General features: G+C 44.2%; 53 protein-coding genes and 4 tRNA genes (1 of these 57 only partly in view). 43 read left to right on the forward strand and 14 right to left on the reverse strand.

The genetic code is table 11. The annotated features are described in order from the left end of the window. Window positions 1-13 precede the first annotated feature (13 nt). From V7R55_RS11905 to dapE, 11 genes are all read left to right on the forward strand, one after another. Window positions 14-90 (forward strand) — tRNA-Pro (locus V7R55_RS11905). Between the two features lie 166 nt (window positions 91-256). Next, window positions 257-332, forward strand: a tRNA-His gene (locus tag V7R55_RS11910). Between the two features lie 6 nt (window positions 333-338). Beyond that, window positions 339-423: transfer RNA gene (locus V7R55_RS11915), tRNA-Leu, on the forward strand. 42 nt (window positions 424-465) lie between these two features. Next, window positions 466-542, forward strand: a tRNA-Pro gene (locus V7R55_RS11920). A 360-nt stretch (window positions 543-902) separates the two neighbouring features. Then, window positions 903-2,207, forward strand: coding sequence for a trigger factor (gene tig / locus V7R55_RS11925; protein WP_118493310.1), 1,305 nt, complete (start codon window positions 903-905; stop codon window positions 2,205-2,207). A 98-nt stretch (window positions 2,208-2,305) separates the two neighbouring features. Then, window positions 2,306-2,935 carry an ATP-dependent Clp endopeptidase proteolytic subunit ClpP gene (clpP, locus tag V7R55_RS11930; protein ID WP_118493312.1) on the forward strand — a complete coding sequence of 210 codons (630 nt, stop codon included), beginning with the start codon at window positions 2,306-2,308 and terminating at the stop codon, window positions 2,933-2,935. Window positions 2,936-3,010: 75 nt separating this feature from the next. Beyond that, window positions 3,011-4,285, forward strand: coding sequence for an ATP-dependent protease ATP-binding subunit ClpX (gene clpX / locus V7R55_RS11935; RefSeq protein ID WP_118493314.1), 1,275 nt, complete (start codon window positions 3,011-3,013; stop codon window positions 4,283-4,285). A gap of 335 nt (window positions 4,286-4,620) precedes the next feature. After that, window positions 4,621-6,972, forward strand: coding sequence for an endopeptidase La (lon, locus tag V7R55_RS11940; RefSeq protein ID WP_334059663.1), 2,352 nt, complete (start codon window positions 4,621-4,623; stop codon window positions 6,970-6,972). 321 nt (window positions 6,973-7,293) lie between these two features. After that, window positions 7,294-7,566, forward strand: a complete 273-nt coding sequence (gene hupB / locus V7R55_RS11945; RefSeq protein ID WP_012518978.1) for a nucleoid-associated protein HU-beta — start codon at window positions 7,294-7,296, stop codon at window positions 7,564-7,566. Between the two features lie 312 nt (window positions 7,567-7,878). After that, on the forward strand, window positions 7,879-9,771 hold the full coding sequence (locus V7R55_RS11950) for a SurA N-terminal domain-containing protein (RefSeq protein WP_334059664.1): 1,893 nt from the start codon (window positions 7,879-7,881) through the stop codon (window positions 9,769-9,771). 615 nt (window positions 9,772-10,386) lie between these two features. Next, window positions 10,387-11,562: a succinyl-diaminopimelate desuccinylase gene (dapE, locus tag V7R55_RS11955; RefSeq protein ID WP_334059665.1), complete on the forward strand. Its 1,176-nt coding sequence runs from the start codon at window positions 10,387-10,389 to the stop codon at window positions 11,560-11,562. 70 nt (window positions 11,563-11,632) lie between these two features. Here the strand turns inward: dapE and V7R55_RS11960 are convergent, their stop codons facing one another. The 3 genes from V7R55_RS11960 to V7R55_RS11970 form a co-directional block, all read right to left on the reverse strand. Next, complete coding sequence (locus V7R55_RS11960; protein ID WP_334059666.1) at window positions 11,633-13,351, reverse strand: lysophospholipid acyltransferase family protein; 1,719 nt, start codon at window positions 13,349-13,351, stop codon at window positions 11,633-11,635. Between the two features lie 193 nt (window positions 13,352-13,544). Further along, window positions 13,545-14,342, reverse strand: a complete 798-nt coding sequence (locus tag V7R55_RS11965) for a UDP-2,3-diacylglucosamine diphosphatase (protein ID WP_334059667.1) — start codon at window positions 14,340-14,342, stop codon at window positions 13,545-13,547. A 103-nt stretch (window positions 14,343-14,445) separates the two neighbouring features. Then, on the reverse strand, window positions 14,446-15,351 hold the full coding sequence (locus V7R55_RS11970; protein ID WP_334059668.1) for a LysR family transcriptional regulator: 906 nt from the start codon (window positions 15,349-15,351) through the stop codon (window positions 14,446-14,448). 118 nt (window positions 15,352-15,469) lie between these two features. Between V7R55_RS11970 and V7R55_RS11975 the strand changes: the two genes are divergently transcribed. The 4 genes from V7R55_RS11975 to V7R55_RS11990 all read left to right on the forward strand — a co-directional run bounded on the left by V7R55_RS11975 (window position 15,470) and on the right by V7R55_RS11990 (window position 19,263). After that, window positions 15,470-16,363: a bile acid:sodium symporter family protein gene (locus V7R55_RS11975; RefSeq protein ID WP_334059669.1), complete on the forward strand. Its 894-nt coding sequence runs from the start codon at window positions 15,470-15,472 to the stop codon at window positions 16,361-16,363. A 17-nt stretch (window positions 16,364-16,380) separates the two neighbouring features. Continuing rightward, window positions 16,381-17,211 (forward strand): SDR family oxidoreductase, encoded by an 831-nt coding sequence (locus tag V7R55_RS11980; RefSeq protein ID WP_334059670.1) that lies wholly within the window; start codon window positions 16,381-16,383, stop codon window positions 17,209-17,211. A gap of 169 nt (window positions 17,212-17,380) precedes the next feature. Beyond that, window positions 17,381-18,511, forward strand: a complete 1,131-nt coding sequence (locus V7R55_RS11985; protein WP_334059671.1) for a phosphotransferase family protein — start codon at window positions 17,381-17,383, stop codon at window positions 18,509-18,511. Next, window positions 18,511-19,263: an SDR family oxidoreductase gene (locus tag V7R55_RS11990; protein WP_334059672.1), complete on the forward strand. Its 753-nt coding sequence runs from the start codon at window positions 18,511-18,513 to the stop codon at window positions 19,261-19,263. Before V7R55_RS11985 ends, V7R55_RS11990 begins: the two co-directional genes overlap by 1 nt. Window positions 19,264-19,368: 105 nt before the next feature. On the opposite strand, the gene rpsT is transcribed toward V7R55_RS11990, so the two are convergent. Then, a complete protein-coding gene (rpsT, locus tag V7R55_RS11995) occupies window positions 19,369-19,632 on the reverse strand; it encodes a 30S ribosomal protein S20 (protein WP_014950134.1) in 264 nt (87 codons plus the stop codon). Window positions 19,633-20,083: 451 nt separating this feature from the next. Here rpsT and murJ point away from each other — a divergent pair, with 451 nt between their 5' ends. From murJ to V7R55_RS12050, 11 genes are all read left to right on the forward strand, one after another. After that, window positions 20,084-21,643 carry a murein biosynthesis integral membrane protein MurJ gene (gene murJ / locus V7R55_RS12000; RefSeq protein ID WP_334059673.1) on the forward strand — a complete coding sequence of 520 codons (1,560 nt, stop codon included), beginning with the start codon at window positions 20,084-20,086 and terminating at the stop codon, window positions 21,641-21,643. 116 nt (window positions 21,644-21,759) lie between these two features. Then, entirely contained in the window at window positions 21,760-22,680 is a 921-nt protein-coding gene (ribF, locus tag V7R55_RS12005) for a bifunctional riboflavin kinase/FAD synthetase (protein ID WP_334059674.1), read from the forward strand. 269 nt (window positions 22,681-22,949) lie between these two features. Next, window positions 22,950-25,769: an isoleucine--tRNA ligase gene (gene ileS / locus V7R55_RS12010; protein WP_334059675.1), complete on the forward strand. Its 2,820-nt coding sequence runs from the start codon at window positions 22,950-22,952 to the stop codon at window positions 25,767-25,769. Next, entirely contained in the window at window positions 25,762-26,307 is a 546-nt protein-coding gene (lspA, locus tag V7R55_RS12015; protein ID WP_334059676.1) for a signal peptidase II, read from the forward strand. Before ileS ends, lspA begins: the two co-directional genes overlap by 8 nt. Before the next feature lie 14 nt (window positions 26,308-26,321). Next, window positions 26,322-26,789, forward strand: a complete 468-nt coding sequence (gene fkpB, locus V7R55_RS12020) for an FKBP-type peptidyl-prolyl cis-trans isomerase (RefSeq protein ID WP_334059677.1) — start codon at window positions 26,322-26,324, stop codon at window positions 26,787-26,789. A 2-nt stretch (window positions 26,790-26,791) separates the two neighbouring features. After that, window positions 26,792-27,736, forward strand: a complete 945-nt coding sequence (gene ispH / locus V7R55_RS12025) for a 4-hydroxy-3-methylbut-2-enyl diphosphate reductase (RefSeq protein ID WP_334059678.1) — start codon at window positions 26,792-26,794, stop codon at window positions 27,734-27,736. Window positions 27,737-28,178: 442 nt separating this feature from the next. Next, on the forward strand, window positions 28,179-28,829 hold the full coding sequence (pilV, locus tag V7R55_RS12030; RefSeq protein WP_334059679.1) for a type IV pilus modification protein PilV: 651 nt from the start codon (window positions 28,179-28,181) through the stop codon (window positions 28,827-28,829). Further along, entirely contained in the window at window positions 28,826-29,683 is an 858-nt protein-coding gene (locus V7R55_RS12035; RefSeq protein ID WP_334059680.1) for a PilW family protein, read from the forward strand. Before pilV ends, V7R55_RS12035 begins: the two co-directional genes overlap by 4 nt. Beyond that, entirely contained in the window at window positions 29,680-30,243 is a 564-nt protein-coding gene (locus tag V7R55_RS12040; RefSeq protein WP_334059681.1) for a pilus assembly PilX family protein, read from the forward strand. Before V7R55_RS12035 ends, V7R55_RS12040 begins: the two co-directional genes overlap by 4 nt. Window positions 30,244-30,251: 8 nt before the next feature. Further along, on the forward strand, window positions 30,252-34,319 hold the full coding sequence (locus V7R55_RS12045) for a PilC/PilY family type IV pilus protein (RefSeq protein WP_334059682.1): 4,068 nt from the start codon (window positions 30,252-30,254) through the stop codon (window positions 34,317-34,319). Window positions 34,320-34,321: 2 nt separating this feature from the next. Beyond that, on the forward strand, window positions 34,322-34,786 hold the full coding sequence (locus tag V7R55_RS12050) for a type IV pilin protein (protein WP_334059683.1): 465 nt from the start codon (window positions 34,322-34,324) through the stop codon (window positions 34,784-34,786). Between the two features lie 48 nt (window positions 34,787-34,834). Here V7R55_RS12050 and V7R55_RS12055 read toward each other — a convergent pair whose 3' ends face one another. Genes V7R55_RS12055 through V7R55_RS12070 form a run of 4 tightly spaced genes read right to left on the reverse strand, consistent with a single transcriptional unit; the run spans window position 34,835 to window position 37,277 of the window. Further along, window positions 34,835-35,176 carry a type IV pilus modification PilV family protein gene (locus V7R55_RS12055; RefSeq protein WP_334059684.1) on the reverse strand — a complete coding sequence of 114 codons (342 nt, stop codon included), beginning with the start codon at window positions 35,174-35,176 and terminating at the stop codon, window positions 34,835-34,837. Continuing rightward, a complete protein-coding gene (locus tag V7R55_RS12060; RefSeq protein ID WP_334059685.1) occupies window positions 35,163-36,095 on the reverse strand; it encodes a hypothetical protein in 933 nt (310 codons plus the stop codon). Before V7R55_RS12060 ends, V7R55_RS12055 begins: the two co-directional genes overlap by 14 nt. Continuing rightward, complete coding sequence (locus tag V7R55_RS12065; protein ID WP_334059686.1) at window positions 36,085-36,729, reverse strand: potassium:proton antiporter; 645 nt, start codon at window positions 36,727-36,729, stop codon at window positions 36,085-36,087. Before V7R55_RS12065 ends, V7R55_RS12060 begins: the two co-directional genes overlap by 11 nt. Continuing rightward, window positions 36,723-37,277, reverse strand: coding sequence for a GspH/FimT family pseudopilin (locus V7R55_RS12070; protein ID WP_334059687.1), 555 nt, complete (start codon window positions 37,275-37,277; stop codon window positions 36,723-36,725). Before V7R55_RS12070 ends, V7R55_RS12065 begins: the two co-directional genes overlap by 7 nt. Window positions 37,278-37,355: 78 nt before the next feature. Between V7R55_RS12070 and V7R55_RS12075 the strand changes: the two genes are divergently transcribed. Then, a complete protein-coding gene (locus tag V7R55_RS12075) occupies window positions 37,356-37,748 on the forward strand; it encodes a prepilin-type N-terminal cleavage/methylation domain-containing protein (RefSeq protein WP_334059688.1) in 393 nt (130 codons plus the stop codon). Window positions 37,749-37,821: 73 nt separating this feature from the next. Here the strand turns inward: V7R55_RS12075 and V7R55_RS12080 are convergent, their stop codons facing one another. After that, window positions 37,822-38,403, reverse strand: coding sequence for a GspH/FimT family pseudopilin (locus tag V7R55_RS12080; protein ID WP_334059689.1), 582 nt, complete (start codon window positions 38,401-38,403; stop codon window positions 37,822-37,824). Window positions 38,404-38,860: 457 nt separating this feature from the next. Here V7R55_RS12080 and nadE point away from each other — a divergent pair, with 457 nt between their 5' ends. Both nadE and V7R55_RS12090 read left to right on the forward strand, forming a co-directional pair. Next, window positions 38,861-39,697 carry an ammonia-dependent NAD(+) synthetase gene (gene nadE, locus V7R55_RS12085; protein ID WP_334059690.1) on the forward strand — a complete coding sequence of 279 codons (837 nt, stop codon included), beginning with the start codon at window positions 38,861-38,863 and terminating at the stop codon, window positions 39,695-39,697. Between the two features lie 2 nt (window positions 39,698-39,699). Next, window positions 39,700-40,038: a P-II family nitrogen regulator gene (locus V7R55_RS12090; protein ID WP_012517511.1), complete on the forward strand. Its 339-nt coding sequence runs from the start codon at window positions 39,700-39,702 to the stop codon at window positions 40,036-40,038. 63 nt (window positions 40,039-40,101) lie between these two features. Here the strand turns inward: V7R55_RS12090 and V7R55_RS12095 are convergent, their stop codons facing one another. Then, on the reverse strand, window positions 40,102-40,617 hold the full coding sequence (locus tag V7R55_RS12095) for an FKBP-type peptidyl-prolyl cis-trans isomerase (protein WP_334059691.1): 516 nt from the start codon (window positions 40,615-40,617) through the stop codon (window positions 40,102-40,104). Between the two features lie 63 nt (window positions 40,618-40,680). Then, window positions 40,681-41,727: a CAF17-like 4Fe-4S cluster assembly/insertion protein YgfZ gene (ygfZ, locus tag V7R55_RS12100; RefSeq protein ID WP_334059692.1), complete on the reverse strand. Its 1,047-nt coding sequence runs from the start codon at window positions 41,725-41,727 to the stop codon at window positions 40,681-40,683. A gap of 187 nt (window positions 41,728-41,914) precedes the next feature. Between ygfZ and V7R55_RS12105 the strand changes: the two genes are divergently transcribed. The 3 genes from V7R55_RS12105 to V7R55_RS12115 all read left to right on the forward strand — a co-directional run bounded on the left by V7R55_RS12105 (window position 41,915) and on the right by V7R55_RS12115 (window position 43,575). Further along, window positions 41,915-42,166 (forward strand): FAD assembly factor SdhE, encoded by a 252-nt coding sequence (locus V7R55_RS12105; RefSeq protein WP_014950112.1) that lies wholly within the window; start codon window positions 41,915-41,917, stop codon window positions 42,164-42,166. A gap of 154 nt (window positions 42,167-42,320) precedes the next feature. After that, window positions 42,321-42,683 carry a hypothetical protein gene (locus V7R55_RS12110; protein WP_334059693.1) on the forward strand — a complete coding sequence of 121 codons (363 nt, stop codon included), beginning with the start codon at window positions 42,321-42,323 and terminating at the stop codon, window positions 42,681-42,683. Window positions 42,684-42,696: 13 nt separating this feature from the next. Continuing rightward, window positions 42,697-43,575, forward strand: coding sequence for a MaoC family dehydratase (locus V7R55_RS12115; protein WP_334059694.1), 879 nt, complete (start codon window positions 42,697-42,699; stop codon window positions 43,573-43,575). A 244-nt stretch (window positions 43,576-43,819) separates the two neighbouring features. On the opposite strand, the gene nadB is transcribed toward V7R55_RS12115, so the two are convergent. Next, the gene (nadB, locus tag V7R55_RS12120) at window positions 43,820-45,505 is read right to left on the reverse strand and encodes an L-aspartate oxidase (protein WP_334059695.1); all 1,686 of its coding nucleotides are present in this window, start codon (window positions 45,503-45,505) and stop codon (window positions 43,820-43,822) included. Window positions 45,506-45,702: 197 nt separating this feature from the next. On the opposite strand from nadB, the gene rpoE reads away from it, so the two are divergent. From rpoE to V7R55_RS12170, 10 genes are all read left to right on the forward strand, one after another. Next, window positions 45,703-46,281, forward strand: a complete 579-nt coding sequence (gene rpoE / locus V7R55_RS12125; RefSeq protein WP_334059696.1) for an RNA polymerase sigma factor RpoE — start codon at window positions 45,703-45,705, stop codon at window positions 46,279-46,281. A gap of 99 nt (window positions 46,282-46,380) precedes the next feature. Continuing rightward, on the forward strand, window positions 46,381-46,962 hold the full coding sequence (locus tag V7R55_RS12130) for a sigma-E factor negative regulatory protein (protein ID WP_334059697.1): 582 nt from the start codon (window positions 46,381-46,383) through the stop codon (window positions 46,960-46,962). A gap of 126 nt (window positions 46,963-47,088) precedes the next feature. Beyond that, on the forward strand, window positions 47,089-48,162 hold the full coding sequence (locus V7R55_RS12135; protein WP_334059698.1) for a MucB/RseB C-terminal domain-containing protein: 1,074 nt from the start codon (window positions 47,089-47,091) through the stop codon (window positions 48,160-48,162). Between the two features lie 44 nt (window positions 48,163-48,206). Continuing rightward, window positions 48,207-48,656, forward strand: a complete 450-nt coding sequence (locus tag V7R55_RS12140) for a SoxR reducing system RseC family protein (RefSeq protein WP_334059699.1) — start codon at window positions 48,207-48,209, stop codon at window positions 48,654-48,656. A 293-nt stretch (window positions 48,657-48,949) separates the two neighbouring features. Then, a complete protein-coding gene (lepA, locus tag V7R55_RS12145; RefSeq protein WP_179984001.1) occupies window positions 48,950-50,746 on the forward strand; it encodes a translation elongation factor 4 in 1,797 nt (598 codons plus the stop codon). Next, window positions 50,746-51,648, forward strand: coding sequence for a signal peptidase I (gene lepB, locus V7R55_RS12150; protein ID WP_334059700.1), 903 nt, complete (start codon window positions 50,746-50,748; stop codon window positions 51,646-51,648). Before lepA ends, lepB begins: the two co-directional genes overlap by 1 nt. Continuing rightward, complete coding sequence (gene rnc / locus V7R55_RS12155; protein WP_269917351.1) at window positions 51,648-52,334, forward strand: ribonuclease III; 687 nt, start codon at window positions 51,648-51,650, stop codon at window positions 52,332-52,334. The genes lepB and rnc overlap by 1 nt, the downstream gene beginning before the upstream one ends. A gap of 19 nt (window positions 52,335-52,353) precedes the next feature. Then, the gene (gene era / locus V7R55_RS12160) at window positions 52,354-53,265 is read left to right on the forward strand and encodes a GTPase Era (protein WP_334059733.1); all 912 of its coding nucleotides are present in this window, start codon (window positions 52,354-52,356) and stop codon (window positions 53,263-53,265) included. A 172-nt stretch (window positions 53,266-53,437) separates the two neighbouring features. Next, window positions 53,438-54,076: a pyridoxamine 5'-phosphate oxidase gene (gene pdxH, locus V7R55_RS12165; protein ID WP_334059701.1), complete on the forward strand. Its 639-nt coding sequence runs from the start codon at window positions 53,438-53,440 to the stop codon at window positions 54,074-54,076. Window positions 54,077-54,169: 93 nt separating this feature from the next. Further along, window positions 54,170-54,997: a TatD family hydrolase gene (locus tag V7R55_RS12170; protein WP_334059702.1), complete on the forward strand. Its 828-nt coding sequence runs from the start codon at window positions 54,170-54,172 to the stop codon at window positions 54,995-54,997. A gap of 32 nt (window positions 54,998-55,029) precedes the next feature. On the opposite strand, the gene V7R55_RS12175 is transcribed toward V7R55_RS12170, so the two are convergent. Further along, entirely contained in the window at window positions 55,030-55,725 is a 696-nt protein-coding gene (locus V7R55_RS12175; RefSeq protein WP_438823593.1) for a hypothetical protein, read from the reverse strand. 138 nt (window positions 55,726-55,863) lie between these two features. Here V7R55_RS12175 and serB point away from each other — a divergent pair, with 138 nt between their 5' ends. After that, the gene (serB, locus tag V7R55_RS12180) at window positions 55,864-56,847 is read left to right on the forward strand and encodes a phosphoserine phosphatase SerB (protein WP_334059704.1); all 984 of its coding nucleotides are present in this window, start codon (window positions 55,864-55,866) and stop codon (window positions 56,845-56,847) included. 190 nt (window positions 56,848-57,037) lie between these two features. Here serB and V7R55_RS12185 read toward each other — a convergent pair whose 3' ends face one another. After that, window positions 57,038-57,671 carry the 3' end of a PilZ domain-containing protein gene (locus V7R55_RS12185; RefSeq protein ID WP_334059705.1) on the reverse strand. 1,880 nt of this gene lie beyond the right edge of the window, so 634 of the gene's 2,514 nt are visible here — the last part of the coding sequence; its start codon lies off the right edge, out of view; its stop codon occupies window positions 57,038-57,040.

The raw sequence follows: 57,671 nt of genomic DNA on the forward strand, positions 1-57,671 counted from the left end.
TAAGCATTCCTGTCGGTGAGTGGCGCAGCTTGGTAGCGCACTTGTTTTGGGTACAAGGGGTCGCAGGTTCAAATCCTGTCTCACCGACCATTTATGCTTATTTGACTTAGTAATAGCCGCAGCTCAGCGAATAAATCAAAGAGTGTTAAAGGTTAAAGTCAAATCAGACTATCGAACAGCAAAGTAAGATCCTGACAGTTCGATAGAGGTTTATGTGTTTATCAGTTCGCACGTAAACAATTACAGGATTACTGTGGTGGGCGTAGCTCAGTTGGTAGAGCCCCGGATTGTGATTCCGGTTGTCGTGGGTTCAAGTCCCATCGTCCACCCCACTTCTTGCGGAAGTGGTGGAATTGGTAGACACGCTGGATTTAGGTTCCAGTGCTTCACGGCGTGAGAGTTCAAGTCTCTCCTTCCGCACCATATTTCTAAGCTTACTTAAAGTTTGGATTTATACATTTTTATCGGTGAGTGGCGCAGCTTGGTAGCGCACTTGTTTTGGGTACAAGGGGTCGCAGGTTCAAATCCTGTCTCACCGACCATTATCTATTATTCTCTGTTTTTCTATCTTTTCTCAATAGCGTCTCAAACTGCTTGTTAAAGTCGTTTTTCAATCTATTTTTCTTACTAGTTTCGCAATTTGTTTAAAATGCGTTCAATTGGTTGTTACAAACTTGTGTTTCCCTCTCGACTCTTGTGGTGTGCGGCTGTATACTACCGCGTCTTTTTTTAACCAGTACGTTTGTTTCAGGTTGGCTTTGTGGCACGATTTTGTGTCCTAACTTTGATTTTATAAACGTCGAATAACGACCTTCTACCCCGGAGTGATATGCAATTAATGCATGACGGGAGAGGGGATTGAGAACAAAACGCCTGTAGAGGCGTATAGTTGAGGTAACATAATGCAAGTTTCAGTCGAGACGACCCAGGGTTTAGAACGCCGTCTTACTATCACCGTTCCATCTGACACGGTTGATTCAGCAGTTAAGTCACGCCTACAGCAGTTGGCAAAAACACAACGCATCAACGGCTTCCGTCCAGGTAAAGTTCCTGTAAGCGTAATCAAAAAGCGTTTCGGCCAGGCAGTTCGCCAAGAAGTTGCTGGCGATGTTATGCAGCAAAACTTCTACCAAGCAGTCATTCAAGAGAAAATTCAGCCTGCTGGTATGCCAAAGTTTGAACTGACCAAAGACGAAGACGGTCAGGACCTAGAATTTGTAGCATCTTTCGAAGTTTACCCAGAAGTAGAAGTGAAAGGTGTTAGCGATATCGAAATTGAAAAGCCAGTAGTAGAAATTACTGACAAAGATCTTGATAACATGATGGAAACGCTTCAAAAGCAGCACGCATCTTGGAAAGAAGTTAAGCGTAAAGCGAAGAAAGACGACAAAGTTATCATCGACTTCGTTGGCTCTATCGACGGTGAAGAGTTCGAAGGCGGAAAAGCAGAAGATTTCGCGCTAGAGCTTGGCAAAGATCGCATGATCCCAGGTTTCGAGAAACCACTAGTTGGTGCGAAAGCGGGTGAAGAAGTAACCATCGAAGTTACTTTCCCAGAAGATTACCACGCTGAAAACCTAAAAGGTAAAGACGCAGTTTTCCAAGCGACAGTTAAGAAAGTTGAAGGTCTAGACCTTCCAAAAGTTGACGAAGAGTTTGCTAAGCTATTCGGTGTTGAAGAAGGCGGTGTTGACGCACTTAAAGCTGAAGTTCGTAAGAACATGCAGCGTGAGCTAGACCAAACGCTTAAAGCACAAGTTAAAGAAGACGTAATTTCTAAACTTGTTGAAGCTAACGAGATTGATATTCCTCAAGCGCTTATCGATCAAGAAGTGAACGCACTTCGCGAGCAAGCTAAACAACGTTTCAGCCAACAAGGCGGTGGTCAGAACCTTCCAGACCTACCAGCTGAATTGTTTACTGACAACGCTAAGCGTCGCGTATCTATTGGTCTACTTCTAGGTGAAGTAATCAAAGAAAACGAACTAAAAGCAGACGAAGCTAAAGTTAACGAGATGATCGAAACTGCAGCTTCTGCGTATGAAGATCCGCAAGAAGTTGTTGATTACTACAACAACAATCAAGAGCTTATGCAGCAAATGCAAAACGTTGCACTAGAAGAACAAGCTATTGAGTGGGTTCTTGAGCAAGCAAAAGTTACTGAAGTAACTAAAGCTTTTGACGAGGTTATGAACAAACAGGCGTAATTTTTTACTGTCTGATTGACAATACTTGTCAGCAACTGCTTAAATGCTCGGAGCCTTCCGAGCATTTTTGTTTTTAACGCTAGATAATCAAGGTAGCTATGACTAATACCCCGTTTGACCCAATGAATGCACTTGTTCCTATGGTTGTTGAGCAAACCTCAAAAGGTGAGCGCTCATACGACATTTACTCTCGTCTCTTAAAAGAAAACGTAATTTTCTTAGTAGGGCAAGTTGAAGATCACATGGCCAACCTCATCGTTGCTCAAATGTTGTTCTTAGAAGCTGAAAACCCAGAGAAAGATATTTTCCTATACATCAACTCGCCGGGCGGCTCTGTGACTGCTGGTATGGCAATCTATGACACAATGAGATTCATTAAGCCGGACGTGAGTACAGTGTGTATGGGCCAAGCTGCAAGCATGGGCGCATTTCTACTATCTGCAGGAGCAAAAGGTAAGCGTTATTGTCTACCTAACTCGCGCGTAATGATTCACCAACCGCTTGGTGGTTTCCAAGGTCAGGCATCTGATTTTGAAATACATGCGAAAGAAATTCTGTCTATCAAAGAGAAGTTGAATCGCCTAATGGCAGACCATACCGGTCAAGACTATGAAAAAGTCGCGCGCGACACAGACCGAGATAACTTTTTAAGTGCAACCGAGGCAAAAGATTACGGCCTGGTTGACCAAGTTTTAGCAAATCGATCTGACGTAGCCGGAACTAAGTAGTATAGTTATAGATGACCCGAGCCAGTGCATAGCACGAATTTGGTTTTCGGCTCGGGTAAGGCAGAGGCAAAAGTAATGAGTGATAAGCAAAGCGGTGACGGTGATAACAAGCTACTGTACTGTTCGTTTTGTGGCAAAAGCCAACACGAAGTAAGAAAGTTAATAGCAGGCCCGTCGGTTTTTATTTGCGACGAGTGTGTTGAGTTATGTAACGATATCATTCGCGAAGAAATTAAGGAAATCGCGCCTAAGCAGAAGCAGGACGCTTTACCTAAGCCAACAGAAATTCATGCGCATCTTGATGATTATGTTATCGGTCAAGAACATGCGAAGAAGGTGTTGTCAGTAGCGGTTTATAACCACTATAAGCGTTTGCGCAATGGCGATGTTCACGAAGGCGTAGAACTCGGAAAAAGTAACATTCTGTTAATTGGCCCTACGGGTAGTGGTAAAACACTATTAGCGGAAACACTTGCACGTTTACTTGACGTGCCATTCACAATGGCAGACGCAACCACGCTGACGGAAGCGGGCTACGTGGGTGAAGATGTTGAGAATATTATTCAAAAACTACTTCAGAAGTGTGATTACGACGTTGAGAAAGCGCAGCGCGGTATTGTTTACATTGACGAAATCGACAAAATTTCTCGCAAGTCTGACAATCCATCGATTACCCGTGATGTATCGGGAGAAGGTGTTCAGCAAGCACTGCTTAAGTTGATTGAAGGTACGGTTGCCTCGGTTCCTCCGCAAGGTGGCCGTAAACATCCGCAACAAGAGTTCTTACAGGTTGATACTTCTAAGATTCTGTTTATCTGTGGTGGTGCATTTGCCGGTCTTGATAAAGTTATCGAGCAGCGTGCGCAGAAAGATACAGGTATTGGATTTGGTGCTACGGTTAAGTCGAAAGACAACAGTAAGCAAATCAGCGAACTGTTCAAACAAGTTGAACCTGAAGATTTGGTGAAATACGGGTTAATCCCAGAATTCATCGGTCGTCTTCCGGTAGTGACCAGTCTTGAAGAATTGAACGAAGAAGCGCTAATTCAAATTCTGCGCGAGCCTAAGAATGCGATCACCAAACAATACGGTGCATTGTTCTCAATGGAAGATGTTGAGCTTGAATTCCGTGACGATGCATTAAATGCGATTGCTAAAAAGGCAATGGATCGTAAAACAGGTGCTCGTGGTTTGCGTTCAATTGTTGAAGCCGTTCTGCTTGATACCATGTACGACCTTCCTTCAATGGAAGACGTAAGCAAAGTGGTAATTGATGAAACGGTAATTCGCGGTGAGTCGAAGCCTATTTTGATTTATGACAGTAATGAAAAAAAGGCGGCGTCTGAATAGCCATTAGCTCGTCATAAAAAAGGTCCTGCGGGACCTTTTTTTGTTCGTATCGGTAGATAGTGGTTCGCAAGCAATCTTGTGATAACTGACAATAACTAATTCGCTGATGCGGTTAATATTTAAGCGGGCAAGGGTGGTAAAGCTATCCTTTCTACTAGAAATTTGAGTTTTGTGTTGCCATTCGGTGCAAAATCGATAATGGTTATATTAGGGCCGAGAGGCTCTAGAGCAGGGAGGGTAAGGTTAAGGAATTAACACACTTTAATAAGTTTCGATTGAACTTTGCTCTTGCATCCCCATATAAAAATGACATTTCAAACTAATTGAGAACAAGTATGACAGTTGAGCGTGAAAATCGCATTGAAATTCCTGTGCTTGCCTTGCGGGACGTGGTTGTTTACCCGCATATGGTCATACCCCTATTTGTTGGGCGTGAGAAGTCAATCCGTTGCCTGGAAGCGGCAATGGATAATGACAAACAAATTTTTCTAGTAGCACAAAAAGACGCGGGCGTTGATGAGCCTGAAGCAGACGATATTTACACTGTAGGTACCATTGCTACTATTCTGCAGCTTTTAAAGCTTCCTGACGGTACTGTAAAGGTACTTGTAGAGGGGAGCGTACGTGGTGAAATTGAAAGCTATAAGCAGTCAGACCCTTTCTTTGTCGCTAACGTCGATAAGCTTGAAGATGAAGGTATTGATGAGAGTGAACAAGAAGTCTTGATTCGCTCTGCAGTATCTCAGTTTGAAGGCTATGTGAAACTGAATAAAAAAATCCCGCCGGAAGTACTGACGTCACTTAATGGGATTGAGGATGCGGCGCGTCTTGCAGATACCATGGCTGCGCACATGCCACTTAAGCTTACTGAAAAGCAAAAAGTACTCGAAATGCAGGGCGTTAATGAGCGCCTTGAGTACTTGATGGCGCTAATGGAAGGTGAAATTGATTTGCTGCAGGTGGAAAAGAAAATTCGCACCCGCGTTAAAAAGCAAATGGAAAAAAGCCAGCGCGAATATTATTTGAATGAGCAAATGAAAGCCATTCAAAAAGAACTGGGCGAGTTAGACGATGCGCCCGATGAGTTCGAGGCGCTATCTAAGAAGATAGCCGACGCGAAAATGCCTAAAGAGGCAGAAGATAAAGCGAAAGCTGAACTTCAAAAGCTTAAAATGATGTCACCGATGTCAGCTGAAGCCACTGTGCTTAGAAGCTACATTGAATGGCTTACTAACGTGCCTTGGAATAAACGCTCGCCGGTTAAGAAAGACCTTTCTCGTGCCGAAGGCGTGCTTAATGAAGACCACTACGGCCTTGAGAAGGTAAAAGAGCGCATTCTTGAGTATTTAGCGGTTCAACAACGTGTTAAAAAGTTAAAAGGCCCGATTCTGTGTCTAGTAGGTCCTCCTGGTGTGGGTAAAACCTCATTAGGCCAGTCGATCGCTAAAGCAACAGGTCGCAAATATGTGCGTATGGCACTAGGTGGCGTACGTGACGAAGCTGAAATCCGTGGTCACCGTCGTACTTACATTGGTTCATTGCCAGGTAAGCTAGTTCAAAAAATGGCGAAAGTAGGGGTTAAAAACCCGCTCTTCTTACTTGATGAAATCGATAAGATGTCATCAGATATGCGAGGCGACCCTGCGTCAGCCCTTCTAGAAGTGCTAGACCCAGAACAAAACAACAGTTTCAGTGACCACTACCTAGAAGTGGACTATGACCTGTCAGACGTAATGTTTGTTGCTACTTCAAACAGCATGAATATCCCAGGTCCGCTACTTGACCGTATGGAAGTAATTCGTCTCTCTGGTTACACAGAAGATGAAAAACTTAATATTGCGAAAAACCACTTAATTAGTAAGCAAATGGAGCGCAATGGTCTTAAAGCGAAAGAACTGGAAATTACCGATTCTGCTGTCATTGGTATGATTCGTTACTACACGCGCGAAGCGGGTGTTAGAAGCCTAGAGCGCGAAGTGTCTAAGGTATGTCGTAAAGCGGTTAAAGATATCTTACTTACAAAGAGCAAGGATAAGGTGGTTGTCACTCAAGATAATCTTAAAGACTACCTTGGCGTTCAGCGCTTTGACTACGGTAAAGCCGATAAAGATAATCAAATTGGTCAGGTTACAGGATTGGCTTGGACTCAAGTTGGTGGTGACTTACTGACTATTGAAACCACATCGGTTCCGGGTAAAGGCAAAATGACGTCTACAGGCTCTTTGGGCGACGTCATGCAGGAGTCAATCAAGGCGGCGATGACGGTGGTGAGAAGTCGCGCTGAAAAGCTTCGCATTAATGATGACTTTTATGAAAAGCGCGATATTCATGTGCACGTACCAGAAGGTGCAACACCAAAAGATGGCCCAAGCGCCGGTATTGCAATGTGCACCGCGTTAGTATCTTCACTCACAGGGAATCCTGTTAAGTGTGATGTTGCCATGACAGGCGAGATTACTCTTCGTGGTGAAGTACTCGCTATTGGCGGTCTAAAAGAGAAGTTACTTGCAGCACACCGTGGTGGCATCAAAACCGTGGTTATTCCGAAAGATAACGAGCGAGATTTGGAAGAAATTCCAGACAATGTGAAGAAAGATTTATCCATTCACCCGGTTAAATGGATTGATGATGTTCTTGATATTGCGCTTCAGGAACCCGTTGAAAGCTTCGAAGTGGCTAAAAAGTAACTTACGTGATTGGCTGTAGACCTTTGTTTTTAAGGGCTTGCAGCCTTGTTTTTTCTATAAAACTGCAATAATTGGCTAAATTATGTGCATTAAACGATAGAAAACCTCATTTTTTTTAAAATAGGGCTTTCATGTCGTAAAAGTTGTGTTACCTTTAAATGGTTATCGCTTGAAGCCTTGCCACAAAAGGGATTGCAGCGATTCATTTAAAAAGTTAATTATTTGTGACTGAAGCTTGATGTTAACGATCAAGCTTGCTATAACGTTCAAGCAAAATCGTTTTGGACAAACAGTATAATAACAATCGAAGGGGATCTAATTGTGAACAAGTCTCAACTTATCGACCAAATCGCTGCTGGTGCAGACATTTCTAAAGCAGCTGCTGGCCGCGCTCTTGACGCATTCACTGACTCAGTAACTGCGGCGCTTAAAGACGGCGACCAAGTTGCACTAGTTGGTTTTGGTACTTTCTCAGTTCGCGAACGTTCAGCTCGCAGTGGCCGCAACCCACAAACTGGTGAGACTATTCAGATTTCAGCAGCGAAAGTTCCATCTTTCAAAGCTGGTAAAGCACTGAAAGACGCTTGTAACTAAGCAAAAAAATTATAGAAAAAGGCGATGGCTAGTCCATCGCCTTTTTTATTTCTAAAACAAAGAATTCAATATTGGGGTCAGAGTAACGACTCTGACCCCAATATTTAAAAAGTAAAAATACCCTCGTTAGGCATGTCGATTCTCATACATGCTATTGCAACGCCTTTACTTGACGAAAGACAGTACAAATAGTGTGTTTTGGCGTTTATATTCGGCGGCATTGGGTTATAATCAGCGCTTATTTTATCCTGTCCTCGCCAGCAGGTGATGGGTTAGGGTAATTGTAGTAAGCAACGGAGTTGAAGAACAATCATGCTAGAAAGAATCAGAGAAGGTTCTCAAGGCCCTTGGGCGATGGCGATTATTGCGCTTATCGTTTTGAGTTTCGTATTCGCAGGTGTAGGTAGTTACCTAACATCATCAGGTACTACAGCAGTAGCAACTGTTAACGGCGAAGAAATTTCGGCACAAGAACTAGAACGTGCATACCAAAACCAGCGTTCACAAATGGAGTCACAGTACGGCGAAAGCATTGCGCAGCTTTTCTCTAGCGAACAATACCTCGCAGATTTTAGAAGAAATGTACTGGACAGACTTATTGCTGAAAAACTGATTCAGCAACAAGCAACTGACATGGGCTTGCGTGTAAGCGATGAACAGATTCGTGAAACGATAGTGCAAATGCCTGAGTTTCAATTTGGTGGGCAGTTTGATAACGAGCGTTTCCAAGCTATTCTCCGTCAAAATGGTTTTCAAGTTGCAGACTTCCGTGATTACCTAAGAACGCAAATGACTCAGAACCAGTTGGCGGCAGCGCTAACGAATTCTTCATTTTCTCTAGATGGCGAAGTGCAACAGGCTAATGCTCTTCAACGCCAAACTCGTGATGCAAAATACGTATTAGTAAGCTCTGACGAATTTGCTGGTTCGCTCGAAGTTACCGACGCTGATGTAGAAGCCTTCTACAACAACAATATTGCTTCTTTCGATACTGAAGAGCAGGTGAAACTGGCGTATGTAAAACTGAGCGTTGAAGACCTTAAAGGTCGTGTTTCTGTAGACGAAGAAGCTGTACGTGCTTATTACGATAACAATTTAGGAAGCTATGGCACGGAAGAAGAGCGCCGAGTTTCACATATTCTTATCGAAGCGGGTGATGATGAAGACGCTGCGAAAGCAAAAGCAGAGTCATTAAAAGCGCAGCTTGACAGCGGTGCTGACTTTGCTGTGCTTGCCGAAGAAAACTCTGATGACACCTTCTCAGCTGAAAACGGCGGTGACCTAGATTTCATTATACCTGAAATGATGGATCCGGCGTTCGACGAAGCTGCTTTTGCTCTAGAAAACGTTGGCGATGTGTCTGATGTAGTCGAGACCGAGTTTGGTTTCCACATTATCAAGTTAACAGACATTAAAGAAGCGCAGGTAAAATCATTTGATGAAGTGGCTAGCGAAATTCGCGATACCCTTCTTTACGATGCAGCGATGGAGAAGTACTTTGAGCTTCAAAATACCCTAGCTGAAATTGCGTTTGAAGTACCAGATACACTTGAAGACGCAGCCAATGCTGTAGATCTACCTATACAAGAGTCTGTTATGTTCAGCCGAAATACGGCACCTACTGAACTGAGCTTCCCAGGTTTGCTCGATGTCGCTTTCTCATCTGAGTTAGTTGAAGAAGGGCTTAACAGCGATATCATTGAGCTTGATGACGAAACGGTAGTTGTAGCACGCGTTATTGAGCATCAACCACAGCGCACTCAATCATTAGATGAGGTTCGCGAAGGAATTGAAGCGTCAGTAAAAGCGGAGAAAGCGAAAGAAGCAGCAGAAGCATGGGCCTTTGACATCGCACAGAAAGTACGTGCAGAGGAAAGTGTTGAAAGCGAACTAGCGGAAAAATCTGTAGCTTGGGAAACAGCAGCTGCTGTGCCACGAGCAGGTGGTACGCTAGCACGTGCGTTGGTTGATACACTTTTCTCACTGGGTCTTGAAGGTGAAGATAAAGTTGACGTAGCAACAACAGTTAATGGCGATGTTGCAGTTGTTATGCTAGAAGGTGTAAATGCTGCACCTGAACTTGAAAATGAGCTAGGTGAAAGCCTAAAACAGCGTCTTGCTCAAGTACAAGGTCAACGCGTTTATCAACAGTATATCGATGCGCTTCGCGCAAATGCTGACGTGACTATTTCAGAGTCATTATAAGTAAAGTTGAGCCACTCAATAGCTGGGTGGCAACAATGAGATAAATAGTAAGAAGCCAGCTTTAACAAAAGCTGGCTTTTTTGATCGACTGCCTTATTTCGCTGATGGTTATCTAGTTGGTTCTGCAGCGTCACCAAGATTTCGGTAGGTCTACGCACAAATCTGTTAGGCTGTGTTGGGTTAGCGCATAGAGAGAGATTACTATAAATAAAAAAGAGCTAATTCGTTAAAAACAGCATAAGCGTATAAAATGCAGCAATAACACCGGAAAGCACGAATATGTATAGAAAACCTTGTTTGCCTTGTTCTAGAGTATATTTATTGGCTTGCAAATAACCAAACCAAAGCAATGACAAGATGAGGGGTATCAAAACAATTATTTTTAACACAGTAATGCCTTCTTATTAGTAATTCTCTATTTATAACAATGTGCGCAGCGATAGACAAACATTGCGAAGGTCGCAAGAAACTCTCACAAACTTGTATTCATCTTTCTTCTACTACGCACGCTTTGCGTGCATGGGTTTTGTTGTCATGGCTTTGTCGCAAATCTGTTATTAGTGTGTCACTTTAAATTTGTGTAATAGACCCATGTTTCTAAATTGGGTCACATGAATGTCAATTCAGCCTTTACCTTCTCTAGCGCCAGCGCGCAGTATTCACTTCGCCGAAGTATTAATGGCAAGAGAGTCTATCACTCCAATGGATGCAGGTTGTCAAAGCTACCTTATTTACAAACTTGAAAAACTTGGCTTTGCATGTGAAAAACACAAAATAAACGGTGTTAAAAACCTCATTGCCAGATGGGGGCATGGTCCTGTCCACTTAGCATTTAGCGGCCACACTGATGTAGTGCCTCCTGGCCCTATTGATCAATGGAAATCACCACCTTTTAGCCCGGTTATAAGTGAAAATAAACTTTATGGGCGCGGCGCTGCCGATATGAAAACAGGCATTGCAGCTATGCTAGCAGCAACAGAGCGAACCATTGCTGCTTTAGAACCGAGCAAAATGTCTTTCTGGTGGTTAATTACCAGCGACGAAGAAGGAGAAGCTGAATGGGGTTCAAAGTGGATAGCTGAATATTTGTCGGCTAAAAATGTGCAGCTTGATATGTGCTTAGTAGGCGAGCCTTCTGCATCTACAAAAACCGGTGATACGATAAAAATAGGTCGTAGAGGCTCACTTTCAGCCACTATCTATATTAATGGAAAACAAGGCCATGTGGCTTATCCCAAAACCGCAGTTAATGCGATTCATAAAGCGAGTAGTGTGGTTAATGCATTAACTCAATATCCATTTGATACGGGAAGCGATGACTTTCCAGGCACCACGCTTCAGATAACACATATGGATACAGGAAGCTTCACCGATAACATAGTGCCTAGCTCAGTGCGGATAGAATGCAATGTTAGGTATTCATGGCAGTTCAATCAAAACAGCTTGTCTGCATTGCTACGTGATATTATCAAGAGTGTCGATGTGCAAGCCCAGGTTAGCTTCTCAAGACCTTGCGAAGCTTATTTAAGCGAACCCAATAATGATACCGACAAGTGCTTAATAACCTGCGTTGAGAAAGCCATTAAAGGGACAACCGGTCGTTATCCGGTAATAAGTACATCTGGCGGAACATCAGATGGGCGCTTTTTTGCGAGTGACCACACACAAGTGGTTGAAGTAGGTGTGCCTAACACCACAATTCATCAAGTAAACGAACACATTCATTTATCTGATTTGCTTACACTTGAAGATATTTACACGGATGTTCTTAAAAATGTTGGTGGTAGGTAACTGATTCAGGTATTCGTATTCAAACGGAGAAGGGAGCATCGGTTACATGCTCCCTTATATCGTTACAAGCTTAAGCCGTGGCCTTAAGTTGAATATTGGTCAAATAGCGTTTGCGCTTTTTCTCAGTAAGCGTTTGCATATCAACAACCACCAGCCCGTCGATACAGTCGTTAAAATCTGGGTCGACATTAAAGCCTAAAAATGCCACCCCGCCGTCTTTAGCCACTTCAGAATACTGCTTATACAGTGTTGGTACGTTTACGCCCATGTTAGCCAGTAAGTGCTTTAGCTGCGTAAATTCTGCCTTATAATCGTTACCTGTAAATTGATGCAGCGCGTCGTTCGCCATTTGGTAAGGTCGCTTGCAAGTCGCTTCGCCAAACTTCGCAGGAAAATACGTTGAGTAGAATTGTACCAGTAAATCTTTGGCCGGCTCAGGGTAGGTGTTGCTGAGTGACACCGCACCAAAAAGGTAGCGATATTTAGGATATCGCCCTAAAAATGCCCCAATACCAAACCACAAGTAATCTAAACTGCGTTTGCCCCAGTAGCGAGGCTGCACAAAGCTTCGTCCTAATTCTAAGCCTTGCTTAAAGAGTTTTTCATTGTTCTTACCATAGTTAAACAAGGTAGCAGAGTAGAGCCCGGTAGGGTGGTCTTCTGTGGTCAAAAGTTCTGCATCACCAAAACGATAAGCGCCAACGATTTCTAAATCGCTGTCATCCCACAGCACCAAGTGATAATAATAAGAATCGTATTGATCAATATCTCTGCGCTTATTAGTGCCTTCGCCCACAGCGCGAAACGCCACTTCTCGTAAGCGACCTATCTCACGCATAATTGGCGAGCAGCTCTTGTGCTGGTACAGGTAAATAGATTTTCCATCACCTGTCTCACCGAGATGTTCACATTCTCGCATAGCACGAGCCAGTTCTTTTCTGTCTTCTGGCGGAGCTATAGAAGCCTGTGTTTCGAATACGCCTTTTTTGTTGTTACCTATGCGATATAGATGGCGCTTAAACAGCTTTACCTGCTCTTTCATTGGAATAGACGTTTGCTGGTATGCTTCAAAAGGGATGAGTTCCCCTATGCGCATGGGCAAGTGCTTTTTGCGTTGTTTAAACATCTCTTTTACCAGCAGGGCTGTGGCGAGTGGCTTGTATACCATGGATACGCCATAAAAAAGTGGGCTATTTTTAGCATCAATATAAACTGGTAATATTGGCGCTTTCGCTTGCTTCGCAATACGTAAAAAACCTGTGTGCCACCTGGTGTCACGAACGCCTTGCGGGCGCAAACGAGAGACTTCTCCTGCTGGGAAAATAAGTATGGCACCATCACTATTTAGATGTGATTGAATAGCGGTTAAATGCTGCTTTGGTGTACCGCCTTGCATGTTGTTAACCGGTAGCAGCATTTCGTGAAGTGGCTCGATTGCCATTAGCATTTCGTTAGCGACCACCTTTAAGTCGTGACGCACTTCACTTACTAGCTTAATTAAGGCAAGAGCGTCAAGCGAGCCAATTGGATGGTTGGCAATGATCACTACTTTCCCTTCACTAGGAATTCGCTCTTTTTCTACATCGCGGGTGGAATAGCTGATATTGAAGTATTCCAAGACTTGCTCAACAAAATCAATATCTTCATAGTGTGGGTAGGTTTCACCAAACTCTGTAATTTCACGTTCATGGAGTAGGTGTCTTAATACGAAAGACAGCGATTTAAACAGAATAGGGTTGTTCGCTACTTGAGGATAATGCTTGTTCAGTACGTCGTTTACAGTAAACATAGAACCTGTTTCTCTTTCGGTTTTGGCGAACAATAGCAAGACAATATGACGCTTTTTACACACTTTGATGGCAGTTATTTGACAGTGTTAAAAAAATGTTATGAGTGCTGGCTCGACAAGTTGGTTAGGCATAGATGCGTACAGTAAAAGCATTAGTGGGGGCTATAGGCGCCCCCTTCAAAAGATGCGGTAACTATGCCGCTTTTGAACGAGACGTCTTGGCTGCAATGGATGTTACTGTAGCTGACTCCAACGAATCGAGGTAATGAATGAGTGATAGATTACCATCCATGTCTTCAGACAATGCACTGCAGTTCTCAACCCAGTCACCATCGTTGATATAGTGAATACCGTTTTCAAAGCTGCTTTCAGGATGGTGAATATGTCCGCACACTACACCATCAAGTCCCATTTCATCGGCGCGCCTACAACATGCTTCTCGATAACGAGCAATGGCTTCATTCGCACCCTTGATGTGCTTTTTGATATAGCCGGCGAGTGACCAGTATTCTCGCTTGCGCCACGCGCGTAGGCGATTGAACTCTCTGTTTAGAAAGAGCAGCAGGTCGTAACCTTTATCGCCAATCCACGCATGGAATTTGCCCATAGTCACATCGCCATCGAACTGATCGCCATGCAAGACTAAATAACGTTTCCCCTGCGCCGTGGTGTGCACCAGCTCTCGCTTTATTTCGATATCACCGAACGCCATACCAGAGTATGACTGAATTGGCTCATCGTGGTTGCCAGGCAAATACACCACACGGGTGCCGTCCTGGCTCATTTGCATAAATTTGTGCATTACTTGATTATGGGCTTTTGGCCATCGAAATTGTTTGGTCATTTGCCACATATCAACAATGTCGCCCACCAAATATAAGGTGTCTACTGTGATGCTATCTAGAAAGGAGAGTAAATATTCAGCTTTGCAATCGCGGTTTCCCAAGTGAATATCTGAAAGCCAAAGTGTTCGATAGTGTGTCTTTTTCATAGCGGTTTCCCAAAGCGATGCCTTGGACCGTCACTATAGGCCTGTAAATTGACACTACCGTGACGCTTGCTTGACCATTGTGTTACAGCAGTACAAATACGCGCTATAACCCCAACTTATTTGTCACTTCTAAAAGCTTCTCTCGCATCCAAATATTTACTAAATCCTCATCGGCGTTTTTATGCCAGTACATGTGAACAGGAAGGGGAGGCACTTCAAACGGAAGAGGTAAAGTCTCGATATCGAATTTATTACTGAATTGTTTGGAGAACCGCGCTGGCATGGTTAGCAAAAGATCGCATTGGCTAACTACGTTAACGGCGGCAAAGTAATGTTCACACTGCAATGCGATGTTGCGATGTAAATTGTGCTGAGCAAGAGCGAGATCTACGGTATCCAGCTTAGAGTCTTTCAAAGTCACAAGTGCATGCTGTGCTGCTGAGTAGTTTTCAATACTGGGGGTGTCTAGGTAACTATTTGTTGGCGCACATACTACAACAAACGTTTCTTCGCAGATAAACTGTGAACGAATGTCACGGCTGGTGGGGACTAACGCGTCAATTACGATATCAAGCTCTTTAGCGGCTAATGCGGGAGCAAGCTCGGGCCAGGTAACCTGTCTGCTATTTACCGTGATATTTGGAGTATTTTGAACAAGCTCAGGAATTAACGTTGGGAAGAAAATAGATTCTAAAATATCGCGCAGCCCTAGGTTAACAGAGCATGGTTTATCACCTATGTCGAAGTCCACTTTGCCTTTTAATGTATTTTCAAGAGTTTCAATTGATGTCACGACCGATGTAATGATGCCTTGGCAGAACGGCGTAGGGATAACTTGTCGTCCATTGCGAACAAACAGCGGGTCATCGAATTTTTCTCGAAGGCGACTTATCGCATGACTTACTGCAGGCTGAGTAATGTGCAGTGCATTGGCGGCTCTTGTAATGCTGCCGTGTTCATAGACTGCACGTAGCACCACAAACAAATTAAAATCTATTTTTCCATGCATAGTATTTATGGGTTTACATAATAAGTCATCATTTTTGTTTATTATTAATCAGAGTACACTGGCTTAAATGTTAATAAAAGGTTTCTTTAATAGAAGTTTTTTTGTAAGGGGCGTGTGCATGCAGGCATCTGTACTTACCGAGGTATTGTTACCTCTCGCTTTGGCCTTTGTTATGTTTGGCATGGGGTTGACCCTAACCCTTGCTGACTTTGCCCGGCTGATTAAAGCGCCTAAGGCGGTAATAACAGGCTTTATAGGTCAAATTATCTTGTTACCTTTGTTAGCCTTAGGTTTATGTATCGCGTTTGGGGTTCCCGACTATATTGCCGTTGGGGTAATGGTTTTGGCAGCATGTCCTGGCGGTACCACCAGTAATTTAATTAGCCATATTGCAAAAGCCAATCTGGCCCTTTCAGTTAGCTTGACCGCAATTTCAACTATTGCCTGCGTGTTCACCACGCCATTTATTATCCAATTTGCTCTTAACTACTTTGTTAAAGAAAACGCACCTGAATTTTCTATTCTACAAACGGTGACGGGGCTAGTGGGTATATCAATATTCCCAGTGATAATAGGTATGACTATTCGCCATTTTAAAAGTGGCGTCGCTATGAAAACAGAAAACTTTTTTCGTCAGTTTTCTATGTACTTTATGTTGCTCATGATAATTGGTGTGCTTATCTCAGAAACAGATAGCTTAGCGGCATCTTTTGAAAGTGCCTTTCTAGTTTGTTTAGCGTTAAACCTCTTATCAGTATTGTTAGGACTTATGCTTGCCAAGATTTCAGCATTGGCATTTAAAGATTCGCTTACCCTTGCCATTGAAATAGGCGTACAAAACGCGGCACTTGCCATGCTCATATGCATTACCTTTTTACAAGCGCCTGACTACGCCATTGCCCCAGGCGTATACGGTATAGCAATGTACATCGGTCCTGCCTTGTTAGCGCTATGGGCCAAGCGAAATGCAAAGATAGCTGTGAATACAGCGCCAAAAGTACTCGTAAAATAATAAGTAGGAAACACATAATGCGTATATTGATTACCGGTGGTGCAACCGGCTTAGGTCAGGCCATTGCCCTAAAATGGGCGGAAAAATGGGTAAACAAAGATAAAGATATAAGTATTTGCATTGCCGATATTAATCAAGAAAGGGGAGATAAAACGGTAGATATGCTTTGTGCACAAGGAGCAAATGCGTTTTATGTACACTGCGATATAACCTCCGATAGTGACGTTAAAGCACTAGTGCACACTATCGAAACTCGTTGGGGCGGCGTTGACTATGTGTTTAATAACGCCGGGGTGGCTACGGGTGGTAGTCTTTTAGACGAAACTATCGAACAGTGGCAATGGGTATTCGATATTAACGTGTTAGGCATGGTGAGAGTGAGTCGTGCGCTATTACCGTTAATGCGCAAGCAAGGTAGTGGGTACTTTATTAATGTTGCCTCGCAAGCAGGGCTTACGCCGATTCCTTATATGGGAAGCTATAACTCAGTTAAAGCCGCTGTAGTGTCGTTTTCTGAAACCATGAAGTTGGAGCTAGCACCAGACAATATAAACGTAAGTGTGGTATGCCCCAGCTTTTTCAAAACAAATTTAGATGAGTCGATGCGAAGCAATAATCCAGCTTCGCATAAAATGATTAACAAGTTTTTCGCTAAGGCAGATATGACTAAAGAAAAAGTAGCAGAGTCAATATATCAACAAGTCGGTCAAGGGAAATTCCTTATTCTCACTCACAAGTTAGGAAAACGTGCGTTCTTACTGAAAAAGTTGTTACCCACTCAGCGCTATATAAGCAATATGCTCAATCAAACTAAAACGATGAAACGAGCTATGGAAAAGAACAATTAAAGAATAAAAACAGGCTTTTTGTTAGCACTTTATTGCCAGAAACCTTGTTACTACTCGCTAATATGAGTTAGGTGATGAGCTGTGAAAGACAAAATTAGTTTCGAATAAATGCTTACCAATAACTAGCTTTGGACAAGCGTTTAGTACAAGAATAAAAGAAGAAAGATATATGCAACAACAGGTAGTAGATAAAGCGGATAGCGTGCGAGCAGGGGAAGAGCTAAACGTCGGCGCCGTGCACAATTGGCTTAAAAAACATATTAACGCATCTAGCCCAGCCATGGCTGCTGCTATACAAAGCAGCGAGACATTGCCTAAAGTAACTCAATATTCCGGTGGCGCTTCTAATTGGACGTATTGCTTGGACTATCAACACAGTAGCCAAGACGACAGCCAACAAACGTCATTAATTTTGCGCAGAGCACCAGCAGGTACAAAAGCTAAAGGGGCCCACGATATGGGGCGAGAGTTTCGGTTACAGCATGCCTTAAAGCCTGTTTATCGCTATGTACCAGAGATGCTTGGGCTTTGCGAAGATGAAACTATAATTGGTACTGAGTTCTACGTGATGGAGAAGTTTACCGGTGTGATACCCCGCAAGAACTTACCCAGAGGTTTAGAGACAACAGATCAGCAAACCAAAAAGCTCTGCACTAATGTACTTGATAGCTTAATCGAGCTTCATAAAGTGGATTATAAGAGAGCGGGGCTTGAGCACTTAGGTAAAGGTGCTGGCTACATAGAACGCCAAATAAGCGGGTGGAGCGAACGCTATAGTAAAGCAAAAACCTGGAACGTACCTTCGGGTAAAAAAATAATGCGCTGGCTAGAAATCCACATGCCCGCTAATGAACGCATTTGTATTACTCACAATGACTTCCGATTCGACAACGTGGTGTTAAAGCCAGATAACTATACGCAAATTATTGGTGTGTTGGACTGGGAACTCGCTACTTTGGGCGACCCGCTTATGGACTTAGGCAATACCTTGGCGTATTGGGTACAAGCTGATGATGACTTTTTGGCTCAATCAACACGCCGCCAGCCCACTCACTTACCCGGTATGCTAACTCGAAAGCAGGTGGTTGCGTACTACTGCAAAGAGATGGAAATAGATGTAGATGATTTTACCTTTTACGAGGTATACGGACTTTTCCGTTTAGCCGGTATTGCCCAGCAAATCTACTATCGATACCACCACAAGCAAACCAATAATCCAGCGTTTAAAAACTTTTGGATCTTCATTCATTACTTAATGTGGCGTTGTAATAAGGCCATAAAAGCATCAGGAAAACAATAATGACAACAAGACGCAATATTCTGATCACAGGCGCGAGTTCAGGCTTAGGCAAGGGAATGGCGATTGAGTTTGCCAAACAAGGCTGTAACTTGGCGCTATGTGCAAGACGCTTTGAGAACTTAGAAATACTGAAAGAAGAATTGCATTTAATTAACCCAAACATTGATGTGTATATTCGCTCGCTGGATGTCAACGATCATGACGCAGTGTTTGAAGTGTTCGATGCATTCAAAGCTGATATGGGGTCCCTTGATAGAGTCATTGTGAACGCAGGCATGGGCAAGGGCGCGTCAATTGGCACCGGATATTTCCACGCTAACAAGCAAACGGCGGTGACTAACTTTGTGTCGGCATTAGCGCAGTGCGAGGCGGCAATGGCCATCTTTAGGGCGCAAAGTAGTGGTCATCTAGTAACGATTTCATCCATCAGTGCGGTGCGCGGCTTTAGGCGTGCAATGACTGTATACGCGGCAACAAAAGCAGGGCTTACATCAATGACTGAAGGCATTCGAATGGATGTAATGAACACGCCGATTAACGTCACCTGTATTCACCCCGGTTTCATTCGCAGCGAGATAAACGAAAAAGTAGAGAAGGTGCCGTTTATCGTTGATACCGACGTGGGCTGTCGCGCAATGGTGAATGCAATCAATAAAGAAAAGGCGAATGCGTTTGTGCCAAGCTGGCCGTGGGCCATCCTTCATTGGATCATGCGTATTGCACCGGCAAGCTCAATAAGAAAAATGAGCTGAGTGAGTAATACCAGTCCGTATAGCTAATTGCCTATGCGGACTGGTATGAAAAGCAGATACAAAAAAAGCGCCGAGAGGCGCTTTTTTAACTACTAATCGTAAAGATTAACCTAGTGCTTTGATTTGTGCAGCTAGACGGCTCTTATGACGAGCAGCTTTGTTCTTGTGAATCAAGCCTTTAGTAGCCATTCTGTCAAGTACTGGAGTAGCAGCAGTAAGTGCAGCTTGTGCCGCTTCTTTGTCACCGCTTGCAATTGCAGCGATAACTTTCTTGATGCTTGTACGAGTCATTGAACGACGGCTAGCGTTGTGCTGACGACGCTTTTCGGCTTGGATTGCACGCTTCTTAGCAGACTTAATGTTAGCCAAGGTGTAACTCCCAAAATAAATTCATGTCAAAAACGAGGGTGCGGATTGTGCCTACCAAACGCCCAAATGTCAAACGATTTAAAACTTAAATCGTTCCGCATTAAAACGCGCAAGCTATTGAACACAAAGTATGCTCAACACGTTGCACATTCTTTGCGACATTTCTCTGCGACATTTTTTGAAAGAGAGCCATAACGGAATTCTTTCAGGACATTTAAGCGACAGACATGCATAAACAAGAGCACCCCATATCGGGCGCGGATTATAGCAAGAAAGTTCATAAAGGTGCACAACTATTTTGAATAAATCGTTTCGTAGACCATAGCCTTTCGCTATTATGGCTCGCTCGCAACATGTTGTTGCCGCTTTACGCCTAGTAGACGCCTTTAATTAGTTCTTTAAAAAGCGTGTGCTGTTCAGCCTATTCTTTATCTCTTATTGGAAGTGTGACGTGTCACGGAAGTTAATAAAATCTGGTCTTATCGTCAGTATTATGACCTTGGTCTCGCGAGTATTAGGCCTAGTACGTGATGTTGTTGTTGCCAAGCTTATGGGCGATGGGGCAGCCGCAGACGTATTTTTCTTTGCCAACAAAATACCTAACTTTTTACGTCGTCTGTTTGCTGAAGGCGCATTCGCGCAAGCGTTTATTCCGATACTAACCGAAGTTCATGAGAACGACGATAAAAAGCAGTTGAGAGAGTTCGTTGCAAAAGTTAGCGGTACATTGGGCGCTATCGTGTTTGTTGTATCTATTATTGGTGTTATTGCATCACCTGTTTTGGCAGCCCTCTTTGGTACCGGTTGGTTTATTGCATGGCTTGAAGGCGATGAAGCGGGCAACAAGTTTGTGCTTGCGTCAACCATGCTAAAAATCACCTTTCCTTACTTAGCATTTATCTCCTTAACAGGGTTAGCTGGCGCAATACTCAATACCCTTAACAAATTTGCGGTTGCCGCTTTCACTCCTGTTTTACTAAACGTATGTATTATCGCGTGTGCAATATATTTAGCACCTGCATTGGAACAGCCTGCATACGCACTCGCATGGGGCGTGTTTATAGGTGGTATTGTACAGTTCTTGTTTCAACTACCGTTTTTGTTCAGGGCTGGGCTTTTGGTAAAGCCGAAATGGGGCTGGCACGACGAAAATGTGGTTAAAGTGCGTACCCTTATGATCCCCGCATTATTCGGTGTGTCAGTAGGGCAGATTAACTTGCTGTTTGATACATTTATCGCCAGCTTTTTAGTTACCGGTTCCATAAGCTGGTTGTATTATTCTGACAGGCTGCTTGAATTCCCCTTGGGATTGTTTGGAATCGCTATCGCTACGGTCATTCTACCTACGCTGTCTAGAAATCACGTAAGCAATAACCCCAAAGCGTTTGCAGCGAATATCGACTGGGCGTTTCGCATGGTTTGTTTATTGGGCATTCCGGCAGCAGTAGGGCTTGGCGTAATGGCAAGGCCTATTTTAACTGTTATATTCCAACGTGGTGCATTTACTGCTGAAACGGCAATCATGGCCTCTTATTCGCTTACTGCGTATTCTTTTGGCTTACTCAGCTTTATGCTGGTTAAAATTCTTGCGCCGGGTTTTTACTCCCGACAAGACACCAAAACGCCGGTGAAATTTGGTATTTGGTGTATGGTCGCTAATATGGTGTTTAACGTAGTTCTTGCTATACCTTTTGGTTATGTAGGTTTAGCTATTGCAACTAGCATGTCAGCAACGCTCAACGCTGCTTTGCTCTATATAACGCTTCACCGTCAGGGAGTGTTTGCTTTAAGCCGTACATCGGCTCTTTTTATTGCGCGTGTGATAATCGCAAGTGCTGCCATGGGCGGGCTTATTTATTATCGAGACAAAGGCTTAGCCTTCTTTGACTTATCGCTTTCTGCCCAAATGTTAGAGGTAGGAACAACCATTTCGCTATCGGTGATAGTATTTATGACCTCCATGGTTGTGCTGGGCATGCGGCCGAGGCACTTCAAAAGCGGTGGCGAGTAATTTCTAGTAAGAGTGAACCGATAGAGCATGGATGGTGCACGCGCTTGGTATTGTGCTCGCGGTCGGCTATAATCGCGAGCTTTGAATTTCTAGCAGTTAAAAGGTAGTGGCTAACAGTGGAATTTATCCGCGGGCTAAACAATGTAAAACCACACCACAAAGGGTGTGTGCTCACTATCGGTAAGTTCGATGGTGTACACCGTGGTCATCAAGCTGTGCTGGCAAATGTGCTTGAAAAAGCGAAATCGCTATCGCTTCCAGCCACCGTGATGGTCTTTGAACCGCAGCCTGAAGAAGTTTTTATGCCTGATAAAGCGCCAGCGCGTATTAGTCCTCTTCGCGAAAAATACGAATTGCTGCGCCAGCAAGGTGTAGATAGACTGCTTGCAGTGCGCTTTAACGCCGAGTTTGCAAAACAAAGTGCCGACACTTTTGTCCATGACCTGCTGGTAGACAAACTAGGTGTTAAATTCCTAGTGGTGGGTGATGACTTCCGTTTTGGCAATGGCCGTAAAGGTGACTTCGAGATGCTTGAAGCGGCGGGGCGTCAGTATGGCTTCGATGTAGTAAGCACCCAAAGTTTTACCATGCATGCACATCGCATAAGCTCTACAGCGGTGCGAGAAGCGTTGGCTGACAGTGATTTCGGGCTATCTACCGAAATGCTAGGGCGCCCATTTGCAATTCACGGTAGGGTTGTACATGGCGAGAAAAAAGGTCGCACCATTGGTTTTCCCACCGCGAATGTCATGCTAAAGCGCCAGAAAACGCCAATTCACGGTGTGTTTGCGGTGCGTGTCGACGTAGATGGAAAACACTACAACGGCGTTGCGAACATTGGTACCCGCCCTACTGTTAACGGGGTAAGAAACCAGCTGGAAGTCCATATTTTTGATTTGTCATCTGACCTATACGGCAAGCCTATTACGGTGTTTCCGATGGCAAAAATAAGAGATGAAATTAAATTTGATTCTTTTGAGGCGTTGAAAGATCAAATTCAAGCAGATGCAGCACAAGCGCGTCTGTTATTAGCATAGTTAAACGTGATAAAGTCACGTCAAGTTTCTGCGCGTATTGGTTTTATTGAGCTCGATTTTGTAAACGTGGCTCCTTGATCGTGATACCTGCAAGGGCATTATAGTGCTACAACATATTTCGTCGGCCTCGCGTAAGTGAGGGCGACACCCAGTTTTACGTTGAATCTTTCAAATTCAGCATTTTAATTTGAACATCGCAAAATGAATATCGCCTTCACAATGTTTTAGTGCATTGGGTGAAAATTAAGGTAACCGGATAATACAATTTTATGAGTGATTACAAAGCCACACTGAACCTTCCAGAAACTGCGTTCCCGATGCGCGGTAACCTTGCTCAGCGCGAGCCGAAAATGCTTAAAGACTGGCAGGAAAAAGGGGTATACAGCAAAATTCGTGAAGCGAAAAAAGGCAAAAAGCCGTTTATTCTTCACGATGGCCCTCCTTATGCGAATGGCGATATTCACATTGGTCACGCGGTTAACAAAATTCTTAAAGACATTATTGTAAAGTCGAAAAACCTTTCTGACTTCGATTCTCCGTACGTTCCTGGATGGGACTGTCACGGTTTGCCGATAGAATTGATGGTAGAAAAGAAAGTAGGTAAGCCAGGTAAGAAAGTTACGGCGGCCGAGTTTCGTCAAAAGTGTCGCGAATATGCACAAAAGCAAATTGACGGCCAAATGGCTGACTTTAAACGCTTAGGTGTGTTTGGTGAATGGGATAACCCATACAAAACCATGGACTTCAAATCTGAAGCCGACATCATTCGTGCGCTAAGTAAAATTGTTGATTCGGGCCACCTAGAAAAGGGCTTTAAGCCTGTTCACTGGTGTACAGACTGTGGTTCAGCACTTGCTGAAGCGGAAGTTGAATACAAAGACAAAGTCTCTCCTGCCATCGACGTTAAGTTTCCAGTAGCTGATGTGGCAGCTATTGCAGAAGCGTTTGGTGTGTCTGAAGGAGATTTAACCACACACAAAGCAGGTGTAGTTATTTGGACTACCACACCGTGGACACTGCCAGCCAACCGTGCAATCAGCTTACACCCAGAGCTTACCTATGCGATTGTTGAAGTTCAGCCTTCAAATGAATGGCTAGTGGTAGCGCAGGACCTGCTTGAAAGCTGCATGAACCGTTACGGCGTTGAAGACTTCCGTGAAGTGGCAACCTGTACCGGTGCTGCGCTTGATAAGCTTAAAGTTAATCACCCATTCTTAGACCTTGAAGTTCCGTTAATTCTAGGGGACCACGTTACGACTGAGTCTGGTACAGGTTGTGTACACACAGCGCCGGCCCATGGTGTTGACGACTTTAACGTGGGCAAGCAATACGATATCGAAGTGTACAATCCGGTAGGCAACAATGGCGTGTACCTTGAAAACACACCGTTATTTGCAGGCAAGTTTGTATTCAAAGCCAACGATGAAATTATCGAAACGGTTAAAGATAAGGGTAATCTTGTCTTAAACGTAAAATACGAGCACAGCTACCCGCATTGCTGGCGCCACAAAACGCCAATCATTTTCCGCGCTACGCCTCAGTGGTTTGTAAGCATGGATAAAAAAGGCCTTCGCGCTGAATCACTTGAACAGATTAAGCAAACCAAATGGATCCCAGACTGGGGCCAAAACCGCATTGAGAAAATGGTTGAAGGTCGTCCAGACTGGTGTATTTCACGCCAGCGTACGTGGGGTGTGCCTATCCCTTTATACGTGCACAAGCTTACTGGTGAAATTCACCCTGAGTCTGCTGCATTAATGGAAAAAGTGGCCCAAGAGGTTGAAGCGAAAGGCATACAAGCTTGGTGGGATCTCGATGATGCAGCTTTGCTTGGTAGCGAACTAGATAACTACGAGAAAGTGACCGATACCTTAGACGTTTGGTTTGATTCAGGTGTTACTCACTACTTTGTTGTAGACCGTCGCGACGACATTCCGGCATCTGCCGATTTGTATCTTGAAGGTTCAGACCAACACCGTGGTTGGTTTATGTCTTCACTTATGTCCTCTACTGCAATGCACGGTCACGCACCTTATAAAGAAGTGCTAACCCACGGCTTTACGGTAGACGCCCATGGCAGAAAAATGTCGAAGTCGGTAGGTAATGTTGTAGCGCCTCAAGAAGTTACTAACAAGCTAGGTGCTGATATCCTTCGTCTATGGGTGGCATCTACTGACTATCGTGGCGAGATCGCAGTATCAGATGAAATCTTAAAGCGCGCTGCAGACAGCTATCGTCGTGTACGTAATACGGCCCGTTTCCTTCTTGCTAACCTCAATGGTTTTGATGTTAAAGATGCGGTTGCAGAAGACGATATGGTTGCCCTTGACCGCTGGATTGTTGCACGCGCCAAGGCGCTTCAGGAAGAGCTTATTGAAGCATATGACAACTACGACTTGCTAGTTGTGTCACAGAAGCTTACGCACTTCTGTTCAATTGAACTGGGTTCATTCTATTTAGACGTAATTAAAGACCGTCAATATACAGCCAAAGCAGATGGTTTGGCCCGTCGCTCATGTCAAACGGCTATGTACCACATCATTGAAGCACTGGTTCGTTGGATGGCGCCTATCACCAGCTTTACCGCTCAAGAAATTTGGGAAACGTTACCAGGTGAGCGCAGTGAGTTCGTATTTACTGAAACCTGGTATGAAGGGTTTAATAACTTCACGCAAAGCGAAACGTTTAACGATGCCCTTTGGCATCAGGTGCTAAGCGTAAAAGATGCGGCAAACCAGGCAATGGAGCAGGCGCGTAAAGATGGCGAGCTAGGTGGCTCACTAGAAGCGAGTATTTCGCTTTATGCTACCGAGTCACTTTATAACGTACTCGCTAAATTAGAAGACGAGCTGCGCTTCGTGCTTATTACGTCAGGCGTTACGCTAACCAAAGTCGATGAAGCTCCGTCTGATGCGAAAGCGACAGACGTTGAAGGTCTATGGCTAAGCGTTGATAAAGCAAGTGGCGAAAAATGTGTGCGCTGTTGGCATCACCGTGAAGACGTTGGTTCACATGAAGGTCACGAAGAGCTTTGTGGTCGCTGTGTGACAAACATCGACGGAGATGGAGAAGAGCGCCACTATGCTTAAGCTTTTTCGCGAAACGGGGTTGCGGTTTTTATGGATAAGCGCGATTGCGTTTATCCTTGACCAATGGAGTAAGTACACTGTTATCGATAGCATGTCGCTGTATCAGTCGATACAGGTACTGCCGTTTTTTAACTTTACTTACGTGCATAATTACGGCGCCGCATTCAGCTTTCTAGAAAATGCCGGTGGTTGGCAGCGTTGGTTTTTTACTGCCATTGCCGTTGTAGTAAGTGCAGTTATTCTGTGGTGGCTTAAACAGTCACCTCGTTCGCAAAAAATGCTGCCGGTTGCATTCGCCTTTATCTTGGGTGGTGCGCTAGGAAACGTTTACGACCGTTTAGTTCATGGTTATGTCATCGACTTTTTGGATTTTTACGTAAACAATTACCACTGGCCGGCGTTTAATATTGCCGATAGTGCCATATTTATAGGTGCGGCTTTACTCATCATCGACATGTTTAAAAATGGCGATAAAAAAAGTGAAGAAGGCGCAGACGCGCAAGTAAGTGGCGCGAAAAGTAGCGAAACCATTAAGTAGTATTTGGAAAGGTTATGACAGATTCTTTAGTAATTGGCGCAGATAGCGAAGTTATTCTTCACTTCGATTTAAAACTTGAAGACGGCTCTGCTGCTGACAGCACTCGAGTAAATAACAAACCTGCCAAAATGGTAATGGGTGATGGCAGCCTGACACCGAATTTTGAAGCGTGTTTACTCGGGCTTGCAAAGGGCGACAAAAAGTCATTCACGTTAGGCCCTGAAGATGCGTTTGGTCAGTCTGATCCGAACAATATTCACTATATGGATAGAAGCCGCTTTGGTGCTGACTTGCAAGTGGAGGAGGGCATGATTCTAGCGTTTGCACAGCCAGATGGTTCAGAAATTCCTGGAATTATTCGAAGTGCTGCCGGCGATTCAGTAACAGTGGACTTCAATCATCCGTTAGCCGGTCAAACGGTTATCTTTGATGTGGAAATCATTGATGTTAAACCTGGCGCTTCTGCACAAGGTGGAAATTAGTAATGCAAATTCATTTAGCTAACCCTCGTGGTTTCTGCGCAGGCGTAGACAGAGCTATTACCATAGTCGAGCGCGCGCTTGAAATGTTCGAACCGCCCATTTATGTGCGCCACGAAGTGGTACACAATAAATTTGTGGTGGATGGGCTACGTGAGCGTGGAGCGTTATTTGTGGATGAACTTCACGAAGTACCAGACGACAGCATAGTAATATTTTCTGCCCATGGCGTATCGCAAGCGGTAAGAAAAGAAGCGGAAAATCGCGGTTTAAAGGTCTTTGACGCCACGTGCCCTTTAGTGACGAAAGTACATATGGAAGTTACCCGCGCTAGCAAAACGGGCACTGAATGTATCTTGATTGGTCATGCTGGTCACCCTGAAGTAGAGGGCACCATGGGGCAGTATAGCAACGAAGATGGCGGTATTTACTTAGTTGAATCTGAAGCTGATGTGGCAACGCTCGAAGTTAAAGACCCAGCAAATCTTTATTATTGCAGCCAAACTACGTTATCTGTTGATGACACCGCAGATGTAATTGATGCCCTTCGCGCTAAGTTTCCTGAAATCAACGGCCCGAGAAAAGACGATATTTGCTATGCCACGCAGAATCGCCAAGATGCGGTGCGCGACTTAGCTCAAGACTGCCAAGTCCTATTGGTTGTTGGGGCTCAGAATAGTTCAAACTCAAACCGTCTTCGCGAGTTGGCTGAAAAAATTGGTGCTAAAGCCTATTTAATTGCCGATGCTAACTGCATTCAAGAGGCGTGGCTAGAAGGCGTAGAGCATATTGGTGTTACTGCTGGTGCATCTGCTCCTGAAGTATTGGTGCAAGGTGTGGTAAACAAGCTTAAAGCATGGGGCGCAGTTTCAGCCTCAGAGCGCTCTGGGCGCGAAGAGAACGTGGAATTTGCAGTACCCAAAGAATTAAGAGTAAAACAAGTCGTTTAAACTCGCTACATTTTCAATATATAAGAAACACCGCACTTTGTTGCGGTGTTTTTTTATGCTTTTGTCTACTGGAAATTCAACGACTTGCGAATAGATAATAATACCTTAATGTAAAGGCGTGTTCGCTGCTCAAATGTTTAAATATTTGTTCACGGGAAATGTGTCAGCAGTGCTTTGAGCGGATATGAGAGCTTGAGGTTAATGCTCTTGTACGGTACACGCTAGCTTTGTGGAATCGGTTATTTTAAATGCGCTAGAGTTTATATTTCCAAGCGTCGTATCCCAAGAAATAAGCGCTTCGTTTATAGTCAGGTTGTAACTTTAAAGATAGCTAAAAATTATACGTTTTAATAACCAATGATACCCAGTGTAAAGCGCTTTTGTCTTACTATACTAAATTGGTGATAACACCCATTCTTACGTTTAGAATTTGGCAAAAGTGATGAGAGTTAAAAAGGTGGCGAAAAACCAAGTGAAAGGAAGCACAAACTACGCTCAACGTGGTGTAGGCCTAATAGAGATCTTAATTACTCTATTTATCTTAGCGGTAGGTCTGCTAGGCGTAGCTGCGCTTCAGTTTACCGGCTCTTTCGCTAACAAAGACGCCATCAGCCGAACGCAAGCAGAAATGGTTGCCGCACAAGTAGCGGAGCGATTACGCGCGGCGGCTCGCCCAGCAACAGTTGGCGATGGTATGGTCGCTAACAATGACTATTTCACAGACACAACCTATAACTTCTCAGGCTTAAGTTGCTCGAATGCTACCCAACCCTATTACGGTTGCTGCTTAACAAGACCCGCCAATATTCCGAACTGTGAAGGACAAACCTGTAGTGAAGTTCAAATGGCCAAATATGATGGTTGGGCACTTTCTTGCTCTGCAGTGCAGACAAACCCCCAAACCACAGTTTCGGTAACCTGTGATGACAACAACGGTGCTGACACTTACAGCTGCAGCCCAGGCTCTCGCGTTGAAATATTGCTTATGTGGCCAGTCTCATCCTCCGGAAACCAGCAATACCAACTTAACTCGCGATGTAATAAAGCTGAAGGTGACAGTAATGCGTGTGTGTTTAAGGACGTTACGTTATGAAGAGCTACCGTCAACGAGTGCAATATGGTTTTTCACTGGTAGAGTTAATGATTACTTTGACGCTAGGCCTTATTATTTCCGGCGCCGTTATACAGGTTTTAATCAGCTCCAGCGTTACAAATAAAGTTAATCAAGCGGTAGCCCAAGTTCAAGAGTCCGGGCGCTTTATTATGGCCCGCCTGTCTGCCGAGTTTTACGAAGTTGGCCGTTACGACCAAATCGTTGCAGATGTAGATACATCTGTTGATATCGTTGCTGAAGCGGCCTATGTGGAAAACCATCCTGTAGCAGTGCCCGGAGACTTCCCTACCAAAAATACATTGGGTAGCGTACAAACCTCCAGCGGTGGCAGCGATAAACTCGTAGTGAGTCTTTTGAGTAATGAAGATTGTACGGGTAACACCCATGGTTATGCGGGCCGTGAATTTCACGTGGTTAATCATTATTTCGTGAGCGGCAGCACGTTAAAATGCACCGGTTACGATGGGCGTGTCTTACTTGGCCTTAAATCGCAATCCGTTGACCCTGTAACAATAACATTGCTGGATAACGTAGAGAGCTTTCAAGTACAGTTTGGCGTGTCAGATGTTATCACAAGCTCTAATGGTCAGGCCGTCACCTACGTAACGGCCGATGATATCGACAATCTAAGAGCACTCAATCAGCAAGTGGTGTCATTACGGTGGGCTATAATGCTTAAAAGCTATCAAAATGAAGTGAGGCAAACTCAGGCACAAAAATATGCGCTCTTAAATGAAGCGTCTAAAACAATGACGACCGACCACTATTATCAAGTCTTTTCGAAGACCTTAGCCCTAAGAAATATGAAGAATTTTGTCAGGAGTTCGAAATGAGGCAGCAAGGTTTAGTTATGGTATTTGCGCTACTTGTTTTGCTGTCTATCACGGTTTTAGGCGTAAGCGCTGTAACCAGCAGCTTGTCTCAATCAAAGATGGCCGTGTCTATGCAGCAAAGCGGTTTAGCATTTGACGCCGCTGAGTCGGCAATTGCAGGCGTGTTCTTCGAGTCAGAAGATGAGTCCTTGCTGACTGATCCGACAAAAACTGACCCCCTCTCCGAAGCTAGGCAAGGCACTATTTTTGATCCTGATAACGATACGATGAGCTGTTTCGATGAGAACGAATGGACTGATAGATATATGACCGAAGGCGGCTTAACCATTGGGGACAGGCATACTACAGATGGTACTTATCAAAACGAAGCTTCTTCAAAAAGCTGGTCGCGGACGGCGTTTATTCGTGAACAAGCTTGCCGAGGGTCAAGCAACGTAATTGGTGGAAGTAATGTCAACTGCCACGTATTTATTATTAGGGGTTGCGGAAAGGTTTCGGGTAAGTCCACTGTGGTTGCCAATAGCCTGGCTGCGTCCGTCTTCGGCCCAGCTTCACAATAGGTATTATGATGAAAAAAATAACACATTACCTTGCTTCTATTACGCTGTTTAGCTGTATTGGCTTTTCTGCCTTTGGCGATGATCTAGATATCTATCTAGGGAATGCTAGCAATGCGGTTACTTATAACCCCAATGTGCTCTTCATTATGGACTCATCGGGAAGTATGGGGTCTTATGATGACACTAGCCAGACCAGAATGCTCCGGGTGCAAAATGCGCTGAAAGACGCGTTGCGCTCTGCCACAAATATTAATGCTGGTCTGATGCGCTTTTCTGATTATGGCGGGCCAATCCTTTATCCGATACGTAATATTGATGAGGCTGTGCGTCCTGAAATTATTGTTTCAACTAACGACGATAATCACGATGCCCATGAAATCAATGGTAGCGTGACTACAGATAGCAACGACTTGATATTGAGTAGCGGCACCCAAACGGTAACTTCTGGCCTGCGCTTTACCGATTTAAACATACCGCAAGGCGCCACTATTGTTAGTGCTAATATTCGACTTACCTCTGAAAGGTTTAATATAGCGGGCACTTCATTGGTCATTTCAGCAGAAGCATCTGCGTCGAGTACCGAATTTTCTTCAAGCAGAAATAATCTGAGCGACAGGACCAAAACAGCCGCCAATGTAGAATGGCTAACTGATAATAGCTTTCCCGCCTCAGGCGAGGTTATTACCACGCCAGATATTAGTGCAGTCATTCAAGAAGTTGTGGATATGTCTGCTTGGTGTAGCGGGAAGGACTTAAATATTCTTATAGAAGGATCTAGTTCGGATGCAGCTAGCGGCCGAGAGGCTAGGGCGAGTGATGTGGGGCAAAGCGGCGCACCACAATTAGTCGTATCATATGACGATTCTACGGCGACAGGGTGCGTGCAAGGCGAGGGTATTTACCAGGTTGGTAACGCTAAAGATAACTCTGAAGAGGATTATAATGGCTACCCTAACACCGGTGGCGAGCTTACTTTTAGTTCTTATTACAATGACTACATCGGCGTGCGCTTTAGAAATGTCAATATTCCACAGGGCGCAGAGGTTACAGAAGCATATTTAGAGTTTACGGCATACAGTACTAGAACTTATGGAAATGCAAGTATGCGTATACGAGGGGTAGCTGACGATGATGCATCAGATTTTCATCCTAACCGTCGTTATCGGTTGAGAAATCTGCCAAAGACCTCTGGCATTACGTGGTCAATGCCCAACTTCTACAACAATAACGATTATCGAACACCAGATATAAGCAGTATCGTCAAGCAAATCGTCGACCGTTCGGGTTGGCAGTCAGGCAATGATATGGCTTTTGTAATGGACGATTTCGTGTCGTATCGAGGAGCGCATACCTACAATTCGCCATCTAAAGCGCCAAGGTTGATAGTGAAATACAACGGTGCTGCAACGCCTGGCTCTACTGCATCAGTACGTGAACACTTAATTAGTAAAATTGACGAACTAAGTGCAAACGGCTTTACACCTATCGTTGATACCTTGTTAGAAGCCACGAATTACTATGGAGGCAGAAGTGTTGATTATGGCCGCAAACGTGGTGAGAGTGGTGTCAATAACTCCGTTAGAAGAAGCACTCGGGTAAGTCATCGTAGCTCCTATATTGGTGCGGACTCCATTTTACCTTCAGGATGTACAGAAGATAATTTATCTGACACCGATTGCGTTACAGAACAAATTCCTACGCCCGCGACCTATATTTCGCCGGTATCTGACTTACAGTGTCAAACCAATAATCACATAGTATTGCTTTCTGACGGTGAAGCGAATAACAACCACAGTGTGTCTAAAATTCAAACGCTGCTAGGTAAAAATTGTACGGGTAGTGGCGGCGAAAAGTGCGGCCTTGACTTGGTTAAAAACATCAGCGAAACGTCTACATCGGTTATTGGGCCGAGAGTGATAACGCACACGATAGGTTTCGCGGCAAATAATACCGCTAATAATTTCCTTAACCAACTTGCGCTGCAAAGTGGCGGAGGTTTCTACCAAGCAGACAACAGCACTGATTTGCTTGAAGCTTTCAATACTATCTTACGTTCTGTTAAAGACGTGAACGCCACGTTTGTTTCTCCTGGTGTTGCGGTAAACCAGTTAAACCGTCTTACCCACAGAGATGAGCTGTATTTCGCACTATTTAAGCCTAGCGAAGGCGCAATTTGGCCGGGTAATTTGAAACGCTACAGATTGAGCGGAGACGAAATTCTGGATAAGAACAGCCACGGTGCAGTAGATAGCGAAACCGGGTTCTTTGCCGAGAACTCTCATAGCTATTGGTCGACACTTGCTGACGGCAGTGAGGTGAGCGAAGGTGGAGCCGCTAGTCGTTTGGGAATAAATCGAAACATTTATGTGTTTGATAGTGTGGGCACTATAGTGGATGAGGATAACGCGCTTCATGAAGATAACTCTTCAATTACGACTGAAGACCTCGCGATTCAAAATGAAACTGATGCCGATGACCTGAGAGAAGCAATACTACAGTGGGCGCGCGGTGTCGATGTTAAAGACAGCAATGGCAATGGCAGTACCAGCGACTATAGAACGCAAATGGGTGACCCTATTCATTCACAGCCAATTATTGTGAATTACGGCACTAACGATTCGGCTATTTTCGTGGCAACTAACCAAGGAATGCTTCACTCATTTGATACTGCTACCGGTGAAGAAAACTTTGCCATTATGCCAAAAGAACTGCTGCAAAACTTGCATCACTTCTATAAAGATACTCCATCGTTAGACCATGAATATGGCCTTGATGGTGATATGGTTCTTCGAACTGTTGAGGGCAAAAAATATCTTTACGTTGGTATGCGAAGAGGCGGCAGAAATTATTATGTCTTTGACGTTACAGCGAAAGACTCACCTAAGCTTAAGTTTCAACTTACCGGTGGCGAGGGAGCGTTGACTAAGCTTGGTCAAACATGGTCGAAACCTACTATCACAAAAGTAAATATGGGCGGTGTGGTAAGAAATGTGATGATTGTTGGGGGCGGCTATGACGACGCTCAAGATGACCGCTCGTTAAGAGCTAACGATGTAGTTGGCAATGCCGTCTACATGTTTGATGCTGATACGGGAAGTCTGCTTTGGCACGCTAGTAACGAAAATTCTAATCTTGACTTGTCCAATATGACCTACAGTATTCCTGGGCGTATTTCTGTCATCGATAGAGATAATGATGGTGAAGCCGACCACATGTATGTGTCTGATACAGGTGGCCAACTGTTTCGTCTGGACATCTATAACGGTGAATCAGGCTCTGATTTTATAAAAGGTGCGCGTATTGCCGATTTCGGTGGCGATACTGAAGAAACCAATCGCCGTTTTTACTATGGCCCGGATGTAACGGAAATCGCATTAGGTGATGAATTGTATTATGCCGTTGCGCTGGGAAGCGGGTGGCGTGCATCTCCACTTGATACGGTAGTGGATGATAACTTCTACATGCTGAAAGACAGTGGTGTATTCAAACGCGACGAGAACGGCAAATACACGTACATGACTACTGTGACCGAGAGTAAAATGTATAATGCAACTAGCCACGCACTAAACAGTAGCGATGAGAATGAACGTGCACTAGCTGCCGCAGCGTTTGCCAATAAGGACGGGTGGTATTTGAATTTAACAACGAATGGCGAAAAAGTACTGTCTTCTCCCCTTATCATTGACTACAAAGTGTTCTTTACTACCTATGTTCCGGCTGTAAGTAGCACAAGCGCCTGTGCACCGCCTACTGGAAGTAGTCGCGCCTATCTGGTTAGTATGTTCAACGGCAATGCTGTCACAGATGTAAACAATGACGGTGAGGTAAATGGCGATGATCGCGTTGCTGACTTGAAGCAAACCGGTATTGCACCTGAAACCAAAATACTCATCGAAGATATTGTTAGCCCGGTTGTCTGCCTAGGCACCGAGTGCGTGTCTGCAGTAATCGAGGTTGACGAGGACGGTAATGACGAAGCCTGTGCCAGCGCATTTGAATGTTTAGCTGAAAACATCTACGGACGGTTTGAACGTATTCAGCGTGGTAGCTGGCATTCAGAAACTGAAAGGGAATAATCATGAAATTAAAAAGAAACGTACAGGGCTTTTCACTTATCGAACTGATGATAGTAGTGGCTATCGTTGGCATAATCGCTGCCATTGCCTATCCGTCGTATCAGGGGGTGATCGCTGACGGATATCGTGGTACGGGTCAGGCCGATTTATTAGGTTTAGCGTCCGCGATGGAGCGTCATCATAGTGGCTCTTTCAGTTATAAAGGTGCTGGAGCAAGTGGAGGGGATACAGGGGCTCCTTCTATTTTTGCATCACATTCACCTTCTTCAGAGCCAATAGCTAACCGTCGCTATAATTTGACTATTCAATCTGCAAGTGCGACGGATTTTGAATTGAGAGCAACTCCTGTGTCGGGCTCAGGACAAGGGTCAGATGGTACCCTTTACTACTTCAGCGATGGTAGAAAAGGGTGGGACAAAAACAATAACGGCTCGCTTGAAACCGGTGAATATTGCTGGTCTTGCTAACGCTGAACTGATGCATCTTTTTATTACACCTTGGCGTACAATATTGCGCTAAGGTGTGATTACCGGAATACCAAACACTGCCATATCCTCCCAGCGTTGCTCTATATTATCTTGCGTGTGGGCTAATCTCGTAGTATTTAATTGTTGTGTCTGTTCGTCTTGCAACTTTAATGTTGCCTGCAAAAGTACCCGCGTTTTAATCTCGCTAGAGAGTAAATAAACACTAGAGCTCATAAAAATAAAAAGCGCGATGAGTACCTCTATTAATACTCCGCCGTTGCATCTATAGCGACGAAGAGATCTTAAGCTATCATTTTTAGGCGCAGTCACGTTTTTAGCTGGCAATATGCTTTTGAACTCTTTTTGATGTGGTTTTTTAATCGATGTCATACCAAGTTCCCGGAACAGGGATTATTTTCGCCAACTGAGTAACTGTCTGTAGATTTCTAAGAACCTGCGCTGAGGGTATCAACAGGCCACTAACCTGCTGTTGCAACTGAGCATTAGATACGAATGCGCCTTCAACTGAGCTTGAATGGGCAAGGTGAAGTTCATGGGTAGCTGCAGATGTCGAAAGCATGACGATGAGCCCATAGAAGTGAGTATTCTCACTTATAGTAAGATTTCCATCTACCACGATTAGCAAGGTAGGCGCTGAACTCGATGTATGTGTTAGGTCACTATACGCTAAAGCGCAGTCTCCATTTATCCAATAGACGGTGGCGTCCAGCAAGTTATGGCAATCAGAAGCTGTCACGCTATTTGGAAAAAATGCTGAACTTAGCTCGGCCACACTTCGATTGAACAACCAAAGAGTCAGTTGGCTATCCCATGAAAATAGCTGCGCTGTGGTTGGTAGTCTTAGAAGGGCAGGGTAACGAAGAAAGTTAGCTTTATATTTAATGCTTTCTGTACTGTGAGAAACGCTTACTTCATAGTGCGTGAGCGGCTGCTGTTCATCACCCTTTAGGCTTTCTTTATGCACTGTAGTCGATAGAAAAGGCTTGTTTGTAGTGCTTAGTGCCGTTGAAATGCTCTGCGTTCTAAGCGCCATTGCTACACTTTTAAGGTGTTTCTTTAACATTTCATGAGAGCTTACACTATCTTGTCTGATTTTATGAATGGCATAGTACTGTTGAACGTTTTGCGATGTGGTTATGGTAGTAAACGTTACTACACTCAGAAGTATGGCGATAATTGCGAGGACCGCCATACCTTGTTGTTTCCCTTTTAAAAAGTAACGCGTGCACATAAAGCTTTGTCTGTATGTGGTGGTATTCTTCTTTTCTAATAATGCTTTACCTCTCATTAACTACCTCCACCACAAACGTTTTGCTTATTACAAAGCTGGGGTCTATCACACTTTGTAGGCTGAAGTTAATTTCATAAGCGGCACCCCAGCTGCTTTTGTGCAATATATTTGCAGAGAATTGAGTCACTTTGATAGTCTTCGGGTCGGTCAAGTCAAACCAACCCCCTTGTTCACAGGTTTTTCCTCCAACCCTGTATTCGATTGACTTATCGTTTAGCCGATACCCAAACATTTCATCTTGCGCCGCAGAAATGGCGCCGCTGCGATTTTTGTCATAGGAAAACGTAATACAGCTATTTGGTGTTTCACCAGCGCGGTGATCAAGAGTTACGTGTGGCGGTGAGTGACTGTTACTTGCAAGAGCTAAAAATGGCGCAAGCGTGCCGTTATGTTCAACAAATCCAGCCCTACTTAAATGCCGCGAAATAGTATCCTTTAGTGCTCGGGCGTCTTCTTCTATAGCGATGGCGTGTTGTAGCGACGATAAGCTCACATGAGACTGTACACTGTATGTTGTTATCGCTGTTACTAGTATGCCTGACAGAGCGCAGGCCACCATAAGCTCTGTAATGCTATAGCCACCAAATTTATTTGTTTTTGAGCAGTTTAATGTCTTTAAGAAGGTTAGCATGGCACAATGCCTATAATGTGCTGTTCGCTACATAATTTCACACGCCCCAGGGGACTAACGGTTACTTTAGCTGCAAAATGATTACTGGATAGCTTAAATGTGGTGGCGCTGCCGAAATTAAGTGTACCGTGTTGATTGAAAGCTATGGTTTTGTCTTTTTCATTCAGTGTTGTTAGCTTTGCATTCCATTTTGCTGGAAGCTCCCAATACGCGGCATCATTTTGCGCGCAGTGCCGGTATGTTGAACAGGTACAGTCTTCATCGTCACTGATTATTACGCAGTTCGCAGTTTCAAATTTTGTGATTAGGTAAAAAGGCCTTTTACGGGTTAGTGCATAAATACGCGCTTGCTTGGCGGCGTTGGCTAATTGCGACGCAAAATATTTAAAATCGTTTCGTTCTAACCAAGCTTGAAATGACGGAACCGCGCTTACCGACAATATACTTGTAATACATATTACGATGAGTAATTCAATGAGCGACATGCCTATTGCGCGCCCATACCCATTCTTTTCTCTGTTTCTATTTCTTCCTTCAGGAAAAGCCATACGCAAGTCCAGTAAAAGTGCTAACGGTAAATTGTTAGGCTTAATTTACTGAAAAACTTATTGAGAGAAAGCTGTACCATGGAAGGGAATGACACTAGATTAGATAGGCAAAATTTTAGGGCTGGATTTACACTTGTTGAGGCTCTAGCTGTGCTGGCTATCGTTGGTGTACTGAGCTTAGTAACGACTACAGCGGTTATTTCAACTTGGCAATCAAGCCAAGTAAATCAAGTAAAAGCGTACTTGTTATCAATACAGTCTCTGCAGTCGAGAAGTTGGTTAGAATCTGGTGTTTATCTGCCCTTAACCGCACTTCCTCAAGCCAATATAGACAAAGTCAGCATCGCGCAAACGATGAGTCAAAGCGGTGAATATGAAATGGCAGCTACTCTCTTATTTAAGGAGCAGAGTGACAGTTGTAGAATTATAAGAATCAGTGAAACGTCCTTGGCCCCAAGAGAATGCTGGTAACAAAGTAATAGGCTTAGTCTATAAACTGCGTACACTAAACTCAGCTGGTAATTGTGGGAATTATCTTAGGCTATCAACTACAAGACAGCGCATTTCCATCTAAGTCTTCTTTTTTACCATCACCGTCACTGTCTACAGCTACTGAAATTCTGCCGTACAACGAGAGTAAAAGTGCAGACGCATAGTCAGCATCATTGTCCTTGGGGCACAGCGTAATTGTGGCTGCCGTGCTTATTGCGCCTTGCTGATCAAAGGTTAAGCTTCCTGTTACACCGTAGATAGCGTTTGCAGAATTAAGCGGATCGCTCGCGACAATAAGCGCCTCGCTATTGTCACGATTTCCGTTACCGTTTGTGTCCACAAACACCATTTTCGCTTTTTTCCAGCTGCTTGTGCAGGCTGTGTAATTTTCTGTCGGACATAAAACCACACTGGCTTGTTCGTCTACCGCAGTAAATCTTGCCCGCTGCACCACGGCACTTAAATTATTGATATCTGATGTTATTTTATTTTTGATAAGAACGCTTTGTATACTTGGCGCGACGGTAGTAAGAATAATCGCCAACACAGCAACAGCGACCAGCATCTCCAACAGCGTAAGGCCTTTTTGATTGATAAAGACTTTTGGATATTTTTTTAATTCTGTTCTTATCATTGTGAGGTTGCTAATTTCCGAACTTTACTGAATTTTAACTCATGAGTTGCACTGAACAAACAGTAGGTATAGCCAATGCTCAATAGGTGCCTCAGTCACTAGGGCTTACCTAGAAGAAAAACCTTCTTCACCTTCAATTTATTTTTTATTCTATCTTCGATGTAATGATACCACGCGATAAATATGCACTACTCGTCTATCTTTTAGGGTAAACTAAAATACGGTCGCAAAGGTATGTTTTACCGTGATATCGCATAGTTGACCATACGCCTTACGGTTAACTATTTCGCACCACCGATGCCTACGCCCAACAACAATAAAATAAAGACCTTTTGCACTTTCCTTTGAACAGTAAGTGCAATGTAAATCAAATAGATGCGAGGATATCACTAACATCTGAAGTGATATTGTCGTAGAATCGAGTTCCAGGACGCCTCAAAAATACGTGGATATTACAATGCAAAAACAAGCAGTTATTGATGAAATGAAAGTGCTGCCTGAAATTGACGTCGAATATGAAGTTGCACGTCGAGTATCTTTTATCAAGAAGCAGTTGCTTACCTCAGGTTTGAATTCGCTGGTACTAGGTATTAGTGGGGGAATTGATTCATGTACGTTGGGTCGGTTAGCGCAGTTAGCAGTAAACGAATTAAATGACGAACATCATGAAAACTACGAGTTTATTGCGGTTCGATTGCCTTATGATACGCAAGCTGATGAAGAAGATGCACAAAAATCTATTGATTTTATTCAGCCCTCCCATTCGCTAGCGGTGAACGTCAAACCAGGCGCAGACGCAATTCATGCCTCAACTTCACAAGCCCTCGCTAACGCCGACCTTCTTCCTGAAAGTGATGCGAAGCAGGACTTTGTCAAAGGCAATGTCAAAGCGCGTACTCGTATGGTAATACAGTATGAAATTGCAGGTATGGTTGATGGACTTGTTCTCGGTACAGACCATTCGGCTGAAAATATTACAGGATTTTATACTAAGTACGGTGATGGCGCCTGTGATTTAGCGCCATTATTTGGTCTTAGCAAGCGCCAAGTACGTGCAGTGGCAGCCCATTTAGGTGCACCGCATAATGTAATCACTAAGGCGCCAACCGCCGATTTAGAAAGCCTGTCGCCACAAAAAGCTGATGAGCAAGCGCTAGGCATGTCTTACGACCAAATCGATGACTTTTTGGAAGGCAAGCCTGTTTCTGCAGAAGTGGAAGAGAAATTGCTCTATATTTATGAGCGTACACAACACAAACGTGTACCAATTCCAACAATTTACGATGAGTTGTAGTCATGAAAAAAATTGAAGCTATCATTAAACCGTTCAAAATGGACGATGTTAGGGAAGCGCTAGCTGAAGTCGGTATCGCAGGGATGACAGTATCAGAAGTGAAGGGATTTGGCCGCCAGAAAGGTCATACTGAGCTTTATCGCGGTGCTGAATACCAAGTTGACTTCCTACCTAAAATCAAAATTGAGCTTGTGCTAGATGATGACCGTGTTGAACAAGCGGTAGAAGCCATTCAGTCATCTGCTAAAACGGGCAAAATAGGTGACGGCAAAATTTTCGTTTACAGCGTTGAAAGCGCAGTGCGTATTCGTACCGGTGAACAAAACGAAGACGCTATCTGATCTGTTTCAATAGAGCATAAAAAAGGGAGCCAACGGCTCCCTTTTTAATATACTCAGCACAATTTAGTGCTTATCTTCTGAGCATTCGCCTGTTTTCGGATCGCAACAGCTGCTTTCTTCCTGATGTACATGACCGTGCTCAAGTTCTTCTTTCGTCGCTTCACGCACGTCGACAACCGATACATCGAACGTTAACGGAATGCCCGCTAGCGGGTGGTTACCGTCAACAACAACTTCTTCGTCAGTTGTCTCAATAATAATTACAGATTGCTCTCCCTGCGGAGTAGTGGCGCGGAAAGACATACCAACTTCAACATCCATACCGTCGAACATTGAACGAGGTACGGTTTGAACCAGTTCATCAGAACGTTCACCGTAAGCCTTCTCAGGGTTTACAGAAACATTAAAGCTATCATCTTTCGATTTACCAATAAGTGCATCTTCTAGTCCTTCAATTAAGAAGCGGCGGCCTAAAAGTACAACTAGCGGCGATTTACCTTCTGAAGAGTCTAGCGTTGTGCCGTCTTCGGTAGATACGGTGTAGTGTAGCGTTACAACGCTGTCAGAAGTAATTGTCATAACAAATCCTATCTTGGCCCTTTAAAAATCAAGGGCAATAAATTTAATACAGCAGTAAACTGCTTATCGACGTTTTTTCACAATATTGCTTGCTTGCTGCTCAATACTGTACGGCAAGCTATTAGGGTAACAGGTAATAGCGTTGTTATCAGCCAACCTGTGTAAATCTTCGGTGGTAGTGTCGTTATTTAACACAGCAATAAACCAGGTTTCGTTATCGAGTAACGCAACATTAAGTACCTTGCCCGCTACACGCCAATTTTCACCTAATTGCTTTTCAAGACTATCGCCAGGTTTAATATCTACTTTTTCTTCAAGCTTAAAGCTGTAAGCGGCACGTTTGTTTTTGCCTAAGAAGCGTGTTCGTGCAACCACTTCTTGACCCATGTAACAACCCTTATCAAAGTCGATACCGTTAAGCGCATGTACATTAATCATTTGTGGTACATATTCCGCCACCGATTCACCCTGTACTAGGGCGTGTACGCTTTCTATCTGAATGGCGTCAAACACAACGTGGGAATAGCAAGCTACAGTTTTTGCCTCTATTAAGGTATTTAATTGCTTTGTGCCACTTTCATCTAAAAGAACAACAATGCCTTTGCGAGTAGTGTTCGCTACAAATGCCACGCCATGCTCGCTTTCTATCTTCGGCAGCATACTTTTATCAGCGGTATTGTCTTTAACAATTTGTGCGACTTTTTCGCTCGAAAAAAGTTGCTCTAATAGGGCATTAACCTCATCAGATTTTGCTGCATCAAGTGAAATGAAGTAAGCGCTGTACGCCCGCGAGTCGTCAACGATATCGACCTTAGAAAACACGCCATACTTATTTAGCTGGGCTAACGAGTGACTGCCCGCGTCATGATTTGTAAGCATCAATAATTTGTCTAAATGACGAGTCACGTACCCGGTAGCCCACGTCTTGCCTTTGTTGTCACAATGCGCAAAATGCCTTGCCGTTTTGTCATCAAGTTTATTGATATTGACCGTGATTTGCCCTTGAAGGTAGCTGTCAGCCTGTTCTCCTTCCAATGAGATGGTCATGGTGTTTGAAAGCTCGACCATAAACTCATGAGGAAGATTTTGTAATGCTGCGATAGATGTCATATTCACCACTTTAAATTTCGCTGTATGTACTCAAGGTATGGTAAAACCAGCAATATTCAAGGGTAATACACACTAATGTGTACAGATTAAGTTCTATTTAGTTTGCTTATCCGACCAAAAGAGCAGTGATCCCCAGCCGCAGGGCATGGTATTATTGATAGCGAATAAAAAACGGTATAAAAGACATATGTTTGAACCAAAAAGATTAGCCCGATTAAAGTGGGCGTGCCGCAGAGGCATGCTAGAGTTAGACGTACTATTACTTCCTTTTGTGGAAGAAGCTTTTGACTCCCTAAGTTACGAAGACCAAGAAACCTTCGAACGTTTACTTACCAGTGATGACCCTGATTTGTTTGCCTGGATAATGGGACATCAAAAGTGCGAAGACCCTGAATTAGCCGCCATGGTGGCGACTATCGTAAATCGTGTCAAAGTATAGAATTTGCATAATACACAATAGACTTAGAAAAGTATTTGGGGAATTATGCGTGGCCGTTTGCCTTATGGCTGCACTATGCAGCCTTCCGCAATACTTATGGTCTTGGGTAAGCTTCACCGCGGAATTAGTATGCATAGTTGCCGCGGCTACGTTAATGATAGTCTGGCGTCTTTATGACGCGTTTAGTAACAATATTTCTACTACTCAATATGCACTCTCTTTGACCAGTGATGGTATTATTCGCGCTATTGACGATAGTGCGCTTCTTTCGGAACCGTCAAGCACGACCATGCCCAGTGTGTTAGCCAATGCTTTATCCGATGGCACATCGATGAAGATTCATCAGTCTTCCCAGTTGTTTACTTGGGGGATGTGCATTAACGTGTTGCGGCATAAACGGCATTGGTTTGAAAAAGGTCATAACCATTTGACGTGGGTCTTAAAAGGTGAGTGCTGTGAGGCAGACTACCGCAGGTTGGCAAGAGCCATTATCTTCGCAAGAAAAGCGACACCTTAAAGGAATTTAACAGATGTTTCGTGAGTATACTAAAGCGTTATTCAAACGCGTTGACGCCAGGCAGCTTATGCAGTTTAAGCCGCCTACGTTGCCGCAGCGCATATACACAAAAACGCTCAATGTCGATAACGTGCACTATGCTTCTTTTTGTCAAGAAGTCGACTGGCCGGCGAATGAGCATGCTCACCCTCTTTATTTGCAAATGCTTTCGTTACCATTACAGATGCAATGCTTGCTGGACAAACAAAGCCCATTTCCTTTACTCGGTTTGATTCACGCTGCGAACAAAGTGTTTGTGCTTGAGCATTGTGATTTAAGCGAGCCATTCGAATGTCGTGTGCGTTTTCACGACGTGAGGCCCCATAGCCGCGGGTGGGAAGTGGATGTTATGCTAGAAGCACTTCAGTCGGGGAATCTGGTCTATAGGGCGATAAGTAGCTATTTGGTGAAAGTTAAAGCCGTTCATGTAGCGCCGCTTGGCCCAAAAACCGACCTAAGTGACGAATGTAGCCTTGAAGATAGAGCGCTAATTGCTGAAATTAATGCATCGGCAAATACTGGACGACGCTACGCTAAGCTTTCTGGCGACTATAATCCTATTCACTTGTCTGCTATATCCGCCAAAGCTTTTGGGTTCAAACAGCCCATAGCACACGGTATGTGGACCTTATCTTGTGCGGTGTCAGCGTTTGTAAGTCACCAAGAGGACAGTCAATCTATAACCGTGAAAGAAGTAAATTGTCGCTTTAAAAAGCCAGTTTTCTTGCCTAATGACATTCATATTCAACAACACTGTAAAACGGATACTAGTGCGCTGTTAGACGTAAGCGATAGTGACGATAGCCTTGTTCATTTATCAGCGAGCGTGGCGTTTAATCAGTGTGGTATTTAAGCAAAAAAAACTTTAAAAGGTAATAGCCCTGAATTGAATATTGAACCTGGGGTTAAGAAAAGACATCTGAAAGAGTGATTAAGAGAGCACGCAAGTATGCTCTCTTTTTTGTTTGTTTTTTTAAATGGCACTGTTTGTTTACAAGAGCTGTATTCGTAAAGCACCCGTTCGCTTTCGTAGGCGTTTTTAGTTTAAACGTAAACCCTAAATTAGCCCTACATTAGCAAGCATGTATCGCTATGCACTAGTCGGCGCCAGAAAAGCTGTCTTGGGTAATTAATAAACCTACGTCAGAACCCGACAATTGCTTTCTTGGAGTAAGAATTGTTGGAACCGGATTGCCTAACTGTTCAGGGTGGTCCAAATTGAAATGTAAGCCCCTGCTTTCTTTTCGCTCCATTGCGCATCGTACAATAAGCTCGGCAACGGTTACCAAGTTTCGAAGTTCTAGCAGATTATTACTCACTCTGAAGTGTGAGTAATATTCAGTAATCTCTTGCTCTAGCAACTTAATGCGGCGCATTGCCCGTTCAAGACGCTTATCAGTGCGTACAATACCCACGTAGTCCCACATAAATAGTCTAAGTTCGTGCCAGTTATGCTGAATGATAACTTCTTCATCCGAATTTGATACCTGGCTTTCATCCCACGGCGCAATAGTCTCTTCACATTCTGCCCTGTCAAGATTTTTAATTATATCGTCCGCAGCTGCGCTGGCGAACACTACACATTCAAGTAGAGAGTTTGAAGCCATACGGTTAGCGCCGTGTAGGCCTGTATAGGCGACTTCACCAATTGCGTATACATTGTTTAAGTCGGTTTTAGCATTAAAGTCGGTCATCACCCCGCCACAGCTGTAATGCGCGGCCGGTACAACTGGAATAGGCTCGCGGGTAATATCTATACCGAGAGAACGACATTTTCTGTAAATATTAGGGAAGTGCTTAACAATAAAATCAGCAGGCTTGTGACTGATATCTAAATACATACAGTCAGCGCCTAATCGCTTCATTTCATAGTCAATGGCCCGAGCTACTACATCACGGGGCGCTAAGTCGCCGCGCTCATCGAACTTGTGCATAAAGCGGGTGCCGTCAGCGTGACAGAGGTTTGCGCCTTCACCGCGTAACGCTTCGGTGATTAAAAAATTGCGTGCCTGCGGGTGGAACAAGCAGGTTGGATGAAATTGATTGAATTCCATATTGGCAACGCGACAGCCTGCACGCCATGCCATAGCAATGCCATCACCGCTCGACACGTCAGGGTTCGAAGTATATTGGTATACCTTGCTGCCGCCGCCCGTAGCCAAAGCTACGAAAGGTGCGCGAATTACTTCAACGTGCTCTTGTTGCCTATTCCAAACATAGGCGCCCACAACGCTGTTTTTCTCTTCTTTTGAAGGGATAAGATCAATTGCATTATAGCGCTCAAATACATGAATATTCGGATGCGTTGATACAGCGTCATTTAACGTAATTTGAAGCGCTTCACCTGTGGCGTCGGCAGCGTGAAGAATACGACGGTGGCTGTGCCCACCCTCACGGGTAAGGTGAAAACGCTCCTCTCCGGATTCGCTTTTTTCTGTATCAAAGGGAACACCATAGCCGATAAGCCATTCAAGGGATGCTTTTGCTCGTTCTGCAGTAAACCTTACTGCTGGCTCTTCACAAAGCCCTGCGCCCGCTGCTAACGTATCTGTTACGTGAGCGTCTATGGAGTCTTGTTCATCGAATACGGCAGCAATACCGCCTTGTGCATAGCGGGTAGAGCCTTCGTTACGGTCACTTTTGCTAAGAACAATAACCTGACAATGGTCGGCAAGCTTTAGCGCCAAGCTTAATCCAGCCGCGCCACTCCCGATAATCAACACATCACAACGATGTTCTATTGCATTTGAAGTGGAAGTTAGTGAAGACGATACAGATTTCATGTATTTTTATATCAATTCAAACGAGCAAAGGTTCGGCAAGTCTAAAGGATGAATAGCAAAACACAATCATTCTTGCCCGCTGACCTAAGCATTTTTTAAAAAATTTAATGCTTTTATAGAACTTTTGTAAAAAGAGCGCGTCTACACACATGCTTGTTAGAGCTATTGTGTATTTGAAGTAGGGAGTAATGGCTCGAATGAGCGAGCAGATAACCGACCAGCAACTGGTCGAAAAAGTACAGCGTGGCGATAAAAATGCGTTCAACTTGTTGGTAACCCGTTATCAGCACAAAGTGATGCATCTTGTCTCGCGCTATGTGAAAAATACTGGTGACGTTGCTGATGTAACGCAAGAAGCGTTTATTAAAGCATACCGTGCTTTACCTAATTTTCGTGGCGACAGTGCATTTTATACTTGGCTTTATCGCATTGCGGTAAACAGTGCCAAAAACTATCTTGTATCTCAAGGCCGCAAACCGCCTGCAAGCGATGTAGATGCTGACGAAGCAGATTTCTACGAAGGTAGTGATGCATTAAAAGAGCAATCTACACCCGAGCGAAGCCTGTTATCTGAGGAAATTGAAGATACCCTGTTTAAGGTGGTTGAGAAACTGCCAGACGATTTGCGTATGGCAATTACGCTACGTGAAATTGAAGGGTTGAGCTATGAAGAAATCGCCAACGTAATGTCTTGTCCTGTTGGTACGGTAAGATCCCGTATTTTTAGGGCTCGTGAGGCGATTGATAAAGTTATTCAACCGTTGTTAGAAAATTAAAAAGAAATAAAATCAAAAAAAGATGAACTTTCTTTTTTCCACGATGACTAACAGCTGTGTTAGGGTAGTTAACGATCACTTTGATCTGGAAATGAATATATGACGCAACAGCAAGAAAAATTGTCCGCATTCATGGATGGTGAGATAGAAGGCAATGAAATCATCGACGCTATTAAGCAAGATGAAGCGCTTCAAGCCAAATGGCAACGTTACCACGTGTATCGCGGTGCAATGCGAAAAGAGGCAAGCGTAGCCCCTCAGTTGGATATCACAGCAAGCGTAGCAGCTGCGCTTGAAAATGAACCGGCGATAGTCGCACCTAAACGCTCGCGTTGGCAGTCAATTCCATTGATTGGCAGTGTCGTTCCTTTTGCGAAGCAGTCAGGTCAGTTTGCAGTGGCTGCGTCTGTGGCGGTGGCAGTTATTTTTGGTGTTCAATACACTAACCAAGAAGCGCCTACTGAGCCATTTATGACAGCGCCAACCATTGCGCCTCAAGGCGGATTGTCTCCAGTGAGTTTGGAACAAACCCGAACTTTGCCGCGCAATGACATGAACGAATTGCTTGAGAAAAAGCGTAAAATTAATGCGCTAATTGCTGACCATGAGCAGCAAGTAAAGCTTAAGCAAGCGCAGGAAGATGAAAGTGAAAACGATACAAGTGGATCAGAGCGTCCTTAAGTTTTCGCTAGGCTAATCATGACTAGTTGAAGTGCGCGTTCGTAAGTAAATTGCGACTGACATGCATTTCATATTTTAATCATACCAGCATATACTGCTGGTATGTTTGTTTTAAGGCGGGAAAAAATGCGCTGTAGTTCTATTCTTGCACTTTTTTTCATTTCGGGCGCGGCTATCCAGCCTTTGGCAGCCCAAACTACTTCGCCTAGCGAAGCGGCAAATTCTCCTGCTGCACAAGTCCAAGCGACTAATGGCGGCGAGGCTATATCAGAAGGCAATGCTGGTGCGAGCACGCCTCAGCCCCAGTCGGCAAACCAGTGGCTTGCTGAACTTCAAAACATTATTACCAACGCCAATTTCCAAGTATCTTTCGTACAAACGATAGCGGGAAAGGAGACCATTCCTTACCTATGGCGACACGGAATAATGGAAGACGGTTCTGAACTAGAGCAATTAAATCTTCAAAATGGCCCTGGTCGCGAGCTTATTCGCATTAATGATGTAGTGAGCGTATTTGAACCAGATGTTCAGCCCTACAGCTTACGGTCAAAGCATATTAATGGCCCAATTCCTAGCGCACTGCTTTACCACCCAGAACAACTCAGTTCAGCCTATGAGTTTGTCGCCGTGGGAAGAGCTCGAGTGGCAGGACGTTCGGCACAGCAAATTCGTATAGTTAGCCGAGATAATACACGGTTTGGCTATCAACTGTGGCTTGATGAGTCCTCTGGCATGTTGCTGAAGCTGAATATGCTTGATTTGCAAGGGGCGTTGTTAGAGCAAATCCAAGTCACAGCTTTTGCCATATCGCCTGAACCTGCGGAATACTTTTCGCGAATAAACTCAGCATCTTTACCAGCGCCTATGGCTTTGAGTAATACCCCAAGTCGAGCACATAAGTGGGATGTCACATATTTACCAGCGGGAATGCGAGAAATAAAGCAAGATACAAGACGCTTAGCATTAACAGGGCAGGTCGTAGAATATAAACTTTTTTCGGATGGCCTAGTGGACGTATCTGTTTATGTTCAGCCAGCCGAAGATGCGCTCGGCGAAACCCTTGCGTTACGAAACGAAGTTAGCACCTTTTTAACGCTAACCGACGGGAAAGCCCAAGTGACGGTAGTAGGGGAAATTCCACTGCAGACTGCTAATGCTATTGCTACGTCTTTACGACCTGTTGCTAATAAAGGGCAATAGAGAGCTAAGGTTAAGCAGCACTAAAACACGGTAAAAAGACAAGTATGATTAAAGAAACTGCCACAGTCGTTGCCGTTGATGGTGATACGATAACAGTCGAAGCGGCCATTAAATCCACCTGCAATGCATGCCAGGCCCAAAGCGATTGTGGTACCGGTGTTATTTCTCGTGCCATTGCGCCGAAAACACAGCAGTTGACCTTACGCACGCCTATGCCTGTACGGGTCGGTCAGCAGGTTACAGTAGGCATACCTGAAGCAGGGGTTTTGAGTGCATCAGCATGGTTGTATCTACTACCGCTTATTGCATTTATTGGAGCGTATTCAGCCTTTGTATCACTGCTTAGCACGACAAGTTTTAGTCATGAATTATGGGCGCTATTTCCGAGTGCTTTGGTTACTTTCTTGACCTACAAGTTCATTGCTTTCAAATTAGACCGTGTTGAGCGCACGAAATATCAACCTGTCTTGTTTAGCCAACAAGACCTGAACTAATTTGAGTATTTGCTTATAGGTAGATTTAGGCCCTCCAACTTGCTTAAAAAGCGCTGTAGAGCCCAAAATAAAAAGCGCGTTCCGTGTTTCAAATTTCTGGGCAAGAGAGAAAAGTCACGCCAAGTTTCCACATTTATACTCTTTGCTTGCTATGGGCATTAAAATTTCCGCTATGCCAATTCGCTTTTCGCGCCAGAAATGGGTAAAATCCGCACGCGCTGCGTATAAGCCTTGAAGCAAGGCAAGCAGCATATTTTGTTTAATGAATTTTTCTGCAGGTAATTTCCAGCATTATGCAACAATCGCACATTCGTAACTTCAGTATTATCGCCCACATTGACCACGGTAAGTCTACGCTATCAGACCGTCTAATCCAGCACTGTGGAGGGCTAACCGATCGCGAAATGGCCGAGCAGGTTCTCGACTCAATGGACCTGGAAAAAGAGCGCGGTATTACCATTAAAGCGCAAAGCGTGACGCTGAACTACGAAGCACGCGACGGTGAAACCTATCAGCTTAACTTCATCGATACACCAGGACACGTTGACTTCACTTATGAAGTATCTCGTTCATTAGCAGCCTGTGAAGGTGCACTACTTGTTGTTGATGCCGGCCAGGGTGTTGAAGCACAGACGCTAGCAAACTGCTACACCGCTATCGAGATGGACATGGAAGTGGTGCCGGTGTTAAACAAAATCGACTTGCCGCAGGCTGAACCAGATCGTGTTGCAGAAGAAATTGAAGATATTGTCGGTATTGATGCACTTGACGCTGTGCGCTGTTCAGCGAAAACAGGTATTGGTATTGAAGATGTACTTGAAGTCATCGTAAATAAAATTCCACCACCAGAAGGTGACCGAGAAGCGCCACTTAAAGCGTTGATCATCGATTCGTGGTTCGACAACTACCAAGGCGTTGTTTCATTAGTACGAATCGTTGAAGGTCAGCTTAGCAAGAAAGACAAAATTCAGATAATGTCTAACGGACAAACTCACCAAGTAGATAAAATTGGTGTGTTTACGCCTAAGCCATTAGATACAGGCACATTGAGAGCCGGTGAAGTTGGTTTTATCATTGCCGGTATTAAAGACATTCAAGGTGCACCAGTAGGTGATACCATTACCTTGGCTCGCGAGCCAGCTGAAGCTATGCTGCCAGGCTTTAAAAAGGTTAAACCTCAGGTTTATGCCGGTATTTTCCCAATAAGCTCAGATGACTACGAAGACTTTCGCGATGCCCTTGCTAAACTAAGTCTGAACGACGCTTCACTATTCTATGAGCCAGAAAGTTCAGCTGCGCTTGGTTTTGGTTTCCGTATTGGTTTCCTTGGCATGCTGCACATGGAAATTATCCAAGAGCGTTTAGAACGTGAGTATGACCTAGGCCTTATTACCACAGCACCTACGGTAATTTATGAAGTAGAAACAACTAAGGGCGAAACGCTTACCGTTGATAGCCCGGCTAAACTACCGCCAGTAAATGATATCGCTGAAATTCGTGAGCCTATGGTTGAAGCTAACATTCTTGTTCCTCAGGAATACTTAGGCAACGTAATTACGCTTTGCGTTGAAAAGCGTGGTATGCAAACCAACATGACATACCACGGCAAGCAAGTAGCGGTAACGTACGAACTGCCAATGGCTGAAGTAGTGCTTGATTTCTTTGACCGCTTGAAATCCACCAGCCGTGGCTTTGCGTCTCTTGATTACAACTTCAAGCGCTTCCAAAGTTCAGATATGGTACGCGTAGATATTTTGATTAATGGTGAGCGAGTGGATGCACTTGCAGTCATCACTCACAGAGAAAACTCACAAGGTCGTGGTCGTGAACTGGTAGAGAAGCTTCGCGAGCTTATCCCACGCCAGATGTTCGATATCGCTATTCAGGCGGCTATCGGTAACCATATTGTTGCAAGAAGTACGGTGAAGCAGCTGCGCAAAAACGTAATCGCGAAATGTTACGGCGGTGACGTAAGCCGTAAGAAGAAGCTACTTCAAAAGCAAAAAGAAGGTAAAAAGCGAATGAAGCAAGTGGGTAATGTTGAATTGCCACAAGATGCGTTCCTTGCAGTACTTAAGGTGGGCAAATAATGGCAAATTATTTCTCCTTAATTTTGGTGGCACTCACCTTAATAACAGGACTAATTTGGCTAGTGGATAGCCTGGTGTTTGCTCCGAAGCGAAAAGCGCGCTTACAGGCTGCAGCGACTGCAGAAGGGGCGGGCTATGGAGAAGACCCTCAGCTGCCGTATCTGGTCGATACTTCACAACAGATATTCCCTGTTATTGCTTTCGTTTTGGTATTGCGCTCGTTTTTATATGAGCCTTTCCAAATTCCATCAGGTTCAATGATGCCCACTTTATTAGTAGGTGATTTCATTTTAGTTGAGAAGTTTGCGTACGGTGTAAAAGACCCTGTTTTCAGAAGTAAATTAATTGAAACGGGTGTGCCAGAACGCGGCGATGTCGTGGTTTTCAAATACCCTGAAGAGCCGTCAATAGATTACATTAAGCGCGTTATTGGTCTCCCGGGCGATACCGTGGTTTATCAAAATAAGCAGGTTTATATCAAGCCCAAGTGTGAATCTGGCAGCAATTGTCCTAAATTAAAAGCAGTGCCGTTAACGTTCCAAGAGCGCGGTGAGTTTGTGCAAGACATGGCGCAACTTATGCGCTATACCGAGGATCTCGGCACAGTTGAGCATGATATTCTACGCCACCCCGTTCGCGAAATTTCACCGGTTAACTTCTACACTCAACCGGGTACGCGAAGTAACGAGTGGATAGTGCCAGAAGGTCAATATTTCGTATTGGGCGATAACCGCGATAATAGCCGCGATAGCCGTTTCTGGGGTTTTGTTCCAGATGCAAACTTGGTTGGTCAAGCCGTAGCAATTTGGATTTCTTTTGAGTTTGAACGTAGCCCTTCAGACTTTCTTCCTACATGGGTTCCAACAGGTATTCGATTTGAGCGTGCAGGTGGCATTCATTAATGCAGGGAATTGATAAATATCGTCGCCTTTATAAAGCGATAGGCTACACATTTACCAATGAGGCGTTATTGGAACAAGCGCTCACGCATCGCAGTGCGGCCAAACAGCACAACGAGCGTTTAGAATTTCTGGGCGACGCTATTTTAGGCATGATTGTGGGCGAAACGCTGTTTAAGCGTTTTCCAACAGTACCTGAAGGCAAGCTTACCCGTATGCGCTCAACCTTGGTTAAAGGTGAGACGTTGGCTGAACTCGCTAAGGAAGCCAGTGTGGGTGAATTACTCAACCTGGGACCGGGTGAGCTTAAAAGTGGCGGTCATCGCAGAAGCTCGATTTTGGCTGACGCTGTTGAAGCTATCTTGGGTGCTATCTATCTTGACTCAGGTATGGACGAAGTTCGTGGCGTTATCGACCGTTTGTGGGAAACTCGCATAAACAAGCTCGACCCTAATGCCCACCCTAAAGATAGCAAAACGCGTCTTCAGGAATTTCTGCAAGGTCGCAAGCAGGCACTGCCAACGTACGAGGTGCTGTCTATTTCCGGTAAAGACCATGCCCAAACATTCGAAGTGAGCTGCAAAGTAGAAAGTCTACCAAAGGCAGTAGTGGCGTCTGGCAATAGCCGTCGTAAAGCAGAACAAGAAGCTGCTCGTTTAACATTGGAGAAGCTTGATGACAACGCATGATGAGTCAAATTTGCCAGAGATGCCAGATATTCAAACTCGCTGTGGCCTAGTTGCGATAGTCGGGCGCCCTAACGTGGGCAAGTCAACGCTACTTAACCGTTTACTGGGTCAAAAGGTAAGCATAACCTCACGTAAGCCTCAGACCACGCGTCACCGTATTTTAGGTATAGATACTGACGGCGATTATCAAGCGATTTACGTTGATACACCAGGGCTTCACCAAGACGAAAAACGCGCGATTAATCGCTACATGAACCGCGCCGCGTCTAGTTCGTTAGCTGAAGTTGGCCTTGTGCTATTTGTCGTTGAAGGCGATCGCTTTAACGCCGAGGACGAAATGGTGTTAAGTAAAGTTAAGCAGGCAAACCTTCCTTGCTACCTGATCGTAAACAAAATGGATAAGGTGGAAGATAAAGAAAACTTTTTGGTTCACCTTCAAAAGCTTGGTGAAAAACACCCGTTCGAGCACATGATCCCTATCAGCGCTAAACAGGGCAAGATGGTAGACGACATTAGAGGCTTAGTGGCTAAGTCGTTACCTAAAAGTGAATTTTTCTTTCCAGAAGACTATATCACTGACCGTTCAAGTCGCTTTATGGCTGCTGAAATCATCCGTGAAAAACTGATGCGCTTCACTGGCGATGAATTGCCTTACTCTACTACGGTAGAAATTGAGCAGTTCAAAATGGCTGACAATGGTGTTTATCGTATTAGTGGCCTAATTTTGGTTGAGCGTGAAACGCAAAAACGCATGATCATCGGTAAAGGTGGTAAGCATTTGAAAACTATTGGCGAGCAAGCCCGTAAAGATATGGAAAACTTGTTCGACAATAAGGTGTTTTTGGAGCTTTGGGTTAAAGTAAAACAAGGCTGGGCAGACGACGAGCGTGCTTTGCGTTCACTAGGCTACGGCGACGACAGCAACTTTTAGCTCAAATTATAATTTGCGTTAGAACGTTGAGCTTTGTTCTAACGCTGATTAACATTGCATTCTCAAGTGCGTTAGGTAAACAAAAAACCAAAACCAAAAGCATTTGAGTAAAGGCTTTGCACAAACTACAAAAACATTGATAAGCATAATAACCTCTGTTCAGGAGCGGTATATGGCAATTTCAGATATGCGCAGGCAGTACTCAAAGGGCAGTTTGAGTGAGTCAGACATTACTTCAAGTCCTTTTGATTTGTTCGATAAATGGCTGAAAGATGCCATTGATGCTGGTATACCTGATCCTACCGCGATGACGGTTGCCACTGTTGATGCTAATGGGCAGCCTTCTCAACGTATCGTCTTGTTAAAAGATGTCAGTGAAAATGGCTTTGTATTTTTCACAAATCTTGGCAGTCGAAAAGCACAAGAACTCTCAGTTAATCCCAAAGTATCCTGTCACTTTCCATGGTTCTTTATGGAGCGTCAGGTTCGCGTATGTGGCAGCGTTGAAAAGCTTTCTGTTTCTGAAAATGCAGCGTATTTCTTCTCTCGCCCTAAAGACAGTCAATTGGCGGCCTATGCGTCTAAACAAAGCAAGCCAATTGGCAGTAGAGAGCTTTTGCTTACCCAATTTAAGCAGCTAAAAGATAAGTTTGCGAACAAAGAACTACCCGTACCAGACTTTTGGGGTGGCTTTCGCATAGTGCCTCATCAAATCGAGTTTTGGCAGGGCGGAGAAGATAGGCTTCACGACCGTTTCGAGTATAACAAAACCGAAGATGGCGTGTGGTCAACACAGCGCTTAATGCCGTAAACACTCTGATGGTGAAGGGAGTCTAGTCTTGCAAGAAGACTAGCCAAATACTCAGCGCTCAATTGACTGTATAGCGAGAAGAGAGCAACGCCAATGATTGACAGCCATTGCCACCTCGACCTACTTGCGTCAAAAGTAGACCTTCACGTATCTCTGGAAAGTGCTAAAGCCGCTGGGGTTACTCGCATCATGGCGCCAAGTATTAACCCTCCATCTTGGAAAGCGCTCCAAGCGCTTAGTGAGCAATACGGCAGTATTCTGCCCATCGACACCGCGCTAGGTCTCCATCCCTATTTTTTGACCGATAGTAATCAGAATAGTCAAGCTTCGACCACAGATGCACATGAGCAAGGGATTTCTGAAAGCCTAGAACGGCTTGAAGCCGCTGCCGCTAATCTGCACTTGTCGGTAAAAGCGGTGGGAGAAACCGGTATTGATGGACATATTAATGTGCCATTTACGCTTCAAAAGAGAGTGCTACATGCCCATTTAAAACTTGCCGACGCAATATCGCTCCCTGTTATTTTGCATCATCGAAAAAGCCACCACTTGCTATTAGAAGCCCTTAAACAAGCCAGATATCAAGGTGTTGGAGTAGTGCATGCTTTCTCGGGTAGTGTAGAGGCAGCCAAAGCCTATATCGAGCGAGGCTTTTACTTAGGAATAGGTGGCACCATAACCTATGAAAGAGCAAGAAAGACGCGAGACACCCTTAAGTATCTGCTAGAAAACCATTTCGATAAGATACTGCTAGAGACTGATGCCCCAGATATGCCCATGTACGGAAGGCAGGGTGTACCTAATGAACCTCAGTACCTATCCGATGTTGTTGATGTTATGCACGAACTATTCGCTGTGTCGCCTGACCAAACAACGTCCATCACAACAGAAAACTATTTGCGCTTGTTTAATGCAGCGTAGAACAGCCTCGTGTGAAAAGCCCAGATACCCGCTTACGAATTGCCTTTCTTTCTTATCGATTCGATAGCTTGAATAAACCAAGGGCGAGATTTATAAAACGCTCGAGTCAGGTAAATGCCTAATATCAATGTCAAAAACACTAAAATACACGCAATAAAGGTAAGTTGATAACGCAGAGCAAGTGGGCTTTCTAGTATTGTTTGCGTGTCCATATGAATGTTCACATAGCCTAGTACATTATCATCGTTGTCGGTGATCACCCCAACATAGGTAAGCGGCGTCACACTTTGTGATTGGCTCATCGTTACTACGCTATCAATTTGAGGTAAAGGCGCAATGTATCTTCCGTCTTTATCGAATACCGATAGAGCGAGAATATGTGGTTCTTTAATTAAAACAGCGGCTACACTTTCAATGTAGTTTCGTTGAGCGTGAGCGCTCGAACGCGAAGATCCTGAATCTGCTTCACTTTCTCGATTGGCAGCTTGCTGAGCATCGAATGCTGGGCGAAGGAGTTTAGCATACTGCCTAGCGATGCTTTCACCAGAAAAACGTGTTTGAACCGTTAGCCAGTCACTTTGATATTGCTGAAGCAATAGTATCAATACAATCACAAGCGCAAACACCGTACTTACAATCAACGTATGAAAAAGTCTTTTCAATGCCGTGTACAGCGAGTGAGAAGTGCTTTTTGATTGGGAAGGGGCTTTGCTCAGCACGTTTAACAATGCGTATTTCCATAAATGCTATGAGTTGCCTAACAGTAGGTTAAATCTAAATAATTTTAAAGAGGATATTTTATTAGTTAGTCTAATTGGTTAGCATTAGCGCATCATTTGCCAATCACCACAGTTTCTGTGTGCGTTATGAAAGACACATTCACCATCGAAATTAATAATGATGATATTCATCTAGCTTCACACTTAGCGAACATTGTCAGCAGTGAGCACAATACTATAGCGTATTCGCATACGCTTACAGTAATAGGACAAGCTGTTACCCCTTATTTATTAAAAGGCGTATTAGACAAGCTCAAAAACGTATTCTCGCCAGTGAGTGCTGCGTTTCATCATTTGCATCAGCAAATGGGAGACGACGCTATCGAGATAAGAGGGGAGGTAATTAGTGCAAAGCCAGAGCATATAAAGTCGCTACTTGGCGATGTTAGTGATGCCTACCACCTTGATGTTGGACTGCAAGCCTCTCGACCGTCTTTGTCTAAAGCTGGACTGCTGGTCATGGATATGGATAGCACCGTTATTGCTATAGAATGTATTGATGAAATAGCAAAGCTGGCTGGTGTTGGTGAGCAAGTTGCCGAAGTGACCGCAAGAGCAATGCGCGGAGAAATAGCCTTTAACGATAGCTTGACCCATAGGGTGGCATGTTTAGAGGGAGTACCCATTGACCACTTAAATCAAATACGCGACAGCATTCCTATTATGCCTGGTATTCAGGCACTGCTTAGTCATTTAAAAGCGCATAATTGGAAACTCGCTATTGCATCGGGCGGCTTCACTTTTTTTGCCGATCATTTAAAAGCGAGATTGGGCTTAGACTACGCGATATCGAACACGCTTGCGGTGAAAGACGGGCATTTAACAGGGAAAGTGGAAGGCGAAATTATCAATGCTGATGTAAAAGCTCGCACGGTAAAAGCGCTGTCTGAAAAGTGGCAAATACCATCGAGTCAGACTATTGCAATGGGCGATGGTGCGAACGACTTAGTCATGATGGCTGAATCAGCCTTAGGCGTTGCGTGCCACGGTAAGCCTCTGGTTAATGAAAAGGCGGATGTGGCAATCCGTATCGGCAATTTGCATAGCCTTCTGTATTTTCTAGACAAGTAGTTAGTGAGAATCTGGAATACTAAAACAAGCGCTAGTTTTGGGAAAATACAACTAGCGCTTCTCACTTTATAAATTACCTTTCACTAGCCACAAGCTTCCAAAATCTTGTGATTCACAGCTTTCCGTAATGAGTTTTAACCTACGGGCTCATTTAAATTGGTAGGCTTTGCGATTTCACTATGCGTTGCGCTCAATAGGCTTTAGGTTGAGCTGCACTTTTTAGCGTTTTATTTGCTGTAATGTCTTCCATAGCAAAGCCATATCTTACAAGTACCTCGTCCGTTACGTCGACAAGGTGAGAGCAGGCCGCAATACTCCACATTTTCTTCTCCAACTCGCGAGCTCTGTGCATGGCGTACATGGTCACGTAGTTAATTTCTGTTTGCAGCATACTTAAGTCGGGCTTGCCAGTTGTGGTCAACATAACATGTATAGCGACAAATTGACCGCGCACCATGGCTTCTCTTATGAACGCGCGGCGTTGCTCATTGTTTTCAAATTTGTGTGAATAACGAGGGATAATCGCCATACGCGGCTCTTTTTGAGACGCATCGAATGATATGAATAGCTCTTGCCGTAAGGGCATATTCTCGAGCTTAACCGCTTTAATACCACTTTGTACGAAAGGAGAATCTTGCTTTCTATCTCTGAATAAAAACTCCAAGTTCACTTTTCCACGTTCTGCGTATTGCGTGGTAAGGGTAGTGATGCGCTCATCTTGTTTTCCAACAATACACGCTTGCGGAGTATATCGCACACCCTCTTTACTCATAAGAAAAGATAACGAGGTGGCGTTCCTTGCATTTATACAGCGGAGCGCTTGC

The sequence above is a fragment of the Alteromonas sp. S005 genome (assembly GCF_036864475.1).
GTDB lineage: Bacteria > Pseudomonadota > Gammaproteobacteria > Enterobacterales > Alteromonadaceae > Alteromonas.

Excerpts from the sequence above, each read along its gene's own strand:
- V7R55_RS11970 (WP_334059668.1), bottom strand. The coding sequence starts at position 15,351 with ATGCATGGAAAAATAGATTTTAATTTGTTTGTGGTGCTACGTGCAGTC.
- V7R55_RS11990 (WP_334059672.1), top strand. The coding sequence starts at position 18,511 with ATGACAACAAGACGCAATATTCTGATCACAGGCGCGAGTTCAGGCTTA.
- V7R55_RS11950 (WP_334059664.1), top strand. The coding sequence starts at position 7,879 with ATGCTAGAAAGAATCAGAGAAGGTTCTCAAGGCCCTTGGGCGATGGCG.
- nadE (WP_334059690.1), top strand. The coding sequence starts at position 38,861 with ATGCAAAAACAAGCAGTTATTGATGAAATGAAAGTGCTGCCTGAAATT.
- V7R55_RS12115 (WP_334059694.1), top strand. The coding sequence starts at position 42,697 with ATGTTTCGTGAGTATACTAAAGCGTTATTCAAACGCGTTGACGCCAGG.
- ispH (WP_334059678.1), top strand. The coding sequence starts at position 26,792 with ATGCAAATTCATTTAGCTAACCCTCGTGGTTTCTGCGCAGGCGTAGAC.
- V7R55_RS12035 (WP_334059680.1), top strand. The coding sequence starts at position 28,826 with ATGAAGAGCTACCGTCAACGAGTGCAATATGGTTTTTCACTGGTAGAG.
- V7R55_RS12070 (WP_334059687.1), bottom strand. The coding sequence starts at position 37,277 with ATGGCTTTTCCTGAAGGAAGAAATAGAAACAGAGAAAAGAATGGGTAT.
- V7R55_RS12135 (WP_334059698.1), top strand. The coding sequence starts at position 47,089 with ATGCGCTGTAGTTCTATTCTTGCACTTTTTTTCATTTCGGGCGCGGCT.
- era (WP_334059733.1), top strand. The coding sequence starts at position 52,354 with ATGCCAGATATTCAAACTCGCTGTGGCCTAGTTGCGATAGTCGGGCGC.
- ileS (WP_334059675.1), top strand. The coding sequence starts at position 22,950 with ATGAGTGATTACAAAGCCACACTGAACCTTCCAGAAACTGCGTTCCCG.
- ygfZ (WP_334059692.1), bottom strand. The coding sequence starts at position 41,727 with ATGACATCTATCGCAGCATTACAAAATCTTCCTCATGAGTTTATGGTC.
- V7R55_RS11985 (WP_334059671.1), top strand. The coding sequence starts at position 17,381 with ATGCAACAACAGGTAGTAGATAAAGCGGATAGCGTGCGAGCAGGGGAA.
- V7R55_RS12065 (WP_334059686.1), bottom strand. The coding sequence starts at position 36,729 with ATGCTAACCTTCTTAAAGACATTAAACTGCTCAAAAACAAATAAATTT.
- serB (WP_334059704.1), top strand. The coding sequence starts at position 55,864 with ATGAAAGACACATTCACCATCGAAATTAATAATGATGATATTCATCTA.
- nadB (WP_334059695.1), bottom strand. The coding sequence starts at position 45,505 with ATGAAATCTGTATCGTCTTCACTAACTTCCACTTCAAATGCAATAGAA.
- V7R55_RS12105 (WP_014950112.1), top strand. The coding sequence starts at position 41,915 with ATGTTTGAACCAAAAAGATTAGCCCGATTAAAGTGGGCGTGCCGCAGA.
- V7R55_RS12055 (WP_334059684.1), bottom strand. The coding sequence starts at position 35,176 with ATGACATCGATTAAAAAACCACATCAAAAAGAGTTCAAAAGCATATTG.
- pdxH (WP_334059701.1), top strand. The coding sequence starts at position 53,438 with ATGGCAATTTCAGATATGCGCAGGCAGTACTCAAAGGGCAGTTTGAGT.
- V7R55_RS12140 (WP_334059699.1), top strand. The coding sequence starts at position 48,207 with ATGATTAAAGAAACTGCCACAGTCGTTGCCGTTGATGGTGATACGATA.
- rnc (WP_269917351.1), top strand. The coding sequence starts at position 51,648 with ATGCAGGGAATTGATAAATATCGTCGCCTTTATAAAGCGATAGGCTAC.
- V7R55_RS12045 (WP_334059682.1), top strand. The coding sequence starts at position 30,252 with ATGAAAAAAATAACACATTACCTTGCTTCTATTACGCTGTTTAGCTGT.
- V7R55_RS12095 (WP_334059691.1), bottom strand. The coding sequence starts at position 40,617 with ATGACAATTACTTCTGACAGCGTTGTAACGCTACACTACACCGTATCT.
- V7R55_RS11965 (WP_334059667.1), bottom strand. The coding sequence starts at position 14,342 with ATGAAAAAGACACACTATCGAACACTTTGGCTTTCAGATATTCACTTG.
- lspA (WP_334059676.1), top strand. The coding sequence starts at position 25,762 with ATGCTTAAGCTTTTTCGCGAAACGGGGTTGCGGTTTTTATGGATAAGC.
- V7R55_RS12050 (WP_334059683.1), top strand. The coding sequence starts at position 34,322 with ATGAAATTAAAAAGAAACGTACAGGGCTTTTCACTTATCGAACTGATG.
- V7R55_RS12130 (WP_334059697.1), top strand. The coding sequence starts at position 46,381 with ATGACGCAACAGCAAGAAAAATTGTCCGCATTCATGGATGGTGAGATA.
- V7R55_RS12075 (WP_334059688.1), top strand. The coding sequence starts at position 37,356 with ATGGAAGGGAATGACACTAGATTAGATAGGCAAAATTTTAGGGCTGGA.
- clpX (WP_118493314.1), top strand. The coding sequence starts at position 3,011 with ATGAGTGATAAGCAAAGCGGTGACGGTGATAACAAGCTACTGTACTGT.
- V7R55_RS12040 (WP_334059681.1), top strand. The coding sequence starts at position 29,680 with ATGAGGCAGCAAGGTTTAGTTATGGTATTTGCGCTACTTGTTTTGCTG.
- dapE (WP_334059665.1), top strand. The coding sequence starts at position 10,387 with ATGTCAATTCAGCCTTTACCTTCTCTAGCGCCAGCGCGCAGTATTCAC.
- clpP (WP_118493312.1), top strand. The coding sequence starts at position 2,306 with ATGACTAATACCCCGTTTGACCCAATGAATGCACTTGTTCCTATGGTT.
- V7R55_RS12080 (WP_334059689.1), bottom strand. The coding sequence starts at position 38,403 with ATGATAAGAACAGAATTAAAAAAATATCCAAAAGTCTTTATCAATCAA.
- lepB (WP_334059700.1), top strand. The coding sequence starts at position 50,746 with ATGGCAAATTATTTCTCCTTAATTTTGGTGGCACTCACCTTAATAACA.
- V7R55_RS11960 (WP_334059666.1), bottom strand. The coding sequence starts at position 13,351 with ATGTTTACTGTAAACGACGTACTGAACAAGCATTATCCTCAAGTAGCG.
- V7R55_RS11975 (WP_334059669.1), top strand. The coding sequence starts at position 15,470 with ATGCAGGCATCTGTACTTACCGAGGTATTGTTACCTCTCGCTTTGGCC.
- V7R55_RS12090 (WP_012517511.1), top strand. The coding sequence starts at position 39,700 with ATGAAAAAAATTGAAGCTATCATTAAACCGTTCAAAATGGACGATGTT.
- fkpB (WP_334059677.1), top strand. The coding sequence starts at position 26,322 with ATGACAGATTCTTTAGTAATTGGCGCAGATAGCGAAGTTATTCTTCAC.
- V7R55_RS12110 (WP_334059693.1), top strand. The coding sequence starts at position 42,321 with ATGATAGTCTGGCGTCTTTATGACGCGTTTAGTAACAATATTTCTACT.
- pilV (WP_334059679.1), top strand. The coding sequence starts at position 28,179 with ATGAGAGTTAAAAAGGTGGCGAAAAACCAAGTGAAAGGAAGCACAAAC.
- lepA (WP_179984001.1), top strand. The coding sequence starts at position 48,950 with ATGCAACAATCGCACATTCGTAACTTCAGTATTATCGCCCACATTGAC.
- V7R55_RS12060 (WP_334059685.1), bottom strand. The coding sequence starts at position 36,095 with ATGAGAGGTAAAGCATTATTAGAAAAGAAGAATACCACCACATACAGA.
- tig (WP_118493310.1), top strand. The coding sequence starts at position 903 with ATGCAAGTTTCAGTCGAGACGACCCAGGGTTTAGAACGCCGTCTTACT.
- rpoE (WP_334059696.1), top strand. The coding sequence starts at position 45,703 with ATGAGCGAGCAGATAACCGACCAGCAACTGGTCGAAAAAGTACAGCGT.
- lon (WP_334059663.1), top strand. The coding sequence starts at position 4,621 with ATGACAGTTGAGCGTGAAAATCGCATTGAAATTCCTGTGCTTGCCTTG.
- V7R55_RS12170 (WP_334059702.1), top strand. The coding sequence starts at position 54,170 with ATGATTGACAGCCATTGCCACCTCGACCTACTTGCGTCAAAAGTAGAC.
- V7R55_RS11980 (WP_334059670.1), top strand. The coding sequence starts at position 16,381 with ATGCGTATATTGATTACCGGTGGTGCAACCGGCTTAGGTCAGGCCATT.